The sequence below is a fragment of the Nocardia sp. NPDC050799 genome (assembly GCF_040654015.1).
Lineage (GTDB): Bacteria > Actinomycetota > Actinomycetes > Mycobacteriales > Mycobacteriaceae > Nocardia.
In genome coordinates this window covers 1-57,671 of the sequence record NZ_JBFAHF010000039.1, presented here as the reverse complement: position 1 = coordinate 57,671, position 57,671 = coordinate 1, and the positions used below count along the sequence as shown (strand labels likewise).

44 protein-coding genes and 2 tRNA genes (1 of these 46 running past the window's edge) are annotated in these 57,671 nt (G+C 67.2%); 41 read left to right on the top strand and 5 right to left on the bottom strand.

Features of this window, described 5'->3' with window-relative positions; all coding sequences use genetic code 11:
• Positions 1 to 73: the final stretch of a DsbA family protein gene (locus AB0H42_RS30020; RefSeq protein WP_357062242.1), read on the top strand. It extends 575 nt beyond the left edge of the window; only the last 73 of its 648 coding nucleotides appear in the window; its start codon lies beyond the left edge, outside the window; it ends in the stop codon at positions 71 to 73.
• Between the two features lie 45 nt (positions 74 to 118).
• Here the strand turns inward: AB0H42_RS30020 and AB0H42_RS30015 are convergent, their stop codons facing one another.
• On the bottom strand, positions 119 to 988 hold the full coding sequence (locus AB0H42_RS30015; protein ID WP_357062258.1) for a M48 family metallopeptidase: 870 nt from the start codon (positions 986 to 988) through the stop codon (positions 119 to 121).
• Positions 989 to 1,251: 263 nt separating this feature from the next.
• On the opposite strand from AB0H42_RS30015, the gene AB0H42_RS30010 reads away from it, so the two are divergent.
• Positions 1,252 to 1,725, top strand: coding sequence for a ribose-5-phosphate isomerase (locus AB0H42_RS30010; protein ID WP_357062240.1), 474 nt, complete (start codon positions 1,252 to 1,254; stop codon positions 1,723 to 1,725).
• Between the two features lie 24 nt (positions 1,726 to 1,749).
• The gene (locus tag AB0H42_RS30005) at positions 1,750 to 2,562 is read left to right on the top strand and encodes a DNA-formamidopyrimidine glycosylase family protein (RefSeq protein WP_357062238.1); all 813 of its coding nucleotides are present in this window, start codon (positions 1,750 to 1,752) and stop codon (positions 2,560 to 2,562) included.
• A gap of 10 nt (positions 2,563 to 2,572) precedes the next feature.
• Here AB0H42_RS30005 and AB0H42_RS30000 read toward each other — a convergent pair whose 3' ends face one another.
• Positions 2,573 to 3,523: a diguanylate cyclase gene (locus AB0H42_RS30000; protein ID WP_357062236.1), complete on the bottom strand. Its 951-nt coding sequence runs from the start codon at positions 3,521 to 3,523 to the stop codon at positions 2,573 to 2,575.
• 482 nt (positions 3,524 to 4,005) lie between these two features.
• On the opposite strand from AB0H42_RS30000, the gene AB0H42_RS29995 reads away from it, so the two are divergent.
• Both AB0H42_RS29995 and AB0H42_RS29990 read left to right on the top strand, forming a co-directional pair.
• Positions 4,006 to 4,076: transfer RNA gene (locus AB0H42_RS29995), tRNA-Gly, on the top strand.
• A gap of 623 nt (positions 4,077 to 4,699) precedes the next feature.
• Positions 4,700 to 4,773 (top strand) — tRNA-Pro (locus AB0H42_RS29990).
• A 39-nt stretch (positions 4,774 to 4,812) separates the two neighbouring features.
• Here AB0H42_RS29990 and AB0H42_RS29985 read toward each other — a convergent pair.
• Positions 4,813 to 5,589 (bottom strand): MerR family transcriptional regulator, encoded by a 777-nt coding sequence (locus tag AB0H42_RS29985; RefSeq protein ID WP_357062235.1) that lies wholly within the window; start codon positions 5,587 to 5,589, stop codon positions 4,813 to 4,815.
• A gap of 271 nt (positions 5,590 to 5,860) precedes the next feature.
• Here AB0H42_RS29985 and AB0H42_RS29980 point away from each other — a divergent pair, with 271 nt between their 5' ends.
• The 9 genes from AB0H42_RS29980 to AB0H42_RS29940 all read left to right on the top strand — a co-directional run bounded on the left by AB0H42_RS29980 (position 5,861) and on the right by AB0H42_RS29940 (position 15,602).
• Positions 5,861 to 6,334 (top strand): hypothetical protein, encoded by a 474-nt coding sequence (locus AB0H42_RS29980; protein WP_357062234.1) that lies wholly within the window; start codon positions 5,861 to 5,863, stop codon positions 6,332 to 6,334.
• Positions 6,335 to 6,379: 45 nt separating this feature from the next.
• Positions 6,380 to 7,273: an ROK family protein gene (locus AB0H42_RS29975; protein WP_357062233.1), complete on the top strand. Its 894-nt coding sequence runs from the start codon at positions 6,380 to 6,382 to the stop codon at positions 7,271 to 7,273.
• A gap of 446 nt (positions 7,274 to 7,719) precedes the next feature.
• On the top strand, positions 7,720 to 8,838 hold the full coding sequence (locus tag AB0H42_RS29970) for a GAF domain-containing protein (RefSeq protein WP_357062232.1): 1,119 nt from the start codon (positions 7,720 to 7,722) through the stop codon (positions 8,836 to 8,838).
• A gap of 89 nt (positions 8,839 to 8,927) precedes the next feature.
• Positions 8,928 to 9,926, top strand: coding sequence for a conjugal transfer protein (locus AB0H42_RS29965; protein WP_357062230.1), 999 nt, complete (start codon positions 8,928 to 8,930; stop codon positions 9,924 to 9,926).
• A gap of 17 nt (positions 9,927 to 9,943) precedes the next feature.
• On the top strand, positions 9,944 to 10,204 hold the full coding sequence (locus tag AB0H42_RS29960) for a hypothetical protein (RefSeq protein ID WP_030525365.1): 261 nt from the start codon (positions 9,944 to 9,946) through the stop codon (positions 10,202 to 10,204).
• Positions 10,201 to 10,797, top strand: a complete 597-nt coding sequence (locus tag AB0H42_RS29955) for a hypothetical protein (protein WP_357062229.1) — start codon at positions 10,201 to 10,203, stop codon at positions 10,795 to 10,797. Before AB0H42_RS29960 ends, AB0H42_RS29955 begins: the two co-directional genes overlap by 4 nt.
• A complete protein-coding gene (locus AB0H42_RS29950; protein WP_357062227.1) occupies positions 10,797 to 13,322 on the top strand; it encodes an ATP-binding protein in 2,526 nt (841 codons plus the stop codon). Before AB0H42_RS29955 ends, AB0H42_RS29950 begins: the two co-directional genes overlap by 1 nt.
• 13 nt (positions 13,323 to 13,335) lie before the next feature.
• Positions 13,336 to 14,160: a hypothetical protein gene (locus AB0H42_RS29945; protein ID WP_357062225.1), complete on the top strand. Its 825-nt coding sequence runs from the start codon at positions 13,336 to 13,338 to the stop codon at positions 14,158 to 14,160.
• 299 nt (positions 14,161 to 14,459) lie between these two features.
• Positions 14,460 to 15,602 (top strand): NlpC/P60 family protein, encoded by a 1,143-nt coding sequence (locus tag AB0H42_RS29940; RefSeq protein ID WP_357062224.1) that lies wholly within the window; start codon positions 14,460 to 14,462, stop codon positions 15,600 to 15,602.
• A 213-nt stretch (positions 15,603 to 15,815) separates the two neighbouring features.
• Here AB0H42_RS29940 and AB0H42_RS29935 read toward each other — a convergent pair whose 3' ends face one another.
• The gene (locus AB0H42_RS29935) at positions 15,816 to 18,131 is read right to left on the bottom strand and encodes a hypothetical protein (RefSeq protein WP_357062222.1); all 2,316 of its coding nucleotides are present in this window, start codon (positions 18,129 to 18,131) and stop codon (positions 15,816 to 15,818) included.
• Between the two features lie 409 nt (positions 18,132 to 18,540).
• Here AB0H42_RS29935 and AB0H42_RS29930 point away from each other — a divergent pair, with 409 nt between their 5' ends.
• The 9 genes from AB0H42_RS29930 (at position 18,541) to AB0H42_RS29890 (ending at position 31,494) form a co-directional block, all read left to right on the top strand.
• On the top strand, positions 18,541 to 20,784 hold the full coding sequence (locus AB0H42_RS29930) for a hypothetical protein (protein WP_357062220.1): 2,244 nt from the start codon (positions 18,541 to 18,543) through the stop codon (positions 20,782 to 20,784).
• An 8-nt stretch (positions 20,785 to 20,792) separates the two neighbouring features.
• Positions 20,793 to 23,519, top strand: a complete 2,727-nt coding sequence (locus AB0H42_RS29925; protein WP_357062218.1) for a hypothetical protein — start codon at positions 20,793 to 20,795, stop codon at positions 23,517 to 23,519.
• A gap of 33 nt (positions 23,520 to 23,552) precedes the next feature.
• Positions 23,553 to 25,040 (top strand): PPE domain-containing protein, encoded by a 1,488-nt coding sequence (locus AB0H42_RS29920; protein ID WP_357062216.1) that lies wholly within the window; start codon positions 23,553 to 23,555, stop codon positions 25,038 to 25,040.
• On the top strand, positions 25,037 to 25,411 hold the full coding sequence (locus AB0H42_RS29915; protein ID WP_357062215.1) for a YbaB/EbfC family nucleoid-associated protein: 375 nt from the start codon (positions 25,037 to 25,039) through the stop codon (positions 25,409 to 25,411). The genes AB0H42_RS29920 and AB0H42_RS29915 overlap by 4 nt, the downstream gene beginning before the upstream one ends.
• Positions 25,408 to 26,094 carry a hypothetical protein gene (locus AB0H42_RS29910; protein ID WP_357062213.1) on the top strand — a complete coding sequence of 229 codons (687 nt, stop codon included), beginning with the start codon at positions 25,408 to 25,410 and terminating at the stop codon, positions 26,092 to 26,094. Before AB0H42_RS29915 ends, AB0H42_RS29910 begins: the two co-directional genes overlap by 4 nt.
• A 17-nt stretch (positions 26,095 to 26,111) precedes the next feature.
• Positions 26,112 to 26,480 (top strand): hypothetical protein, encoded by a 369-nt coding sequence (locus tag AB0H42_RS29905; protein WP_357062212.1) that lies wholly within the window; start codon positions 26,112 to 26,114, stop codon positions 26,478 to 26,480.
• Positions 26,481 to 26,507: 27 nt separating this feature from the next.
• Positions 26,508 to 26,813 carry a hypothetical protein gene (locus AB0H42_RS29900; RefSeq protein WP_357062210.1) on the top strand — a complete coding sequence of 102 codons (306 nt, stop codon included), beginning with the start codon at positions 26,508 to 26,510 and terminating at the stop codon, positions 26,811 to 26,813.
• Between the two features lie 9 nt (positions 26,814 to 26,822).
• Positions 26,823 to 29,399, top strand: coding sequence for a hypothetical protein (locus AB0H42_RS29895; RefSeq protein WP_357062209.1), 2,577 nt, complete (start codon positions 26,823 to 26,825; stop codon positions 29,397 to 29,399).
• A 91-nt stretch (positions 29,400 to 29,490) separates the two neighbouring features.
• Positions 29,491 to 31,494 carry a type VII secretion target gene (locus AB0H42_RS29890; protein WP_357062206.1) on the top strand — a complete coding sequence of 668 codons (2,004 nt, stop codon included), beginning with the start codon at positions 29,491 to 29,493 and terminating at the stop codon, positions 31,492 to 31,494.
• 451 nt (positions 31,495 to 31,945) lie between these two features.
• Here AB0H42_RS29890 and AB0H42_RS29885 read toward each other — a convergent pair whose 3' ends face one another.
• The gene (locus AB0H42_RS29885) at positions 31,946 to 33,055 is read right to left on the bottom strand and encodes a hypothetical protein (protein ID WP_357062204.1); all 1,110 of its coding nucleotides are present in this window, start codon (positions 33,053 to 33,055) and stop codon (positions 31,946 to 31,948) included.
• A 191-nt stretch (positions 33,056 to 33,246) separates the two neighbouring features.
• Here AB0H42_RS29885 and AB0H42_RS29880 point away from each other — a divergent pair, with 191 nt between their 5' ends.
• The 18 genes from AB0H42_RS29880 to AB0H42_RS29795 form a co-directional block, all read left to right on the top strand.
• A complete protein-coding gene (locus tag AB0H42_RS29880; protein ID WP_357062201.1) occupies positions 33,247 to 34,209 on the top strand; it encodes an NlpC/P60 family protein in 963 nt (320 codons plus the stop codon).
• A 24-nt stretch (positions 34,210 to 34,233) separates the two neighbouring features.
• Positions 34,234 to 36,021, top strand: a complete 1,788-nt coding sequence (locus tag AB0H42_RS29875) for a hypothetical protein (protein WP_357062199.1) — start codon at positions 34,234 to 34,236, stop codon at positions 36,019 to 36,021.
• Positions 36,022 to 36,655: 634 nt separating this feature from the next.
• Complete coding sequence (eccA, locus tag AB0H42_RS29870; protein WP_357062197.1) at positions 36,656 to 38,413, top strand: type VII secretion AAA-ATPase EccA; 1,758 nt, start codon at positions 36,656 to 36,658, stop codon at positions 38,411 to 38,413.
• A gap of 102 nt (positions 38,414 to 38,515) precedes the next feature.
• The gene (gene eccB, locus AB0H42_RS29865) at positions 38,516 to 40,069 is read left to right on the top strand and encodes a type VII secretion protein EccB (protein WP_357062194.1); all 1,554 of its coding nucleotides are present in this window, start codon (positions 38,516 to 38,518) and stop codon (positions 40,067 to 40,069) included.
• Positions 40,066 to 44,079 (top strand): type VII secretion protein EccCa, encoded by a 4,014-nt coding sequence (gene eccCa / locus AB0H42_RS29860; protein ID WP_357062192.1) that lies wholly within the window; start codon positions 40,066 to 40,068, stop codon positions 44,077 to 44,079. Before eccB ends, eccCa begins: the two co-directional genes overlap by 4 nt.
• A 120-nt stretch (positions 44,080 to 44,199) precedes the next feature.
• On the top strand, positions 44,200 to 44,535 hold the full coding sequence (locus AB0H42_RS29855) for a hypothetical protein (RefSeq protein ID WP_357062190.1): 336 nt from the start codon (positions 44,200 to 44,202) through the stop codon (positions 44,533 to 44,535).
• 28 nt (positions 44,536 to 44,563) lie between these two features.
• The gene (locus AB0H42_RS29850) at positions 44,564 to 45,985 is read left to right on the top strand and encodes a PPE domain-containing protein (protein WP_357062187.1); all 1,422 of its coding nucleotides are present in this window, start codon (positions 44,564 to 44,566) and stop codon (positions 45,983 to 45,985) included.
• A gap of 35 nt (positions 45,986 to 46,020) precedes the next feature.
• Entirely contained in the window at positions 46,021 to 46,461 is a 441-nt protein-coding gene (locus AB0H42_RS29845) for a hypothetical protein (RefSeq protein WP_357062185.1), read from the top strand.
• 50 nt (positions 46,462 to 46,511) lie between these two features.
• Complete coding sequence (locus tag AB0H42_RS29840; protein WP_357062182.1) at positions 46,512 to 46,811, top strand: hypothetical protein; 300 nt, start codon at positions 46,512 to 46,514, stop codon at positions 46,809 to 46,811.
• Positions 46,812 to 46,845: 34 nt separating this feature from the next.
• Complete coding sequence (locus tag AB0H42_RS29835; RefSeq protein ID WP_357062179.1) at positions 46,846 to 47,712, top strand: ESX secretion-associated protein EspG; 867 nt, start codon at positions 46,846 to 46,848, stop codon at positions 47,710 to 47,712.
• Positions 47,713 to 47,742: 30 nt separating this feature from the next.
• Entirely contained in the window at positions 47,743 to 49,461 is a 1,719-nt protein-coding gene (locus tag AB0H42_RS29830; protein WP_357062177.1) for a MinD/ParA family protein, read from the top strand.
• Positions 49,458 to 50,996 carry a type VII secretion integral membrane protein EccD gene (eccD, locus tag AB0H42_RS29825; protein WP_357062175.1) on the top strand — a complete coding sequence of 513 codons (1,539 nt, stop codon included), beginning with the start codon at positions 49,458 to 49,460 and terminating at the stop codon, positions 50,994 to 50,996. The genes AB0H42_RS29830 and eccD overlap by 4 nt, the downstream gene beginning before the upstream one ends.
• Complete coding sequence (gene mycP, locus AB0H42_RS29820) at positions 50,996 to 52,360, top strand: type VII secretion-associated serine protease mycosin (protein ID WP_357062172.1); 1,365 nt, start codon at positions 50,996 to 50,998, stop codon at positions 52,358 to 52,360. Before eccD ends, mycP begins: the two co-directional genes overlap by 1 nt.
• The gene (gene eccE / locus AB0H42_RS29815) at positions 52,357 to 54,084 is read left to right on the top strand and encodes a type VII secretion protein EccE (protein ID WP_357062170.1); all 1,728 of its coding nucleotides are present in this window, start codon (positions 52,357 to 52,359) and stop codon (positions 54,082 to 54,084) included. The genes mycP and eccE overlap by 4 nt, the downstream gene beginning before the upstream one ends.
• A 23-nt stretch (positions 54,085 to 54,107) precedes the next feature.
• Entirely contained in the window at positions 54,108 to 54,455 is a 348-nt protein-coding gene (locus AB0H42_RS29810; protein WP_030525335.1) for a helix-turn-helix transcriptional regulator, read from the top strand.
• A 108-nt stretch (positions 54,456 to 54,563) separates the two neighbouring features.
• Positions 54,564 to 55,694 carry a discoidin domain-containing protein gene (locus tag AB0H42_RS29805; protein WP_357062167.1) on the top strand — a complete coding sequence of 377 codons (1,131 nt, stop codon included), beginning with the start codon at positions 54,564 to 54,566 and terminating at the stop codon, positions 55,692 to 55,694.
• 28 nt (positions 55,695 to 55,722) lie between these two features.
• Positions 55,723 to 56,589, top strand: coding sequence for a zinc ribbon domain-containing protein (locus AB0H42_RS29800; protein ID WP_357062166.1), 867 nt, complete (start codon positions 55,723 to 55,725; stop codon positions 56,587 to 56,589).
• Between the two features lie 206 nt (positions 56,590 to 56,795).
• A partial coding sequence (locus tag AB0H42_RS29795) for an NAD-glutamate dehydrogenase domain-containing protein (protein WP_357062164.1) occupies positions 56,796 to 57,671 on the top strand: 876 nt, incomplete at its 3' end.

Genomic DNA, 57,671 nt, shown 5'->3' with positions numbered 1-57,671 from the left:
GGTGACGCTGGCGGCCTACCCGCACTTCTTCGAACTCAAGCGCACCCGGGACGAGAGTCCGGAATTCGACTGAGCCCCGGGGTTGCGGTTTCCGCTCGGAAGCCGCAACCCACCCGGATCAGCGCGGCGCTTTCGACAGCGCGACCGCATCGCCGCCGTATCCGGGAGGCGGGGGCTGCCCGGGCAGCGGGCCGAACCGTGGCGGGGCCGGGTCGGGCCGCCAGAACAGCTTCCCGTGCCGACTGCGATCACGCAGCGCCCACATGCGCCAGGTGAGCACCGGATGCGAGGCCATCGCATTGACCGTCCAGACGAAGAAACCGCGTTCCTGGGCCGCGCGGTCGGCCATCTCGTCGAACCCCACCACCGAGTTCAGGTACTTTCCGGCCGCCAGGGTGCCCATCGCGGCGGGTGCCCCCTGCGGCCGATGGCAGTAACCGTGGTTGTCGGCGGTGTACTCCTGGGCGCGGATCAGCGAGTTGCCCAGCACCGGCAGGAACGGCACCAGGAACATGCCGAGCTGCCGCCAGTAGGAGGCGTGGCCGGCCGCGATATGGCCTACTTCGTGACCGATGATGAATGCCAGGGCGTCCGGTTCCCGGGCGGCGCCGCTGATCTCGAACAGATCGCTGTAGACCACCACGTAGCGGCGGAAACCGTGGCCCGAGGCGAAGGCGTTGATCCGGCCGTTGCCCAGTACCACGTAGGCATCCGGAACACTGGCCATACCGAAGCGGGCCGCCGCCTCCTGCACCATCCGGTAGCCCTCCGGGAACTGGGAGGGTGACATCTTCACCCCGTTCACCCGCTGGGACGAGAGGTTGACGCCGCGACCGAACCAGAGCAGCAGCGGGGCCGCCACCAGGAGCAGGATGTACTGGTTGACCAGCCCGAGGAACAGCAGCAGGAACGCCAGCAGATACGAGACAACGGTGAGCAGTATCACCACGACCAGCAGCGGGATCTCCCAGCTGTGCCGGGCGGGCATCCCGAACGGCGACAGCCCGCGGGGCTCGTGCCGCGGCACCGGCGGTGGGGGATACCCGCCCGGGAGCGGGACGGAGGAGGCAGGGCGGTCGGTGAGCCACGGGTAGGGCCCGGGCTCCGGTGTACTCGCGGACCAGGCGGCGCCGGGGCCGGATCCGGACGGCTGCTGAGGGTCGTGCGGCTGCATACCCACGACTCTAAGCAGTGAGCCGGTGACCCCGCCCGCCGTCGGCGCCCGGTAGCGAGCCTGACAGAATCGCAGCCATGCGCGTATACCTGGGTGCCGATCACGCTGGTTTCGAATTGAAGAACGCCGTCAAGGACCACCTGGAAAAGGCCGGTCACGAGGTCGTCGACTGCGGCGCCCTCGTCTACGACGCGCTCGACGATTATCCCGCCTTCTGCATCGAGGCGGCCCGCCGCACCGTCGCCGACCCGGGTAGCCTGGGGCTGGTCTTCGGGGGTAGCGGTAACGGCGAGCAGATCGCCGCGAACAAGGTGCCGGGTGCGCGGTGCGCCCTGGCCTGGAGTGTCGAAACCGCCCGCCTGGCCCGGGAACACAACAACGCGCAGCTGATCGGTATCGGTGGCCGGATGCACTCGCGCGACGAGGCCCTGGCGATCGTGGACGCCTTCATCGAGACCCCGTGGTCCGACGAGGAGCGGCATCAGCGCCGGATCGATATCCTCGCCGGCTACGAGAAGTCCGGCGAACCGCCGGCGCTGCCCGCCAACTGATCGATCGGGCAGGCGAGTAGTCGGGTGCCGGAAGGTCATACTCTGCACCGCCTGGCCCGCCGGCACGAACAGCGGCTGGCCGGCGCGGTGGTGCGGGTGACGAGCCCGCAGGGGAAGTTCGCGACGGGAGCCGCCCGGGTCGACGGCCGGATTCTCGTCCGCTCCCAGGCGTGGGGCAAACATCTGCTCCACGAATACGAGGGTGAGCTGTACGTGCACATCCACCTGGGGTTGTACGGCACCTTCGGCGAATCGGAGCTGCCGATGCCCGAGCCGGTGGGGCAGGTCCGGATGCGGCTGACCGGGCCGGGCCGCGACGGCCGCGGGTTCGGCACCGACCTGCGCGGGCCCACGGCCTGCGAGATCCTCACCCCGCCGGAGACCGAGGCGCTCATCGCCCGCCTCGGACCCGACCCGCTGCGCCCGGACGCCGACCCGGACCGGGCGTGGGCGCGGATCCGCCGCTCACGGCGCAGTATCGGATCCCTGCTGATGGATCAGCGGGTGCTCGCCGGAGTGGGCAATGTGTATCGCGCGGAAATACTCTTCCGGCACGGCATCTCCCCGCACCGCCCGGGCGCGGAACTGACCGCCGCGCAGTGGTCGGCGCTGTGGGCCGACCTGGTCGACCTGATGCGGGTGGGCGTGCGTCGCGGGAAAATGCATGTGGTGCGGCCGGAGCACGATCACGGGGCGCCCTCCTACGCCGCGGACCGGCCGCGCACCTATGTCTACCGCCGGGCAGGTGAACTCTGCCGATGCTGTAGCGGACCGGTGCGGCATGCCGTGCTGGAGGGTCGGAACCTGTTCTGGTGCGCGCAGTGCCAGCCCGCCTGAGCCGCGCGGCTCAGCCGGCGACGGCCGTACCGGTGTCGAGCGCTTCGGCTCCGGCGTAGCGGCGCCCACCCGCGGTTTTCGCCGAGTACATCGCCTGATCGGCCCGGCGCAGCAGTTCGGCCAGTTCGCTGCGGTCCTGCGGCGGGGCATAGGTGGTGCCGACGCTGGCCGAGACCGGTACCGGCCCCACCGACGACCACACCGAATCGTTCAGCGCGTGCACGATGGCGTGGGCCAGTTCGGTGACGCGGTTGTCGGCCATCCCGGCCGCCAGCACGAATTCGTCTCCGCCGTAGCGGCACACCACCGCTCCCGGTGGCGCCACCTCCCGCAGCCGCTTGGCCAGTTCGACCAGCACCTCGTCGCCCACCGCGTGACCGTAGCTGTCGTTGATCTGCTTGAACCGGTCCAGATCCACTACCAGCAGACCCACCCCGCGGTCGGCCTGTTCGGCCATCATGCGTACCCGCTTGCGCAGCAGGGTGCGGTTGGCCAGCCCGGTCAGCGCGTCATGGGTGGCCTCGTGTTCGAGCCGCTGCTGCAGCGCGGCGAATTCGCGGACCCGCTGGGTGGCCTCGTCGGAAAGGTTCTTCTTCTGCTGGGCCAGGGCCAGCTCCTGGAGCGCCTGGGCATAGCTGTCGATGGCCTGACTGGCCACCAACGGCCACCGGGTGGCCACCAGGGATCCGCGCGGGCCGGCCGGAAAGCCGAGCAGGGTGCGCGTGACCAGCGCGAGCATCCGGACCTGCTGAAGCGGTTCGGCGCAGAGCCGGGCGCCGAGCCGGCGGGCCGCGCGAATCGGGAAGGGATCGGAAACGGTGAGGTCCAGGAGTTGCTCGAGAATTTCGACGAGTACGGGTTCGATCTCGGCGGCGCTGATATCGGCGTCGGGCTGGGCGCCGGCGGCCAGCGCCCACTCATGTGCCGTGGAACGAACGGGCGGCCGGATCTCAGTGGTCATATCGACCACCGGTGGCGGTGGAGCGCACGCCGCGGATCAGGGTCCGCCGCGTCGGTACCGGGCTGGGCCGGCTCTGTCGCACTGCTATGCGGATGGTCCACCTTGTCGGGTGCACGCTACCGCCCCCTTTCCAGATACCCCGTCCGGCAAGAAGATCGTAGCAAGATGATGGAACCCGCCGACCTGCGTTCTAGAACAAGTTCCGGGCCCCGGTACAACAGTGATCTCTGCCCCTATCGTCGCGGAAATGCTTGCGTTACATACCTTTGCAGAAATATCGGTGCCGTGCCCGGTCCGGCGATCGGCCCGGCGGGCCCCGGAATCCGGATTTCCCGCTACTGATAAGTCGGCGGGAGCCCACCCGGGCGCGGCGGCACCGGTGATCTCTGTGCCGGTGAGGGCTGATTGGCGAAATGAAACCACGATTGGGTAGAGTCGCAGTGCACACGATATGGTGGCGATCTCACGGATGTCGTATGCATGCGGGTGTAGTTCAATGGTAGAACCTCAGCCTTCCAAGCTGATGGTGCGGGTTCGATTCCCGTCACCCGCTCACATGAAAAGGCCCTGCCAGCAGGGCCTTTTTTGTAGGATCGCGCTTTGGGGCGGGTGGTGGTGACTTTGGTGGACCCTTTCGTATACTTCCGGACTCCGGTCGGTCGCCGGCGCTGCTCGTCGGTGTGACCGCCGTGCCGGGCGAGCTACCGGCTCGCCCGGCGCCGGCCCCGCCGATCCGGGGCGGGGCAGACCGGAATTGCTGTGCCCCTCGAGTTGTGGTCACCGCCGAGCGGCGAGCGGGACCGGACCGGGCGCCGGTGTCGCGGGACGGGCCGACCCGGCCTTGTGCGCATGGTTTTCTCCCCGCCGACGGGTGTCGATGCCGCGCTTCTGCGTGGTTTGCCTTCACCGTGAATGCGTGGCATCTTGTTCTCGTTCGAACGTCCCCGGACAACGGGGGCGGGAGAACATGGTGAGATCCGGCCGGTATGGACATCGGTTCGGTCGCACGGGCCCGATCGGGTACGATCGAGCGGAGCGAGAGTCAGTTCGACCAGCGGTTTTCTGGCATATGGGCAGGTCCCGTACTACTGAAGATCCGTCGTCCGAGAGCTGATGGTGCGGGTTCGATTCCGTCACCCGCTCCGGACCGGTGCTCGTTTCCCTCCGGGGAGAGTACGGGGTGTGGCGCAGCTTGGTAGCGCACCCGCTTTGGGAGCGGGTGGTCGCAGGTTCAAATCCTGTCACCCCGACAAACGTTCGTTCGCGCCGCCGCGCCGCTGACCCGCCCCTCAGATCCGCGACCGTGACGGCTGTTTTCCGTCGTTCACCGCGCTCTGCTGACCGGCGCGGGGAAGCCCGATCTCCACATCCGGCGCCGGGAGTTCCGCGCGGCGCCCGAAGGCCTGGTCGATCAATTCGGACGCGGCCCGGGTGACGATCAGCCGCGCGATGGCCAGGTCGGTCTCCAGTTTGGTGCGGTCCTTAGGGTTTCGTTCCGATAGCTCGTAGGCGCGACTCGCCAGTACGTAGAAGATCTCGGCGGCGTAGCGGTCGGCGATTCGGTCGCAATCCGCGCGCATACGTTCAACCAGATGGAAGGTGGCGGCGGCGGGCAGACCGGCGTCGGTGAGCCGGGTGGCCAGATCGCTACAGCGCGGGTTGGTGACCCGGTACACGTCGAAGGGGTCGTCACTGGCGGCCAATGCCTGCTGTACGTATTCGGGAAGTTCGTGAACCGGCTCTTCCGGCTCGGGCTTCGCCGGGGCCGGAGCCTGCCGTCCGGGTGTGCTGACGGTCTGATCGGTGACACCCAGTACGTCCCCGAGACCGTCACCGCGGTCCCAGGCGGCCAGGAGTTCCCGGATGCCGTTCAGTTTCATACCCCGGCCGAGCAGACGGCTGATTGTCTGCAACCGGTTGAGGTGGTCCGAGCCGTAGTAGCCGATCCGGCCCCGGACGTCGGGCGAGGGCAGCAGCCCACGCTCGTGGTACACGCGGACACTGCGCACGGTGGTTTCGGCAGCCCGCGCCAGCTCGTCGATCGTGTACTCGGATTCGCCAGCCATACGTATAGGAAACCATAATTGGGCCCGTAGATAAACGGTCCGTAACCAAACGAACCGCTGAGCAGCGGCTAAAAGATGTGAAAAACATGTCAACGTCCCGTTACCTAACGGCATGAGACCTTGCCTGAAGGGCCCTCCGTGCTCTAACGTGCGTGATACAGCTGACATCAGCTGGTTTCCGGGGACTGTTGAGCAGCCCTGACGTTCCGCCCGACCAACGGGACACGTATCGGTTCCCCCCGGCGTGCCCTCGGCAGTTCCGGAGACGGTTATGAGCACAGCGCGAGTTCGTTCCCTGAGCGTGGTTACACCCCGCGCCACCACTACTTCCCGGCTTCCCGCGATGCCGCTGCCGGCGCCTGCGAAATCGGCGCAGCGGCCGCCGTGCGCGGAGGTACCCGACAGCTGGGACCTCGATTCCGGAACCCCGGAAGCCTGGCATTCGGCGGTACGCATTTGCTATGGATGCCCGCTGTTCGCGCAGTGCAGCCAGTTGGCGCAGACACTCATCGAGCGCGGCGATGCGCCGCGAGCCATGATCTGGGCGGGCGTCGCCTACGACAACTCGGGCAACGTCATCGAGAATCTCGACCGGCACCGGACCGTGCCCATCGACCACAAGCGCCCGATGCGCATCATCCGCAACGGCCCGCGCCCCACGCACGGCACGGCCGTTGCCGGCGCTCCGAAACGGCATATCGTGCTGGGCCGCCCGCTTCGGCCGACGGAGTCGGCGGCTGTCTGAACTATGCTCCGGGGCAAACACGGATCTAGCTCTGGTGGTGCGTAGATGACAATCCTGGCGTTGGAGATCGGTCCGACCCGGTTCGCGGCGATCGAGATCGCCGACGACGTCGGGGCCGACCGGGTCCAGCGGATTCCGATCCCGCGTGCCGGGGCGTGGGATCGGGTTCGGGAGCTGCTGCTCCGGATCGCCGCGGGGCGAGATGTCACCGCGGTCGGCATCGCCTCGAACGGACCGATCGATATGGCCTCCGGGGTGGTGGCGCCGGATCAGGTGAAGGAATGGCAATCCGGCTTCCCGCTGGTGGAAGCGGTGCAGAAGCTGTTCCCCGCCGCGACCGTCGCGATGGCCCTCGACGGTGTGTGCCTGGCACTGGCCGAACGGCATTTCGGCGCCACCCAAGACGTCATGGACTCGCTGTCGATCTATGTCTCGGACACGATCGTCGGCGGTGTGATGGTCGGCGGCTTCGTGGTGGTCGGGCGTACCGGCAACGCGGGCCAGATCGGTCATGTGCTGGTGCCCGGCTACGACGGGCGATGCGCATGCGGAGGGCGCGGATGCCTGGAATCGGTGGCCGGTGGTGCGGCACTGACGAAATGGGCGCGCGAGCAGGGCTGGGAGGGGGACTCGCTCGAGGCCCTGGCGGCCGACGCGCAGGCGTCCGACCGGACCGCGGTCGCGGCGCTGGAACGGGCCGGTACGGCGCTGGGCCGGGCGATAGCCTCGGTGGCGCCCCTGCTCGACATCGACCGGGTGGTGATCGGCGGGCCGATCGCCACGCCTGGATCGGCACTGTGGAAATCACTGCACAACGCCGTCGCGATGCACGCGCGGCTGCCATTCCTCACCGGGCTGCGAGCGGTGGCGTCGGAGCTGGAGGATCTCGGCCTGTTGGCCGGCGCGGGCGTTATCGCCCTGACCTCGCAGAGTGAGTGAATTTCCCTGTCGAGAACCGGATTCCAAGGGACCGGCTCGTCCAGGGCGCCCCGCCGAGAGTGCCGTGCCGCGGCGGCTCCGCATCCGCCGCGCGGTGGCAGTCGGCCGGCGCCGGTCGGTTTGCCGATGTTTAGCCGAGGTCTCCGATAAAGTCCCCGCCACTGCTCCCGCGCGGGTCATAGCCGGTGTGGGAGCCGCTCCGGGACCCGAACGGCTTGTGTTGCCAAGGGTTTCCGTAGAATTTCCGAGTCAGCGTGCCGGAGGGTCGGTCAATCGGGGTTGCGTGCGGCCCGGTTGCGAGGCTTGCGCTCCGTGGTAGTCCAAGGTCCACTATTGAACGTGCCGCTGCGCAACGGTACATTATCTCTTGCGGCCGTTGTCTCGTTTGAGGCATCCACCGCGCAACAGTAGGACGCACGCGATGAGAGGGCGCAGTGATCCCCTGGGTGACGGTCGAAACTTTGGCGCCGGAAGGATTCTCGGTCGCGTCGGTCGGGGATACCGCCCGGGAGTTCGCCGACTGGCGACGAGTACTGCAGCGGCAGCTCGCACGCACGCCGGCCTTGTACGACGGACTGAGCACCCGTGATATCACCGAAGCTCTCCGCGCCTCCATCGAAGGTTCGGTCGATGTGGACAAGTCCGTATCCACACGCTCGGGGCCGCACCGGCTGATCGTGCGTCCGGTCTTCGGGCCCGGGGGCGATGTCCACGCTGTTCGCTGGTGGGCCGGACCTCAAAATGGCCCGGTACCGCCCTTACCCGGTGCGGTCGGAGTGATCTGGGATCTGGACAGTCAGACCCTCGCGCAACCCAGTGGTATCACCGCCCTCTCGGGGATCGCTCCCGAGGAATACGTGCCGCGGATGTCCATCGCGGAATTCTTCCACCGGATCTCTGCCTTCGATCGGCACGCCGAAGTGCTCGATCTTCTCTACCGGCCCGTTCCGGGAGACAAGCTGCAATTCGAGGTCTCCGTACTGCGCAACGCGGGCCGCGTCACCCGGTGGCGGATCACGGTGCGGGCGCGTGACGACGAGTACGTGCGCGGTGCCTCGTGGCTCATCGAGGACATCACCTCCGACCACGACCCGGCGATCTGGCCGACACTGGAGAGTGTCGGGTTGCGGGAAGCGCATCGGCGGGCGGGGAATCATCTGGCGGTGGTCCAGCTCGCGCACGCCAGCATTTCCCACTGGCTGACCGACCCCGCGCCCTGGATCCGTTGGGATTACCTGTTCCAGCCGGTCGATGTGTTCCATTCCGAGGACCGGGTCCAGTTGATGGATCTGGGCTCCCGGGTGAACGCCGGCGACAGCGCCGGGGTTACGTTGCGGGCGCTCAACTACGCCGGCGGCTACACCCCGACCTCAATGCTGCTGTATCCCTACCCCGGATTCTCCAATCGCGAACTGGCCATCGCCCAGTTCGTACGGGTTGCCGACGATATTCCCATGGTGGAACCGGCACCGGCGGATCTGGCCGCGCCGGGAACGCCGATCGGATACGACGACCAACTCAGATATCGGCTGGCCGGCCGGTTGCGGCACAACGCGATGTCCTGAGTGTCGGGGCCCGCGGCCGAGCGGCGGAGTCCCCAGATGTGGGAAGGCGTCTCCGGTCGGTGGCCCGGCTGCTCTTTACCATTTCGAGAGTGAGGACTGGGGTTGCCGGACGTGCCGATTCCGGCGAAGCGCTGCTTCGCCAGATGGCCGCGCGCAGGCGCCGCGACAATATCGTCGTAATCGTTCTCGCGGTCCTGGCCGTATTGGGTGGTGGCCACGCCGTCTACGATTTCTTCGCCGCCGATCCGCAGCCCCCCGGCGACGACCAGATGGTTATCGTTGCCGGTCACGACCGCCTCGCCGGCTCCTTCGCCGAGGACTTCGTGGTCGCGTACCTGAGCGCGGGGACCGGGCAGCAGGAGGCGTTGTCACGGTACGTCGGCGGTTCTCAGCAGCTTTCGCTCCCCAAAACCGGTCAGCAGGTGCGCGACCCGATCATCGTCTACACCAGTCGGACGCTGTCCGCCGGGACCGTGGAGGTCTGGTCGGTCACTGTTTCGGTACATGTGGGGCGTAGTCAATCCGACAGTGCCCGGCAGTACTACCGCGTGCCGGTCTCGATATCGGAGGGGAATCTACGGGCGCTTACCCTGCCCGCCGCGGTACAGCCGCCGGGCGTCGGAGCCGATCTGGCCCAGGCCTATTCGGCACCGTGCGGTGAGGAGACTCCGTTTACACAGGTCGTCACCGGATTTCTCACCGCCTACCTCACCGGCTCCGGGGACGTGGCGCGGTACGTGAGCGTCGACTCCGGGATCGCGGCACTGCAGCCGGCCCCGTTCACGGAACTGTCCACGGTCGCCGTCACCGCCGAGGACACCACCTGCGGAGCCGCCGGCGACACCGCGCGCGTGCTGGCGACCGTCACCCCCGAAGGACAGTCCGGGGCCGCTCCGGCACTGGCCTATCCGCTGACGATGGTGCGCGGTGACGGGCAGTGGCAGGTGCGGGTCATCGAGACATTGCCGGCCCTGAAAGAGCCGCTCACCGCTGTCGTGAACCAGGGGGAGAAGGCCGGTCCGGCACCGGGCGCCACCACCGGGGCGCCCACCACGACCGTAGAGATTCCACGGGCCACCCAGAACTGACGTGAGGCGACGAAATCATGGGCAACATATCCAATATCCTGTACGGAATTCTCGTCTTCGTCCGCTGGGCGGGCCTGATCCTGATCACCATCGTTTCGATGGGCGTGATGATCTCGGAGGCCGCGAAATCCAAACTGTCCCCGGCGAAGATTCTCGGAGTGGCCGGTTCGGCGATTCTGGCCGCGGTGTTGTTCTGGATGTTGCCGACCCTGGTGAACTACGCGCGCGGTGACGCCAACATGATCGTGCCGGACCACCCCGTGGGTGGTTATAGGTGACCCAGGTGATCAAGGTCTTCACGCCGGTAAAACGTGTCCCCACCATGATCGGCAAGGCCCAGAACGGCCAGAAGTTGCCGTTCGGGCCCTACACCCTGCCGCAGGTGGCGGGGGTGGCCGTGGGGTTGATTCTCACGGGACTCGGTGCGATGACCCTGCCGGCGAATCCGGCGATCACCTTCCTGGTCGGTGTGGCGCTGACCGTAGTGATCGGGTTCGGGCTGGGCCTGATCCCTTATACGGGAGTACGGCTGTTGTCCAGGGTCGTATGGTTCGGCCGGCTCGTTCTCTACCCGAAACCCGCACTCGCCTCCGGTATGCCGGTCACTCCGGAATCGGCTCGGATCACCATGTTCGTCGAGGAGACGGTGGTGGCGATCCTGCCGCACGAACCGGCCGCCTCCAGGTCGGCGCGGGAACGCGGCAAGCGCAACGCCGTCCGCGGCGGTCAGATCCTGGAGATGCTGGGGACGAACCGTTTTCTGCGACCGGTGGAGGTGGTCGAACCTGCCACCGCGTCCGGGACCCCCTCGAATTGGCGGACGATGATAGGCGGTAACGGGGGGCGACCGAAGAGCGGAGAGGGACGCTGATGGGGTTCAACCGGGATCTACAACCCACGGCCGCGATTCGCGGGCATCTGCAGTTCACCCATACCGGGCTGGTCACAGCGAACTATTTCATCACTCCGCTCGGCTACGGATTGCGTAAGGCCAGCGATAAACACGATGTCAAACTGGCCCATCACTCCCTGGTCAACAACCTGCCGAACGGGTCGCTGCTGCTCGGTATCCAGGCCCGGCAGAACACGATCGACGTATTGAGCAAAATGGTCGAAGGTGTGGATCTCGACGAATGCGCCGATTACGCCGACGAGGTGTTCGCCTCCTACGAACGGGTCCGCGCCATCGCCCCGCAGACCCGGATCTTCCTGCTTTCGATCCCGGTGGGCACTGCCAACACCAGCGGTATCTCCGCGCTCTCGCGGATGTGGCGGGGTAGTACCACCACCATCGATGCGACCGCCATCTCGCGGGCCGAACTGGACGCCTACGAGAGCGAGGCAAACGAGATCCTGTCCCGCATCGGTGGCGACTTCGATCCGGTGCCCGTGCCGGCGGCGATGTTCCAGTGGCTGTGGGAGCACTATCTGGCCCGCGGCGCGGTGGGCGATCCGGTGGCCCCCACCCGCGCCGGCGCCCTGGACGACGCGACCGCGGCGGTGTTCAAATCCGCGGCGCTGGACGAGGGCGCCCGAGCCGATTCACAACGCCGGCTACGCCCCTCCTTCGTCCCGGTGATCAAGGTGGTACAGCCGGACACCGGCTATCGTCCGTCCTACCAGGCCATGCTCACCCCGCGGTCGTTCCCGTACGCGGGCATGATGTTCCCCGGGGGCAGCGAGTTCCTGAACGTGATCGACGGCCTCGGCGATGTCACCGTCGACTGGGGGATGCGGATCTCCACCAAACCCGCCGAGCAGGTATTGAAGGCCAACGAGATCAACCTGCGGCGGCTCGGCGAGCAGATGGACCAGCGCGACCAGGAGATCTCCTTCGCGCAGAACACTCTGATGTCCAAGGCGCAGATGCTGAGCGAGTACAACCAGCATTTCGAGGTGAACGGCGGCGAATCGGAGGTCTCCTTCACCACGGTCATCGCCATCGGAGGCCCCTCTCGGGACGAGACCATGGACGCGGTCAATACCCTACGGCGCCGGTACAAGCGTTTTCAGGTGGAAATGACCGCGCCGGTGGGCGCGCAGGTGGATCTCTGGTCGCTGCTGGTGCCGGGTAGCCCGCCGCGGCGGGCGTTCGATGATTTCGCCCATATCGTGCCCTCGGATATGTGGGCGGGATTCGTACCGTTCACCACGAGTCAGATCGGTGACGACAGCGGTCCGGTCATCGGTATCAATCTGCTGTCCGGGCATTTCGAGCCGATCCATTTCGGAATCATGGAGGCGGCGCTGCACGATCTGTCCGCTTCCTTCGCGGTGACCGGCGAACTGGGCTCGGGTAAATCGTATTTCCTGAAGCTGATGGCCGTCCTCGTCCACGATATGGGTGGACAGTTCCTCGCCATCGACCGCAGCCAGGTCGGGGAATGGGAGCATTTCGCCTCCGCGATCGACGATGCGGTGGTCATCGACCTGGCGAATCCCACAGTATCGCTGGACCCGCTACGTCTGTTCGATCCGCGGGTGGCCGGGGAACGCGCGCTGGACTCCGTGCTGCCGCTGCTGGACCTCTCACCGACCTCGGGTACCGGCGCGGTCATCAGCAACCTGCTGTCACCGCGTGGGGTCGAGGAACACAAGATCACCAGCCTGCTGGACCTGTTCCGGGTGGTGTGCCGGCTACGCGACGAGCCGGGATCGCTCGAGGAGTACTCCGACCTCGCATCCCGCCTGGGAACCATCGTGGAACGGGTCCCGGTACTGTTCGATCCCGGTCTGGCGCCGATCCGGCTGGACGCCGCGGCCACCGTGGTCCGCAGTCACCGGCTCGCGCTACCGACCGCCGAGGAACTCACCACCCCCCATCTGTACAACCGGTTGCCGCTCACCAAGCGGCTGGGCACCGCGCTGTACGAATTGGTAGGGGTGACCGCCCGGGAGGCGTTCCTCTCCGACAACGGCCGGTTCGGTCTGCTGGTCGGTGACGAGGCGCACCATTTCACCCAGACTCAAGTGGGTTCCGCGGTGACCTCCGATTTCAGCCGTGACGGACGTAAACACCTGGCCGCCATCGGCCTCGCGTCGCACGATCCGGCCACCGACTTCCAGGGCGCCGCGCACAACTTGATCCCCAACCGCTTCGTCTTCCGTCAGCGCGACGAGACACTGGCCCGTAACAGTCTGGAATGGCTGGGGGTCGATCTGGAGGAGGCGCCGTTCCTGCTCCAGGCGCTGCGCGAGGAGACCTCGCCACCGGTGGGCGCGGGACGACAGGTCCCCGAGGAGCGCCGGGGTGAGATGTTCATGCGCGATGCGTTGAGCCGGATCGGACGCGGCAAAGTACTCGGCCCGGCCCGTGCGGACAGGGCCGAAGCCATCACCAGTACCCCGACCGTCGTCGCGAAGACCGAGCGGCGAGAGCCGGAGGCGGTGCGGTGACCGGGGCGTGACGATGGCAGACGGATCGAGTTCGGACGGCTACAAGGGGCCGATGCGGGTGATCATCGTGGTCGCTGTCCTGTTGATCTGCTGTTGTGGTGGCGCGCTCACGGCCGTCGGGGTCCCACTCGGGGAGATGATGTCGGTTGGTAAGAGGCACTACGACTCGCAGTGCGATATCGCGCTGGGTCCGGAGCCGGGCGCGTCGACGTCGGCCACCGCCACCACGACCACCACGCCGGTTCCGGATGCGGTCGCGCGGCAGCAGCGGCCGGAGAAGAACCCCTATGCGGAGTTGAACTTCGACCCCGCCGATCCGAACGTCACCGATCGAGATCTGGCCTGCGCGTCGGCTATGAAGACGGCGCCGATACAGGACGAGCCGTGGCAGGAGTTCAATACCGGGCCTGCTGTCTCGTGCGCTGCCGACCTGGCGCTGCGCTATCCGGAAGCAGGGGGTACGCCGGCGATGGCCGATTACGCGCGCGATGTGATCTACAGTGCCTCGATCGCCGGATCGACCGGACAGTGCGCCCCGACCCGGGCACCGGCGCCGGTCGTGGTGGAGAACTGCGGTGACCCCACCAGAGTGGTGGCGTCCGTGATATTGCCGGCAACGGTCGGCGAACAGGGTTACTGCGGGCAACTGGTCGACCCGAAAGCGGCCTCTCCCGGGGACCTGGTGTTCTGGGAGTACATCGACCGCCGCGCGACCCGGGTCGGCATCGCGCTCGGGCCGGGAGAGCTGGTGACGGTGGACAGCGGTAGGTTCGTGCGTCTCCGCCTTCCCGAGGGCGCCGAGGTGCAGATCAAACGGGTGTTGGGGGATGCCGCGTGACCAGTGCGGAAATCGGTCCGTATTCGATAGAGATCGATCTTGTCGGCGAGGAACGGGACGGCGGGGACACTCAGCCGGGGGAGCCGGGGAAACCCGGAGAGCGTCGAACCGGGGGTGGCGGAAGGAACGGCTCGGCGCCGGTGGCGCCCTCGCCACCGCCCGGCGCGCAGCCTCCGAACGGTACCGCTCCTCCGGCGGCTGGTTCCGCGTCTGGACCCCCCTCGGCTCCTGCCCTCGCGCCCGCGCCCGGTGCGGCGGTATCTCCGCCTCCGGCCACGCCGCCCGCTGCCCCGGCCCCCTTGGCCGCGACCACGACCGCTCAGGCGCCGCCGCCGGTAGCCGCGCCGGCGCCTGCGCCTGCCCGGGCCGAGGACCGGCCGGAACCCGAACCACTGGTCGACCCGGAGGCCGTGGCCCAGATGGCGCCCATGGCGATGATGGCCGGCGCCGCTCTGCTGCCGATGATCGGTTCGGCGCTGACGGGTCTACTCGGTGGTGGTTCCGGTACTGGTGCGGTGCCCACCGCGGCGGCCGGCGGCCCGGCGATGGATCCGGAGTCCCAAGAAGCCATGAAGGCACTGAATGCTCTGGAGTCCGTCTACGGCGAAGGGGAGCCGACCGACCCCGGAATGAAGAAACTGCGGGACCGGGCCGCCGACTCGGACGCGGGCAGTGGTGACGGTCCGCAGATGGTGAAGGCCAAGCGGTTGTTCCAGGCCAATCGTGCCGCCGCCTTCAACAACCTGGACACACAGTTCGTCAACTACCTCAACACGCTCGGAACCTCGAACAAGGTCGACCAGAACGCGGTGCGGCGCTTGCTGAAGATGACGAACGAGGCGCTGGCCGAGCTGGGACCGACGGCCTATACGAAAGAGGGGCAGCAGAAGGTCCGCCAGATCCTGACCGCGGCGCTGCAGACCGCGCACAAGATCGTTTCCGGGGGTACGGCGAACAACGGTGATACGGCCTCGGCGATCAATCAGCTCACCAACCAGTATCTGTACAACATCATCGGTAAGCCGTTGCCCGGGGGAGTCAAGTTCACCGCCGCGGCCGCGGCCGCGACCGTCCAGGGCGGTTCGGAGCGTGCGCAATTCGCGGCCAAGACCGCACTCGCCCAGATCGGTGACCCCTATGTGTGGGGCGCGGAGGGCCCGAACAGTTTCGACTGTTCGGGTCTCACCCAATACGCCGCCAGGCAGGCGGGCGTGAACATCCCGCGGGTGGCCAATGATCAATACCGGCAACTGCCCGCGGTGAATCCCGGCGATATCCAGCCCGGTGACCTGATCTTCCCGTCGACCAGCATGAAGAACGGTCAAATGGGTCACGTGATGATGTATATCGGTAATGGTCAGGTGGTCCATGCGCCGAGATCCGGTGAGGACGTGAAGATCACGACCCTCCCGCGCAACTACGAAGCCCGCCGCTTCGCCTGAGCACGGGCGCGGCCCGGTGGTCGGATCCGCCGGGCCGCTTCGCGACCGATAACGAATTCCGGGCCCGCCCTGCGCTCGGACCGCACATTGCGGGCGAGGACCCGGCGAGTACGGCGACCGGCCGCATTCGATCCGGCCGCAGTGATCGCATCGTGCAGGGCGATATCGGAAACCGCGGGGCCGCTGCGGGAACCCCCGCAGCGCAGACCGTTCTTACGGATCCCAGGGATCGAGGCCCGATTCCGGGTCCATGTGGTCCAGATTCGCGAGCCGGTGCGACCACTGCATGACCCTCCGGCGGTTCATATCTGTCGGGTTGGCCTCGTAGGCGTGTGCGGCCTGCTGGAAAGCTGTCGTCACCTCGGTGGCAATAGTCCAGCGGGTGCCTCGGCCGACCGAGTTCCATTCGTCCGGGGTGATGGCCGCGCGCAGTGCGACGTCGGAATCCCAGTGCTGCCGGACCCGGTTCACGAACCCATGGTTGACCACCGTACCGGGTGGGGGTGCGTTGGTGTGCCGGGCGAAGTTGTCCGCCGCGACGACCGCCTGCGAAGCGAATGCGTGGCGCAACTCGATCGGATCGGTCGGCCGCACGTGATTCTCGATCGCCCGGGAGGCAGCGAGGGCTTTCTGTAGCGGACCCCAGCCGAAGGGGTTCGACGACATACTGGACTTCTGGGCCGCTGCCGCGCGAAGCGCATGGGACACCATGAAATCCGGTCCACCGGCGGCTATCAGCGCCGAGGCCATATTACCGTCCGGGACCCGGTTGTCACCGAGGCCGTCCAATGCGTTGGCGATGCCGGCGGCGGTCCCCATACCGCCGACCTTGTCCGCTCGGGTTTTCGCCTTGCGCAGCCAGTTCGCCCGGGAATAGTCGCCCCATTGGTAGGTATCCATCCGGGAATCCGCGGTGATCATATTCGCCAGGTCGGAGCGCTTCCTACCCCGCGCCAACGGGCTGAAGGGGCTCGGTGTGGCGGCCATCAGCCACGCGGTGACGGGCGAACTGTTGACGGTGTTCAGGGCGGCCATGGCGGCGAGGCCGCTCAGCGATCCGCCGCCACCGCCGCCACCGCCACCGCCACCCATACCCATCCCGAGCGCGGTACCACCGCCGCCCCCCGAGCCGGACTGGCTGCCCTGGATGGCCAAGGAGAACCGGTTCGCGACCCAGTCGTTGCCACGGGACAGGCTCCGGTTGAGCCGCCGGATCTGCGAGATCGCCACGATCTCCACGACACAGGCGATGACGATGACCGACATCACCTGCCCCCGCGCCTGGTCGAAGAGGTTGCTCATGAACAGGATGTAGATACCGAGAAAGATCGTGAACACGGTCATGCGAGCGGCGGCGATCAGTCCGTCGACGATATTGCGCACCAGGAAGGTCTGCGTCGGTCCGTAGATGAAACCGCCTGCCGCGAAGCCGAATATGGACATGAAGCCGTGGTAGATCGTGTTCATGGCTGCCTTCATGACCTTCAGCCCGAGATAGACAGCGAAGGCGAGCAACAGCGTCGCGCACACCAGCAGGATGATTCCGGTACCTACCTGGCCCATCGACGGATTATCGGCCCGGGAATACGCGGACCCGTTACCGCATTGCTTGATTCCTTTGAGAATATTGTCGTCCTTGCCCGAAAGCACGCCCGAGGACCACGCCGACTCGCAGGCCGCATAGTTGTCGACAACCTCGCCGAAGTTCCACACCTGAACGGGTTTACGGGCGAAATTGTCCGCCAGGTCTTCCTGCATGGTTTTCACCAGCAGGACCGGATTGGGGTTGCTGTCACCGGTGAGCCCGGCCGCGACCGAGATGCCCACATCCCTGCCCTGGGTGAGCAGGCCGTCGGAGGACAGGACATCGGCAAGGGGTTCGGCGAGGAAGACCGGACCGATGATCGCGACACCCAGCATGGTGATCACCTGCATGGTGGCTTTGCTGGGAAAACCGCGGACGATGAACCAGGCCACGAAGAAAGTGCCGATCGTCGCGGCGGTGATCAGCATCATCGGGGTGGCGATCTGATGGGACAGCGCGGCGGCGACACCGTTCAGCGCGTTGGCGAACATATCGAGCCAGGTGAAACCGAAGGTGAAACCGACGATCCAGATGGCTGTGGTCACGATGGCCATATAGCCGACGAACTCGAGGCCGAGCAGCGTCCACAGCACGGTGTAGCCGGGATTGATCAGACTGCCTCGGTTCGAGGCGAAGGTGTAACTCGACAGCGGTACGCCGTTGGAGTCCGTGATGTTCATCCAGCCCAGGCCGTCGATCTGCGATACACCACTGCTGACCTGGGCAGTCGCTACAACACCGACTATTCCCGGAAATACGACGAAGAGAAAGAGGATACCCAGGACCCACAGTGTTCGCCGATGCCACGGATGCTCGGCGAGCCAGTCCCGGGCCCTCCGGACAAGGGTGTCGGGGTAGTACCGTAAAGGGTCCCAGCCGGTGTCGTCGGCGCGGCGACATCGGAGTTCGCGAGCGTGCCGGGAAGGCCGGACCGGCGCCGTCATACGGCACTCACCACCGGATACCGGTGAGATCCCCCGGTGGTGGAGAGATGGGCGGCGATACGGCGGAATTGTCGCATGAGTAGTTCCCGGCGGCCGTTCGCCGGCCGGGAAAAACGCAGGTTCATCCGGTTGTTCCTCCTGCGCCTGAATCCGGGCCTCGTTGGAAAGAGGGCATCGTGGTGCACATCAGTTTACGAGTCGCTGACTCGATGATGACGTGTCGTACCAGGTCACCGCTTCCCCCCGGTGGGAATCCCCGACAATGGGGTCTGTCAGGAAGGAGAGGCGCGCATGGTCGGCTGCCGGTGTCTGCGATCACGGTTCGGCCGGTCCGCAGTGCCTGGCCGCAGCGCGGATGTCAACCGCATGACGCCGACACCGAGCGTCCCTGCCATCGGCAGGTGAGGCCGTGGCTCTCTGGGACGGAGTAGGTGACTTCTTCAGCGAACACGGTTCCGATATCGCGGTAGGCGCCGTGAGCGTGGCCGGGTTCGCAGTCGGCGGGCCCCTCGGGGCAGCGGTGGCCGGAGGTATTGCCGGCGGGGTCGCCGCTGGTTTCAAAGACGAGAACGTCCTGATGGGAGCCGGTCTCGGTGTCGCGGGTGGGCTGGTCGGCGGCCTGGGCGGCGTCGCGTTCAGGGGCTCGGCCAAAGGGATTGTGGGTGGGCTGCTCCGCCAAGGGCACTCTCTGGATATCGCCCGGGGAATGGGCGGCAGTGTGGACAGAATCGCCTTCGAGAGGTCGGGGCTGTTCGCGAAGAGGATTCCCGAGTTACTCGGGGGCGCACACTTGTCGCCCTGGAAGACTTATGTGGGTCTGTTGAATACGGCCTTCACTCCGTATTTCATGGACGTGATCGAGAATGCTCCGGACGATATCCGGAATAAATGGTACAAGTACATGGGGTATCCCGACATTCCACTGATAGATATCAGTGAGGAGGAGCTTTCCGCCATCCCGGACAAGATGCCCCATATCATGATGCCCGACCCGGCTCGCCTGCCGAAGGAATTGGAACTGACCGCGCCGGTCGAGGCGAACTATCGCACCCTACCCACCGCCTACGCGGGCTACTGGAACAGCTTCGGGGAGAAACCGGGCAAACTCGACCCACCGAAGGAACTGACGGTCGGTGACATCTCCGGAGAGGACAAAGCCGGGATCGCGAACTATCCGCGGAAGGTCGAGAAGATGCGGAGCCGACTGGCGGAACTGCGGTCCAAGGCGGCGAAGGTCGAGGAGGCGAGCGAGCAGACCAGCCGGCTGTGTGCGGCCGGCCGCGGGGATTTCGCCCAGGCGGTGAAAGCGCTCACGGGGTTTGCCGGACTGGATGCGCGGGATATGAAGCGTATCGGCGTACTGTTCTCCGACTACTCACAAGAAACGAGCGAGTACACAGGTCAACCGGTGTTCCGGATCGACCCGACCGGTCTGGGCGCCGGCCCGCCGAGCGAGGACGTATACGCGATGGTGCTCGTCGACGCAGCTTACGGGAGTGCTGCGGCAATACTGTCGTGGTACGCGGAGGCTTTCGAGGCGCTCGGTGCGAGAACCGAGTCCGAGAAACCGACCGCCGAGAAACCGACCGCCGAGCAGAGCGGACAGAATCCGGCGTCCACAGCGACCACCCCCACGAACAACGGCAACGATCCCTACTATGACGCCGCGGCCGCCGCCGGCAACCGGATCTCGCCGACCGCCCGGACGAGCCCGTCCACGGTTCCCGCGCCCACCCCCTGGGATCTCACTGGTGACACCGGTTCGGGGTCCGGCTCCGATCGCAAGGTCACCGATGATCCTGTGGGCGGTGCCGCCGATGGGCTCGGTACGGCCACCACCCCGCCCGATGTCTCGTCGGTTGCCCCCGCACCGGTACCCGCGGTGTCTGCCGCCGGGAACGAAATGGGATCAGTACTGAAATCGATGATGCTCCCGCAGCTGATGCAGGCCTTCCTGGGCCGCAACCGCCCAGGGGCCGGGACGGAACCGGAGAAGGACCACCGGGATGTGCGGGAACGGCCCGAGGACTTCGCGGCCCCGGCGCCCGTGCCCGCGCCGGCGGCCAACGGTGTGCCCGCCGCACAGCAGCCGGGAAACCCGGCAGCCACCGCACCCAGCGGCGAGACCAGGCCCGCTGTGGCTCGTCCCGATCCCGGGCGGCCGCCGGGGAATCCGGTGCCCGCGACCGCTCCCGACACCAAGGGCACCGTGGTCTACACCGTCCCCGACGGCCGGACCGTAGAGGTGTCCGCCGTGGTGGCACGTGGGCTGGACGCGGCATTCGGTGACGCCTCGGCTACCGATGCGCGCGCGGCGTACACCGGCACACCCGCGGAGTGGACCGATCCGAAACGGATAGGGCGCCGAATCGATCCGAGCGAGTCGGTGACCGGCGATGTCGGCGTGTGGGAGGAGCGGACCGCAATACTCGTCCAGTTCGACGGCCAGGACGTACTCGAGGCGGTGGTCGACGGGGCGCTGGTAAAGGTCACCGAGCTGTCGCAGATGCGTGACGGCGCGGGCGACTTCGGCGGATTCGTCGGTATCTTCCACCCGCCCGGTATCGAGAAGGTGGCGGACGAGGCCGCCGCGACCGCCGTTCCCGGTGCGCCCGCCGACCAAACCGGCTCCGCCGAATCGGCGTCTGTGTAGGAGGCTAAATGGGCAACGACTTCTGGAGTAGTGTCGCAGGGTTTGTGGTCGACGTCGGTGTGAGTTACGGAATCGAACACGGCTTGAAGGGCCTCGATCGCGGCCCCATGAAACATCTCCTCGTCGGTGCGGCCGCGGGTGGTGCGGGCGGGGCATTGGGCGATGCGGTCGCCCACGGGGGCTTCAGCGGAGATACCTGGGGGGCGGCCTTCTACGGTGCGCTCGGTGGTGCGGGCGGCGCGGGTGCGGAGCGATTCGTTTCGTGGAGGCTGGCGAAAGGGAAAACCGCGGCCGACAATGCCTCGGCGGAGGCGGGCTCGGCCAAGTCGACCGCTGAAGCGGAGCGCAAAAGCCTGGAGGACGCGGAAAACGCGCGTACCGCCGCTCGAACGGATCTGGACCAGGCCGAGGTGGCCCTCAGCGCGGCGAACGCAAAGGTCGGCCCGCTGGAAAGAGAGGTCGCTGATCTGAGGCGCCAGGCGGAGGCGGATCCGAGCAACGAATACTACAAGGAGCGATTGCGCCGGGCGGAGGACGAGTTGGCGGCCGCGAGAAGTGCTGCCGACTCCGCCAAGACGGTACGTGACAAGGCGAAAGAAGGTCTCGACCAAGCGGGCGACAAGTTCAACGAACTGAATGCCAAGCGGGGCGACCTCGACAATGCGAAGAGCGCGGCGGAGGACGCCTCCAAAAAGGCCGAAGCTGCGGCCAAGGCCGCGGGTAAGAAAGTCGACGACTTCGGCAAGTATTACCACGGCACCTTGGTCGGTCTCGGTTCGTGGGGTGCCATGATGCTCAACGAGCACGGCGCGCCCTGGTCTTCCGACGGGTCCGGCGGAGATCAGCCGGGCGCGGCGGTGAACAGGGTGCCCTTGATGTGGGACGGCTACCAACCCGCCGCGACAGCGGGGTTGATGGGCCGGCCACCGTTCGAGCAGGGCTCGTCTCCGCAGAAGGGGCAGGGTTTTCTGCTCCGCCCGGAGGGGCTGAATCCCAGTATTGCCCTGTGGTACGGCGGCCCTTCCAATTCGTTCGCGTATTCGCTGGTGGATACCTATGAGATGTTCGGCGATCTGAAGAAGAAGGAAGACCTGAAGGTCACGCCGATTCCGGCGATGCCGAGAACGGTGCAGAACCCCGCCGGTTTCAGCGCCAAGGGTGGCGCCACCTATAAAGACTTATCGCTCTCGCTCAACGAGGCGGGCAAGAAGCTGACCGACACGCAGCAGAGCGTGGTGAATGTACTGCCGACCGTGGAGGAGATCAGCAAGCGCGGCAAAGAGAACGTCGGCAAGCTCATCGTCGGCGTGAACAGGTTCATGGTGGAACGCCTGCAGACCGGCTCGGACAAGGAAGTTCTCGTCGTACTGGGCCAGGGATTCACCGAGCTCGCCAACGAGATCCAGAATGCCGCGCAGGCGAACCAGAATCTGGCCGGTGGCATCCAGAACCCGACCGCGGCGCAGGACGCGGCCGCGGCCCAGAACCTGGCCAACTCGGTCGGCAACTATGCCGGCCGGATGAACAGTGCGGGTTACACCCCCGACAGTTCGCAGATCGGGGTGAACAACCCCTGGGACCCGGGCAACCTCGGTACCGGCAACGCCACCACTCCGGATACCTCGGCTCTGAAGGACGCCACCGAAAAGTTCCGGAACCAGGCCGAGAACCTGGCGGGTGCGGCGAACACCCCCTCGAACCTCGACCCTGTCTCCTACGACCCGGGTGCCGCCTTCAACCCGGGCGCCTCCCAACTGGGGTCCGCCGGATCGATGGGCGCGATGGGCGCGATGGGCGCGATGGGCGGGATGGGCGGCTTGATGGATATGATGTTGCCGCTTCAACTCATGGCCCAGCAGAGGGCCATGCGGGAGCAGGTGGACAGCGGTATGTCCGACCGGATGGACGATCTCGATTCGTCCCGTTTCGACCAGGCCGCCGTCCCGACCCTGCCACAGGCGCAGCAGCCGGTAGGGACCACCCCGTGGTCGAATCAGGCGGCCGCGAACAATGCCGCCGCGACCCCGGCCCAGCCCGTCGCGCACCACCCGGCCGGGGCCCCCAACGGCGCCACCTCCACTCAGCCCGGCACCGCGGTGCCGAAGCGGGTGCCCGGGGATGACGGTCTGGTGCCGTACCAGTTCCCGAAGGGGGTCCAGCGCATTCCTCTCGCTGTGGCGCAGGCGTTCGACAAGGCGTTCGCGAACAAGAGCGATACCGATGCCCAAGCCGCGTACCAGGGGACCGCGGGGGCGTTCACGGATCCGAAGGATATCGGCCCCGCTGTCGATCCGTTCCAGCTGGCCACCGGCGATATCGGCACCTGGATCATCCGGCAGCCGAAGAAAGAGTCGCAGCAGGCGGAGCCGGTGCCCGCGCAGGCCGGCAGCGAAGGGCAGATCCAGCCCGCCGCGATGGTCACCGTCGGCGGCGACACCGGAGAGAAGAAGAGCGAGCCGGATACCGGCTCGAGCGGGGACCCGAAATACCGGACCGCCATCCTGGTCGTATTCGGAGAAGGGGAGAGTGGCACCGTGGAAGCCGTGGTGAACGGGGAGCTTCGGCAGTTCGAGGCGGAAATGTCGGATACTGAAGGTGACTTCGGTGAGTTCGCCGGGTTCAAGCACCCGAAGGGTGTGGAGGCCGCGGGCGACAAGGGCCAGGACAGCGAGACGATGGCGACATCCGGAGACCAGACCACGGCCGATATACCGGCGCTCACGATGCCGGTCTAGTGGATGTGCAGCCACGGTGAGAGGAGATGAGACATGCCACTGAATGTCGATCTCGGTGAACTGGTGTCCGTCGCGGGCCGATCGGCAGACCTGGCGCGGGTCACCGGGGCCGCGATGCCGCGTGAATGGGTGCTGCCCGCAGGGGCCGATCCCATTTCGGCACAGGCGGTTCCGCAGCTGAACGCGCAGGCCGCGGCGCTGTTCAATGCCACCATCGGGGTATTGAACAAGATCCAGCGCGACGCCCATCGCGTCGGTGCGGCGGCGACCGAGTACTCGACGGCCGACGACGAGGGCGCCCGCCTGGTCAACGCTTCGGGAGGTGAGCTGGTCGCCAACCCGGTACCGGCCGTGGAACCGGTGGGGTACCGCCGGGTGCCGGAAGGACTGAGCAGTATGCCCGTGGTCACCGGCGACCCGTTGACGCTCGCCAAGCAGTTGCACAATGGCCCGGGGCCGGAGCCCGCGCACCGCTTCGCCGATTCGATACGACTGTTCAATGTGAGTTCCCGGACCCAGGCCTCCGCCGATATGGATAGTGCGAGTTCGATCCTGCAGAATTGGACGCCGGTGGGGACAGAGGTCGCCCAGCGATTCGTCACGTATCGCGGCTGGATGGACCATTTGGGGGACGCGATGGAGAAATTGGCGCAGGGGGCCGATGACTACGGCAGCGCGTTTTCCCGCGCCAAGGCCAAACATCCCACGCCGGAAGAGATCCTGGCCGCGCGAAAGCGAATGCTGGCCGCGGCACGTGCGAAGAACGAAGCCGCGCTGGCCGCCGCTACCGCGGAATACAACGAATTGAACGTGCGATCGGGCGAAGCCGCGGGGTCCTACGCCACGGAAACCGGTACCAGCATCGCGAATTCGTCGGAGGGTACGGCCGCCGCGACGCAAACCGGTTCCGGAGGTTCCAGCGATTCGCTCTCCCAGATGCTGCCGATGCTGATGCAAATGATGCAGCTCGGTGGCAACGGCCTGGACCAGGCCGACGACATATCCGACGACGACTGGTACGACGATTCCTTCGACGATTACGGACTCGGGGATTACGGGATCCCATCGTTGGGAGGTCCGTCCGGCGGGTCGCCGTCGCTGTCGCCGTCATTGCCCGGCAGCACGATTCCCAGTGCGGCCGATGTCCAAGTGCTGTCGGCGACCACCTCGATGCCGTTGGCCGCCGCAACCGGCGGCAATGTCGGGTCGCCGGCCCGGTTACCGCTCGGTGACGGCGCCGGAAGCGCAGCCGGTACCGCCCGCGGTGCCGGTGTCGGCGCCGGCGCGCCCATGATGCCCATGGGGGCGCCTATGGGCGGGGGGATGGGTGGTGCCGGCGGCGGTAGCGGTAACGAACGCAACCGAGTGGTCGCCTGGCACCCCGACCGCTTGATGTACGTCGACGACACTCCGCACACCGAACCCGTTATCGGGGAACGGCCCACCATCGCGCCGACGGTCACTCAGCCGACCCCGACGCCGGCCAATCAGGCCCCGACCCGATCCGGAGGTAACGCATGAGCATCCACCCAGACGTGCAGGCCGCGCTGGACGCGGCCCGCGAATTACGGCATCGCATCGCCGATATGCGGGAGCGTATCGACGATGTGCGTGCCCGGCGGCCCTCGCCCAGCGGCACCGTCATCCCGGAGGTGGACGCGATGGGGCGGCTCACCAGCCTCTACCTCGCGCCGGGCACCGCGGGCCGGTTCACCAGCGAGGAACTCGCGGCCGAGATCATGGCCGCCATCCGGGAGAGCACACGGGATGCGGCCCGGCAGTATCAGGCGATCATGGAAACCGTGATCACCGAGAACAGTGCGGCGGACGGCGCGGCGGACGGCGCGGCGGACAGTCGTGAGTCCGCCGGTATCGCCGAGGCGGTGCGGTGACCGGTACCGAGGCCGCGGAGGCGGCGGACGATTCGGTCTCGGCCGCCGATGCCATCGGCTGGCTGCACGAGGAAGGTCTCACGCGCCTGGCCGCGCTGGGTTCCGGCGCGCCGAACCCGGCCGTCGCCTTCTCCGTCGATGTCTCCACCGGCATCGTCACCAAATATCCGGCCGCCAACGGCGGAATCGGGGCCGATTCGAGCACGATCGCAGCCGATGACCTGCCCGCTCCGCTCGACAGCTCCAATCGGCTCGTGGTCGTCGGTATCACCAGCTCCGACCAGATATTGGTGGTCGACCTGGCCGGGTCGCTGGTCCTCGGGATCAACGGTGACCGGGCCGAACTGGCCGCACGGTCCTGGGTGATGCAGTTGCTGCTGAACCCGGATATCACCGTGACCACCAACAGCGCCGATGTGGCGATCGGCAGCAGTCCGCGGTGCCGTAAGAGCTTCATCCCGGGCGGTGGTGGTTCGATCGTCAGTGTGGACGACGGTAATCCACCGGTGACCACGGTATCGATGAACTCCGATGTCGAAGGTTCTGACTATCTGGACCTGCTCGGCGACGGTACCGGTGAAATGTACCTGGGAGCGCGGGTATGGCCGCTGCGGCTGGTGATGACCATCGGCGACGCCGCGTGGTCGGCGCTGTCGGAAACCTTGGACCGGGCAGCCGGATAGATCCGCAGGAGAAGAAGATGAACGACGATTTCGACTACGACGATATCGAAGACGATCAGGACGAAGGTGCGGCCACGACATCCGCGGCCGCCCCGCAGATACACGAGGTGTTCAACCCCGATCACACCGTCGGAGTGGCCTGCGACCGGGACGGTGAGATCGTCGGGTTGCACATCACCGACGAGGCGCAGGACAACGGTGACAGCTGGTTGAGTGCGGAGATACTCAAGGTCGCCGCGCTCGCACATGCCAAATCGCGCCTCGGCCTGCGCCGGGAGATGGAGTCCAACGGCGCTCGCTCCTACACGATCGACTCGTTCGGCCTGCCGACCGAGGCCACCTATCGGACCATGGAAGACGAAGCATTCGGCCTCCGCCCGGCCTGACCCGCACCGGACAGACAGGACACGACCATGGTGAATATCCTCTCCCTCGACGCGGTGAAGGCGATCGTCGGTGACGCCGCCGGGGCGCTCACGGTGATGACCGACGCCGTCGGCACCACGGTGGATTCGCTGGTAGTGCAATCGAAAGCCGGTTCGCCGCTGGACTGTGCCACGACGGGCCTACTGGGAGTGATTCGTGACATCTTCGACGCCGGAGCCTGTGATGTCACCGAGCAAGCCGGAATCACCGTCGAGGCGACCGGTTACGGCACCACCGTACTGTCGAACGCCGATATCGACGGCCAGGCGACCGTGCACTCTGCCGCGGTCTGACCGGACACGATGGCGCCGGAGCAGACGAGTCCGTACTGGGACCGGATCGTCGGGGACCGCTGGCCGCAGATACCGCCGTCGGCCTGGCACGGTTTGGCGGACAACGCTCGTGAGGGTGCCGCGGCCCTGAACCTGGTCGATGTGGAGCAGGCACGGCGGGCGTTCGAACAGACGGTTCAGCAGTCGGTGGGTCTGGCGGAGATCCGGCGGGCGCTCGTGGCGTTGGAGGAAAATCCCCGGGCGTTCGCAGCCGCTCTCTCCGCCGCCGCGGATACCTTCGATACTTTCGGCGATGTGGTCCGGCGTACTCGTAACCAGATTCTCGACGTGGTCGCCGATGCCGCCGACCGGATCGAGCAGGCCACGCGGGGCGACAACAACGACGACGGTACGGAAGGCGACGCGGCCGAGGCCGAAGCCGATCGCCAGGCGACGGACGCCATTCTGGCCGATGCCCGGGGAGATGTGCGCGATATCGTCGCCGCCGCACTGAATTCGCTGGGGCCGCAGGGGCTACCGCGGCTGGACGATATCGCCGAAGCTCTCGGGCAACCGGGACCGTGGCGCAAGGGTGGCGGCGTGCCCGGTGTCGGACCCCGCGGACCCGGAGCCCCCGGCAGGCCCGGTCGGCACCACGATGTTCCGCGCCACCACGGGCCGGGGTTCGAACCGGGACCCTGGGTTCCCGGCCACGATCGGCCCGTGCGACCCGATCCGATCCTCGGGCAGATCCTCATAGATCTGATCGATGACCTGCTACCTCCGCAGCCGGGCCCGACGGTGCTCGGGCCGCCGCCCGCCCTCGACGTGCAACCACCGGTGGGCACCGAGGATATGCCGCCCGCGCTCACGGAGCCGGGCGGGCAGACCGATTCCACTGGCCCGGCGCCCGCGGAAACGAACCCTGCCACCGGGGGGCCCGGGGTGCCGCAGCCGGGAGACAAGGTGGAGAATGCGTCCCCACCGGCCGAAACCAGCGGAGACGGTGCCGAGGCCGGCGCCGATACAGCCGCTGTCGACGAATCCACCGATTCCACCGAATCCACCGAAACCAGCGAATCGTCGAGCACCGAGACCGGCGGCGAGCCCGACGAATCCGCGCGGCCCGACCGTGAGGTCTCGGCCCACGACGGTACCGATACGCCGGAGACCTGGGGTCTTGCCCGGCCCGCCGGTACCTACGCCACGCCGGAGTCCGACGCCGAGAGCGCGCCTCCGGGTGCCGTGCCGCCGGTACTGCCGACGGCGATGGGGCCGGTCGCGGGAACAACCACGGCGCCGGTGGCAACCGGCGCGGGCACCGCGGCTCCGACCAGCAGTCCGGCGGTGAGCGGCCCCGCCGGCACCACTCCCGCGGCGGTGGCATCGGCACAGGCCGGCCGGAGTGCGGTGGGACCGATCGAATCGCAGCGCGGGCCGGGCGCCACCGGTAAAGCGCTCGCTTCCGCGTCCCAGCAGGGGGTCAGCGCGGCGCCCGGTGGAAAACAGCCGGTGCCGGTGCCGGACAGTGATTCCGGTGCCGGGAAGTCCCGGGGGCCGGGCGATCTCGTACAGGAGGCCGTCGGCGCCGCCATGATCTCGGCTTCCGCACCGGCCTTCGTGGTCGGTGAACGCGTCGACGGGGACCTGGTTCTCGCGCGCACACTACTGGGCGGGATTCGTGCGGCCACCGATTCCTGGGTCGTCGGTGTGGACTGGGCAGTCGCGATTCTGCGCCACTCCAGCGGGGTCAGTGCGTTCGTCACGTCGAACGAGGGCCGCGGCTGGTTGCCTGCCCGGCTCCACCTGCCCACCGAAGTGTCGCTGCCGTGGCTGTGGGCCGTATCCGAGGGGTCGGGGTGGGAAGGTACGGCGGACCCCGCTCGGATCCTGGTGGAGTTCGCGATCGCCTGGGGTGCGAAGTCCGGTTCGAAATTATCCGCGCTGGCCTCGTCGCAGCCCATGGATCCGGTGCTCGGCGGGCGGCTCGGCACCGTCGCGCTGGCCGGGTCGGTGGCGGCCTCGGAGACCATGGATCTGCGCAGTCCCGCCCCGGGCATGCTGGATCGCCTGGGGATCACGTCATCGCCCCGCCTGCTCGACCGCGCGGCCAAGGTCATCGATCGCGATATCGCGCTGCGCTGTCTGGAGCTGGCGGTCGACGCGCATATCCGGGTCCAGCGCGCGGAACTCGCGACGGTGGACACGATGGAGGCGCCGGAGATCAGGCTGCGGATCCTGCGCGCGCTGCGCGACGGCCGCGAGTTCGCCGACAGTTGGTGGGAGGAACTGCAGGATGCAGACGATCTGATCGCCGCGACCGTGCTCGGACACCGCGCCGACACCAGCCGAATCGGACTCGGAGAACTCCGTTCCGACGCGGCCGATCTCGATCCGGGCTCGGAATTGTCGATATTGCGCGCCCTCACTTTTCAGCGCCGCTGCAACGAGTTGGTTCTGCTCATGGCGGAGGAGAGATCGCGCCAGACACTGCGCGACTCGGTGTACGCGCACGCCCAGGTGCTGGGACATCCGCTGTTCGCGGCGCCGCCGGCGGCCCCACCGGCTCCGCGGAGGTCGACGGTCACCACCGGTGATCGGCGGTGAAGAAGGCGCCTCCACCCGACCGTAGAACCTCCCCATAGTTGGGAAGAATCGACAATGAGGGGAATCGCTGGTGGGAAAGGATTGATCGAGCATGCCGGAATGGTTGGATATCGACCCTGCGGTACTGCGCCAGCTGGCACTCCAGCACGATCAAGTAGCGGCGGAGACCCGGGAATGGGCTCAGCCGCCATCCGAATGGCTCGCCAACTTCGAGCCCACCTACGGCAAAATCGCCAATCCGGTCAAGGAAGCGCTGGAACGGTACTACGACGCTCGGTTACGCGCCGGCGAGGCCCTGGCCAGGGAACACGAGCAAACCGCCCTATCGCTGCGTCAATCCGCCGATGCCTATGAGCGGACCGACTCGGAAGCCGCCGTGAGCGTCAGCGGGCCGGGCGAGGACGCCGGCGGTCGCGGCGCGACGTTCGGCGATCCTGTCACGGCTGGATTCGTGCCCAATTCGACAGCCCCGAACAGTCAGCTGGGTGCACCGGTGGTCACCGGTCCCGGCGCGGGCACGGGTGTCGGCCCATCGGCGCCCCCGGGACAGATGGATCCGGCGGCCGCCGCGAATGGTGCCGCACAGGGCCCGAGCGGTGCCCCGCCCGGACAGAGCCAGAACGGTGTTGCCGCCGGCGGCGTCACCGCCACGCCCGGCACGGTGCCGTCCGCCGAGCACACGGCGGGGGCGGGAGCCGCACCGGCGGGCAATGCGGTCTCCGGCGCCCCATCGGGTGCCGGAACGGTTCCGGCCGGTGGCGCGCCGGTCGGCGGGCTTCTCGGCACCGGCGCCGGCTCCGGCGACGACCGCGGCACGACCACGACCCCGCCCAGCGGCGCGAACGCACAGGACGGGACCGCCGTTCCGGTGACCGGGGCTCCGACACCTTTCAACTCGGCGGTGGCCTCGGCGAAGGACAAGGAAGCCGAGCCCGCCTACATCGTCGGCGATGCGGTGAACGAAGACCTCCTCATCGCCAAGACCCTGCTCGGGGCGGTTCTGGCCGCTACCGACGAGGCGGTGGGAATAACTTGGGCGGTGGCGGTATTGCGTGGCCCCGCCGGTGCGGGTCTGTTCATCACCTCCAACGAGGGCCGGGGCTGGCTCCCCGCCGGTCTGTTCCTGCCGCGCCAGGTGTCGACACCGTGGCTGTGGGACGAACTGCTCGGTGCCGACGGTGAGGTCGCCGCACCGTGGGAGGGGATTTCGGACCCGGCGCGGACCCTGGTCGAATTCGGCCGGGCCTGGGGCGCGAAGGCCAATGCGGTGCTTTCCGCGATCGCCTCCTCCGGTCCGATCGACCCCGGCCTGCGGAGCCGGCTGAGCGAGGTCGCCATGCAGGGTCTCGTCGAGCCCGGGTCCGATCTCGATCTCCGGGTGCTCACCCCCGATACCACCGACCGGCTCGGCCTCACCGGTTCCGCGCCGGCGCTGGAATCGGTGGCCGCGGTACCGGACGCCCGAGTGCGCAGGCGCGTGGTGGAACTCGCGCTGGACGCTCATGCTCAGCTCGGCCGCTCCGTTTCGCAGCATTTCGACAGCTTCGGTTCGCGTGCGATCCGGGATCGGATCCTGGCGAAGGTGGAGGCCGGCGAGGATGTGCCCGCGTCCTGGTGGGACGAACTCCGCGACGCGGACGACCTCATTGCCGCGGAGATGGTTTCGCAGCGGCTCGATGTGGGCCGGGTCGATCTCGGCGCCATCCGGGTGGACGATGAGGTGAACGCACTGCGGGCCATGGTGTGGGACCGGCGCTGCAACGAGCTGGTGGCGCTACTGGCGGAGGAGCCGGACCGGCAAGTCCTGCGCGATGCGGTATACGCGCATCAGGAGATCCTCGCCCACCCCTCGTTCGTGGCTGCTCCGGCGGCCGTGGCCACGGGTACCGAGGAGCAGGTGGTGCGGCCGGTCGCCGGCGCCACCGAGGTTTCGGCCCCGGTGGAACAGGCCGCCGCCGCCACGGAGTCGGCGCCACCGAGTGCGAGCGGTCCACCGACCGGCGCGGTCGCCGCTCCCGAAACCGGGGGTCCACCGCGCGGCGTGCTGCCGCCGTCGGTGACACCGCCGCCCGAGACGCGGGACTCCTCGTCCTGAGATTCCCATGGCAGACCTCCGGTTCGTGTCATGCGGAAGGTCTGCCTGCGGGAAACCGCGCCGCGCGGGTAATCGATGCCCCGGGCTCTATTCGATGTGGGTGGACCGGCCCCTGAGGAAATGCGTGCCGAATACCCCTCACGGCAGGCGTGGCCGGTTATCGCCCAACTGATGGTGGTCGCGGTCGGGCCCGCGCACAGGGGATCAACACGCCCGCGAGGCCGTCCAGGAACCTCGGATTCGGCGCACGGAGATGCCACCGGAGACGCGGGCCGACGAGGGGGCCGGTCATGCACTGTCGGCCGGTCCGTAGTACCGCCCGCCTCCAGATCAGGGTCGTCCGTGGTGTGGGCAGCATGCTGCCCGAGCCGTCGACGCGGGGGGCGGCACATGGAAGATCGGGGTGCGCTGGTTCCCGGGACAGCCGAGGGAAGCGGCTACGGCATGTGCCCTAGACCTGTTTGCTGGGAGTTGTCGGGCCGTACGGAATATTGTTCTGCGGATCGGTCGAACCCGGATTCGGCGCTGGATTCTCGCCCGGTGTGGGCGTCGCGCCGCCGGGCGGAACAGGGGCCGTCGGGTCGGAGGCCGGGCCCTGTGCCGAGGGGGCGGGCTGCCCTTCGGGCTCCTCCTCCCCGTCCTTGTCTTTGTCTTCCTTCTGGCCGACGAGCTGGGGCAGAAGGCCGAGCATGGGCATGAGCGCAATCGGCAGCATCGACAGTATGGAACCGAGACCGCCCGCCGCCGCTCCCGCGGCACCGGCGGCGCCACCGGCGGACCCGCCCGAACCGGACCCACCCGAACCGGATCCATCGCCGGCGGCGCCGACGTTCACGTCCTGCGCGGCCGTGACCACTTCATCCACCTTCACTACCGCGGTGGCGATATGGTCCATCACCGCGGCCGCCTCGGCGGAACTGAGCTTCTTGGAAGCGACCGTCAGCAAGGCGGCGTTCAGGTCGCTCTCGATATGCACGATCTTCAACAGCGTCTGTGCCTGTTCGGCGGCGACCACCTGCGAGGTTCCGTCCACCTGGGCGTCCATATCGACCAGCGAATCCTGGCGCGCGCTCGCCGAGAACACCTGCTGCTTGTACAACTCGACGCCCTTACCCGAGCCCGGCATATCGGCGGCCTGGACCTTGATCGGCGTTCTGCCGCCGCGCGGCGGGGGCGGGGGGTCGGACCGGCCGAATCCGAGCACGTCCACCGATTTCTGCATCGTGTCTTCGGCGTCGGCGATGAAATCGTTCACAAGACTGTTCGTTTCGGACGCCGCTTTCATCCGAACCAGCTCGACCTTGTGCAATGGTTTCGCGGGACCCGATCGGTCGGTGACCAGTAACCCGTTCTCGGTGGCCGGACCGTCGGCGCTCGCCGCGACGGGTTTGCCGGTGGCGGGGTCCGTTCTGCTCATCAGGGTGGTCGGCCGGTCCTCCGGGGCACCGGGGATCGGCTGGCCGGGGCGTGGGTCACCCGGCCGGAGGCCGCCGGGCGGCCGCCGATCGTCCGGGTTCGTTCCGGGGGTGTCGATATCCGCGTCTGCTGTCGCTGTATCCATCCGCTGTCGTCGCCTCCCGTGATGTCTTCTTCATTGTGTTGTCTTCCTAGAGATGGGAATAGGAGGAATGTCGTTCATCCGCGTGTTGTCGCATAGTCGAACGGACAACATAGGCTTGATTGCCGAGGAATTGCCCGGGGTGCTGGGGCAGAGAGGTAAGTCGGTGCGATGAGCGATGATGAGCTGATCGCATGCCGGCACTGACCGACGATGTGCACGGTGTGTTGCGCGAGCTGCTCGGGCTGTACGGAGCCGGGCAGCCGTCCGAACGCGCGGCCGCCCTGCTTGCGCAATCCATGGCGGCGGACCTGTCCCGGCTGTCCGGCGGGGGTGCCCGCGGCTACGGTGACGCGCTGGGAATCCAGCGTACGGTGCTCGACACACAGTACGGGCGGGACGGTGTCGTCACCAAGACCGTCGGTGAGTCGGGGGCCGGGACGCTGAACGGGCGCGGGTTGCTGAGCAGTCAGATCTCCGATCTCCAGGCGCGGATCCAGGCCATCACCACTATCGGTGACACCCGGTTCAGCGGCCCGGCCCTACTCGATTCGGCTCAGCAGACCATCACGAACGCGACCAGGCAGGTGAATGCCGATATCGACGCGGCACGCAGACAAGCGGCTCAGATAATGCCGCCGGTGGCGCTCGCCGAGCGCACTCGAAAAGCGGTGCCCCCGCCCCGGAAGAGGCGACGGCGGCGACCCCGCATGGTTTCCGGGCAACAGACTGTGAATCAGCCCACCCGGCGCGGTATACGCCGCAACTGGGACAAGACCCGAGGCGGGCGGGCGGCGCAGGCTGCCGACGGCGCGCTCGGCCTGCCCTATATCTGGGGTGGCGGTGGCGCCGGCGGGCCCAGCGGGGGCGGTTTCGACTGCTCCGGGCTGACCCAGTACGCCATCGCACAGGCCACGAACGGCGAGGTGGTCCTGCCGCGGACCACCTACGATCAAATCTACGCCGGTGAACGGATCGATCCCCGTGAGGTGCGCGCCGGTGATCTGGTGTTCCCGGCTTCGTCGTTCAGCTCTCGTGGGCCGGAACACGTTCAACTCGCCGCCGGCAACGGTATGGTGATCGAGGCGCCCTATTCCGGTGCCACGGTTACCTATTCGCCCATGCCGCCCAGTGCTGTCGTGGTACGGGTCGTCTGAATCGTCTGAGCGGAACTCTCGCCTTTGGCTATCGAGATACCACACGAAGTGGCGATGTTCCTGAACTTCATCGGCGTCCCGTATCCGGATATCAACGAGGACCAGGTTCGGGAACTGGCGGGTCACGTCCGCACTTTCGCCGACGAGGTCGCTGGGACCCACGGCGCGGCGACCGGCGCGATCACCGACATGGGATCGGTTTACCAGGGGCAGTCGTATCGCGCGCTGGTGGCGTCCTGGGCGAGCTTGAGTTCGTCGCATATGGAAAGGCTGGACGAGCTGTGCCGGGCTGTGGCGACGGCGCTGGAGATCGCGGCCGAAGTGATCACCGTGGTGAAGGTGGCGGTACTGACCGAGCTCGTGGTGCTGGCCGCAGCCTATACCGCGGCGATGGCGGCCACCGTGGTGACTTCGGGGGCCTCTGTGGCGCTGAGTCAGTCCATTTCACTTGCGGCCCGGCGTCTGGTCAAGGCCATGGAGGAGATGCTCATCGGCTACATCGTGGCCGAGGTACTGGGTAAGGCCATCGAGCCGCTCGAGGACGCGGTCGCGGACATGATCAACGGCGTGGTCTACAACACCACTGCCGATCTGCTGGGCGTCGACACCGGCCGCAGCGACGTCGTGTACATCGATCCCGACGAGGTGCGTCGCTACGCCCAGGTCCTCGACGACCACGCGGACGACATCATGAAACACGCGGAGAAGTTCGCCAACGGTGTCGCCGCCCTCGATTTCACGACGCCGGTCGGCCTGCCCGGTGCGAGTGCTCCGGTGACCGAGTCGGGCGGACCCTCGAACAGCCCGGTTGCGGGCGCACCGGTTCAGCAGGTGCCGCAGGAAGTGGCGGCTACCCCGCGGAACTGGATACCCGGAACCACCGCCGGTGCAGTGCCCGACCAGGACGCGGGAGCGCCTGCTCGCGCCGACGACAGGTCCCCGGCGGCGGAGGCTCCGCCGCAGAGTACGACGGGCTCTCCCGCGGCGGGCCCGGACTCTGCCGGGCAGAGTGGTGTGCCGGGCGCGAGCGCCGGAAGCGGACCGGGGCAGACCGGGGATCTGCGGACCCCCGGCCCCACCGTCGAGAGTCCCGCGGTCGACGGGCAATCGGCGGAGTCCCGTGGTGAACGGCCACCGGTCGTGGGCGGCCAGGAGCCGGATTCCGCCGCCACCCGGTCGCCGGTGTCGTCCGGCGACGATACGGTGGGCGCGAACCCGGGCGACGTGGGAGGCCGGGCCGAGCAACCGGCGCAGGGGGGCAGTTCGGGTGGTGCGGATTCGGCCCGGGGCGCGGAAGCCACAAGTGTTCCGCCCGGCCGAATCGGTGATCCCGGGAGTGCGTCGACCGGAAGCGGCGGCGGCCCGGCCAGTCCGTGGAATCGTCAGTCGCCCGCGCCGGGCGGATCGCCCGCCGGCTCCGGGAATACCGCACCCGGGGGACGTGGTCGCCGCCGTGGGACCGAGGGCGACAAGCCGGGCCGTACCGCGGGCGGTCGGCGGCGCCGGGCCGCCCGGCAGAACCCGTGGTCGGCTCGACCGGCCGCGACGTCCACGCCGGCGCGGACGCCGTGGGGTAAGCCGGCCGAGCGCGCGGAGCCGGCGATTCGCGCCGAGCCGGCGATTCCCGCCGTGGCGGCGGAGGGGGATGCGCCACCGCCCGTCGTACCGGCCGACCGGGATCGGAAGGACGGCACCGGAGGGAAAGACGGCGCCGCGCAGGAATCGGCGGGTCGAGCGCAGCAACTGGAGACCGGCGGGCCGGTGGTGTCCGCGCCGGCTCGCACGGACGAAGGTCCGCCGCCGCGCGGGTGAACAGATCTGCGTACCCTCGCAGCCGCCTCGACCGGGCGGTTACTGCGTAGCCCGGAGCGCACTCGATTTTCGCTCGATCAGGCCCCCTGCGGGTGCGGCGGCCGATGGCTCGCTGTTTCCATCGGCCGCCGCGGAGTAGGTCATCAGGGATGAGGGAACTGGTGACCTGCCGCCAACTATAGCTACAAACGATGTGCCGTTCAACAACGGCACTATTATCAGGAGGGGGAATTTTGTCCGGTTCCAATAGCGGGAGGGTTGCCGCCCGACGCTGTCGCTGCCGACGTTGAAAGTAGGCGGTGTCAAGCTGTTTCATGCAATCGCCAGCGCGATCGGTAGGTCGTCTCCGGCTGTTTGCGACGGCGCGGTACTAGGGTCCGGCACGAAACCGGCTGGTACTTTATCGCTGGATTACGGCTCGTTCCCTGATGGGAACATGCTTGATTGGGTTTTGCGGCTTTCGTCCGTATTGCCGCTCGCGTCGGCCCGCCGCCCGATTCGGGCGCCGAATACTCGACCGGCGACCGCGTTTCGCGAGCCTACTTCCCAGTGCCGGGAAATACCCGCCGCCTACTGTCGCCCTCGGGTGGCTTACCCTGCCAGCAGGCGAGGGTCGGCGGAAGGGAAGTCCGAGTTGTCAGCGGCCGAGGACGCGTTCTACACGGGCGTGCAGAGTTTGGGATTGGTCGCCGGTGGGGTGCGCAACGAAGAGCACGCCCGCGCGGCGTTCACGGCGGCCACGGATATCGATCCGGATATGTGCGACGCATGGCTGGGACGAGCCATGGCGGGGGAGGTCACGTCCGAGGTCATCTACGGCGCTTACCGCTCCTCGCATAATCTCTACCGCGATCAGCAGCGTGCCGGCCTGGTGGACCGGGCGCTGTGGTGCCAGGTCGAAATAGGTGTCTTCGGCCTGCGGGTCGCGATGGCCGATCGCGACCAGATCGCCATCGCGCAGGCGTGTGCGTACGCCGACGGAGGCGAATGGCAGGAAGCGGCCGCGATTCTGGACGAGGTGCGCGGTGACGATGTCGCCGATTTCGCGCGGATCGCCCTGTTCTACCGGACCGGGCGCTGGCCCGATGTGCTCACCGCCCGTGCCGCGAAAACCGTACTCGAGGACGGTCTGCTCGATATCGCCGCCGAGCTGATGGCGGCCAGTGCGCTGGCGCATCTCGGCAGGTTCGGGGAGGCGATGCCGCGGGCGCAGCGGATCGTGGAGGACAGTCAGTCCGGGAGTCTTTCCTATATTTGGGCCGATGCGCACTATCTGCTCGGGATGATCCTGCGGCACAACGGCGAGCACGACGCGGCCGACAAGATCCTCAAGGGCCTGCAGGGGTCGGGTCTGTGGCCCAACCGGCCGGACTGGCAGCAGGCGGTGCGCGACAAGAATTTCCGGCTCGAGGTCACCACTCCGGCCGTGATCGCCTCCCGGATCGATATCTGGGATCCCAAATCCGGTGACGATCCCGCCGAAGTGGCGGCGAGCGCGGCCAAGGCAGAACGCGACGAACTGCTGGAAGAGGCATCCAAGCTGCTGCAGTCGCAGATCGGCATGGACTCGGTCAAGGAACAGGTGGATCGGCTCAAATCCGGTGTGCTGATGGACCAGGTCCGGGCCAAGCGCGGCCTGGCGGTCGACTCGCGCTCGAATCACCTCATTTTCTCCGGGCCGCCCGGTACCGGTAAGACCACCATCGCGCGGGTTATCGCCAAGATCTTCGCCGGGCTCGGCGTGGTCGAGAACGCCGAGGTCATCGAGGCATCGCGTAACGATATGGTCGGCACCCATCTCGGCCATACCGCACCCAAGACCAATGCGCTGATCGACTCCGCGCTCGGTGGCGTGCTCTTCATCGACGAGGCCTACACCCTGATCCAGGAGGGCCTGTCCGGCGGCGATGCCTTCGGTAAGGAAGCAGTCGATACGCTGCTGGCCCGGATGGAGAACGACCGGAGTAAGTTGGTCGTGATCATCGCCGGTTACGAGGCCGAGATCGACAGGTTCCTGCAGTCGAACGAAGGTCTGTCGTCACGTTTCACCAAGCGGGTCCGGTTCCCCAGCTACGACCCGGGCGAGCTCGTCCAGATCGCCGATCACATCGCCGGCAAGAAGGATTCGATCCTGTCGGATCAGGCACGGGAGGTCCTGCGCGACCGCTGCACGATGATGTCGGAGGAAAGCAGGAACGGCCGTCGCCTCATCGACCTCGCCGGTAACGGTCGCTTCGTGCGCAATGTCGTGGAGGCCGCCGAGGCGGAACGGGATTTCCGGTTCACTCGTGACAATGTGGATATCGCCGCGCTCACCGACGAAGAACTGATGACCATCGACGCCTTCGATATCACCGCCGCGCTGCAGGGGTTGGCGCCGGTCGGAAAGTAGCGCCCGACGCCCTCCCGGCCGACTGTTCCCAATTCTGGGGATTGGTCGGTTCGGGCGTGCGCGTTAGGTTGTGGCCGAGGTCGGCGGAAGGAACGTATACCGGTGGCACGCTTCCGGGTGGTGACCAAGCACCAGGTTTCGGGTTGGCGGTTTCTGCTACACCGGATCGAGCATGCCCTGGTCCGTCGCGATGCCTCGATGATCGACGACCCCTCCCGCGGCCGGTCCACCGCGCTGGCGGTCGGGGTGGCGCTGGCCTGTGTGGGGATCGCCGGAGCCGCGGTACTGGCGTTCTTCAAACCCGCGAAACCGGTAGGGGACTCACCGATCCTCGCGGAGAAGGACAGCGGCGCGCTGTATGTCAAGCTCGGTGAACGCCTGCATCCCGCCCTCAACCTCACCTCGGCCCGCCTGATCGTGGGACAGCCGGCCAAACCGGTGGAGGTATCGCAGTCCGAGCTCGCGAAGTATCCGCGTGGCCCGTGGGTCGGAATACCCGGTGCGCCCGGGCAGATCAACGACGAGGCGGAGAAGGATTCCGAATGGACGGTCTGTGACACCGCCCGAACCGGTGCCGCGGCACCGGTCGACCAGAAGACCGGCCTGCCGACACTATTGCGTTCGGCGGTGCTCACCACCGCCATCGCCGGGCCGCTCACCGTCGACGACGATGCCGTGCACGAACTGAGCGGCCGCCAGGCCCGGCTGCTCCGCGGTGAGGAAGCGACCTGGCTCGTGTACTCCGATCCGCAACAGGGCGTGGTCCGCGCCGAGATCAATCTCTCCGATTCACCGGTGATGCTGGCCCTCGGGATCGACAGCCATGCGCAGGTGGCCGCCGCGTCGCCCGGACTCCTCGGGGCGATACCCGAGGTCGCGCCGATCCGGGTGCCGGACGTTCCCGGCTCCGGTACCCCCACGACGCTGAAACCGGCGCTCGACGCGGTGGTCGGGTCCATCGTCACGGTCGCCACGCCGAATCAGCCGGCCACCTACTATCTGGTGTCCAATTCCGGGCTGGTGCGGGTCAGCGGGGTGCTGGCATCCATCGTGCGCAACGCGAACTCACATGGTGCGGTCGCGACGACAACGATCGGGCCGGATGTGGCGGCGGCCAACCTTCGTCCCGGCGATTGGCCGGGCACCGCGACCTATCCGGCCGAGTCGGTCGAAATCCTCGATCCCATTCGTGACCTGATCACCTGCTACCACTGGGAGCGTACGGGTACCGATCCGGATGCGCATACCCGGTTGCTCTTCGGCCGGCAGCTGCCGTTGACGAAACAGGAACAGGGCCGCACCGTCGGATTGGTCACCGCGCCCTACTCGGGCGGCACGACCGCGGATTACGCTTACCTGCCCCGTACCTCGGGCAAATTCGTGCAGGTCACCGGCGCCGAGCCCGGCTCGCCGTTGCGTGAATCGCTGTTCTGGATATCCGACAGCGGTGTCCGCTACGGCATCGATGCGGATATGAAGGGTGGCGGGAAGGATCCGTCGCTCACCGCACTGGCGCTGCGTGACCCCGTCCCGGCACCGTGGAGCATCGTCTCGCTGTTCGCCGTAGGTCCGACGCTCTCGGTCGGCGACGCCATGATCCAACACGACGGGATACCGCCGAATATGAGCGGTGTGCAGATGACGGGGAACAAATGACCGCGACGCGCCGTTTCGTCCGGCCGGCCCGGATGGTGCGCGGACCCAAGGCTCCCGCCGTCACCGAACTCCGGCTGCAGCCGCCGACCGAGCTGCCCCGTCCGGTGCCGATGTCCAAGATCAAGATGATCATGCCCGTAATCATGGTGTGCGCCATGGTCGGCATGATGGCGATGATGTTCTCCGGCGGCCGGGCCATGTCGCCGATGATGCTGATGTTTCCCATGATGATGATCGTGTCGATGTTCGGCATGCTCGGGGGGCAGCTGGGTGGTGGCGGAGGAACCAACAGCACCGCGGCGGGTCTGAACGAGGAACGCAAAGACTATCTGCGCTCGATCACCGACAACCGGAAAACGGTGCACGAGGCCGAGACCGAACTCTACAACTACCTCTCCTACACCCACCCCGGCCCGGCCGGTCTGGGTCGTCTCGTCGGCGGTAAGCGGATGTGGGAGGTGCAGGTCGCCAATCCCCAGTTCCTGCGCGTGCGGATGGGGCGGGGGCGGATCGCGAACCAGGTCCGGGTCATCGTTCCGGAGGCGGCGCCCACCTCGGACCTGGACCCCGTCGGTGTGGTCGAGCTGACCCGATTCGCGAAGGCCTATTCCACAGTCGGCGGAATGCCGGTCGCGATCAATCTGCTGTCGGCGCCGCTGGTCGGCCTGGACGGCGACGCCGACGCGGTGGCGGGTCTGGTCCGGGCCATGCTGGCCGAGATCGTAGTCCTGCACGGGCCGGACCAGGTGGCGGTGGCGGCGGTGCTCAACAATCCGGACGACCCGCAATGGGAGTGGTTGAAATGGCTGCCGCATACCCAGCACCCCGCGGAAACCGACGCTATCGGATCGAGCCGCATGGTGTACCGGACCGTGGCCGAACTGCGGACCAAGGTACTCGCCGGGCTCAACCGCGGCCCGTTTTCGGCGAACAACGAGCCGGCGCTGGATAAATCGCACTACGTGCTGGTCGTGGAATCCGGTGGCGCGAACACCGACCGCGACATCTCGGGTATCGACGGCTGTACCTGGTTGCGGCTCGGTGAGTCCGAGCAGTCACTGCCACGGTCGCTGAAATTCACCGTCGCCGCGGACCGCACCCTCCAGGAGTTGACACCACGCGGTAGCCGGTTGGTCGGTACCGCCGACAACATGTCGATCCCGCAGGCCACCGCGGTGGGGCGGACCCTGTCACCGTATCGGTTGTCCACCGTGGTGGAGGCGGTGGCCGCGGAACAGGCCAGTGGCAGCACCTCCTGGGAAGATATGGTCGGCATTTCCGATCCGGGCAATATCCGGGTGGACCGGCAGTGGCCGGTGCGCCGCGACGCCGATCGCAACCGGCTGAACATCCCGTTCGGCCACGACCCCACCGGTCAGGCGGTGCGCCTGGATATCAAGGAATCCGCCGAGGAGGGCATGGGCCCGCACGGAATGTGTATCGGCGCCACCGGGTCGGGTAAGTCGGAGTTCCTGCGCACCCTGGTGCTCTCCGCGATCGCCGAGCATTCCCCGGACGTGCTCAACCTGCTGCTCGTCGACTTCAAAGGTGGTGCCACCTTTCTCGGTTTCGACCGGCTCTCCCATGTGACCGCGGTGGTCACCAATATGGAGGAGGAGGCCGATCTCGTCACTCGTATGGAAGACGTGATCAACGGCGAGATGGCCCGCCGTCAGCGCATCCTGCGTGACGCGGGGAACTTCGCCAGCGTCGCCGACTACGAGAAGGCACGAGAGCAGGGCGCGCGGCTGGAGCCCTTGCCCACGCTCGTGATCATCCTCGACGAGTTCGCCGAACTACTGGAGCAGCATCCGAGCTTCTCGAAGTTGTTCGTCGCGATCGGCCGTCTGGGCCGCTCGCTGCGTATCCACCTGCTGCTGTCCTCGCAGAAGGTGCCGGCCAACCGGATGGGTGAGCTCGAAGCGCATCTGTCCTACCGGATCGCACTGCGCACCAACCAGACCAGCGACTCCCGTGACGCCATCGGCACCGCGGACGCATACCACCTGCCGAAGAAACCGGGTTCCGGGTATCTACGGGTGGGTGCGGGCGATCTGCAGCGATTCCAGGCGGCCTATGTCGGCGGGCCGTATACCGCGCCCGCGCAGGCAACCGCTTCCAGCGCGCAGCGCGCCCGCCGGCCCGGCGGCGGATACAAACCGCCGCAACGGTTCACGGCCGCCTTCATCGCCGAATCACGTCCGGCGCCGGTGGTGGCGGCGGCTGTGCGAGCGCCCGAACCGGAGGACACCGACAGCGAACCGGTGAGCGTGATGGAGACCGTGCTGCAGCAATTCGCGCGGCACGGCCGCCCCGCGCACAAGATGTGGCTGCCGCCACTGGGCGTTCCGCCCACGCTGGACCGGCTCACCGCCGCGGCCGAAGCCGGCACGCTCGTACTGCCGTGGGCGATCATCGACAAACCGCGTCAGCAGCGCCAGGATGTCTGGTCGGTGGACCTCTCCGGTGCGGGCGGCCACGTCGCCGTCGTGGGCGGTCCGCAGTCGGGTAAATCCACTGCTCTGCAGACTCTGATCCTGTCGGCCGCGCTGACCCATACCCCGGAGCAGGTGCAGTTCTACTGCTTCGACTTCTCCGGTGGCCTGTCCGCGATGCGCGCGCTGCCCCATGTGGGCTCGGTGGCCGCGGCGCGGGACGTGGACCGGATCCGGCGGACCTTCGCACTGATCCGTAATCTGATCGCCTCCCGGCAGGCACTGTTCGATCACCTCGGTATCGATTCCATGCGTGAATTCCGGCGGCGCCGCGCCACCCCCGCGGGCGCGGCCGAGTTGTCGTCCTACGGCGACGAGCACGGCGATGTTTTCGTGGTCGTGGACGGCTGGGACATCGGTTTCGCCGTCAACGGCCCGTACTACGACGAGTACATGCCGACCATGGAGTCCGTTGCCCTGCAAGGACTCAACTACGGTGTGCACCTGGTGATCAGTAGTTCCCGCTGGGCCGCGATCCGGCCCGCCCTCAAGGATCTGATCCAGACACGCCTGGAGATGCGTCTGGGTGACCTGACCGATACCGCGTTCAACGCCCACCGTGCCGTGGTGGCCGCGGTGCCACCGAATCGTCCCGGCCGCTGCATCTCGGCCGACGCTCTCCATATGCTCACGGCGCTGCCCCGCACCGACGGCAACGGTGACGCCGAGACCGCGGCTGCGGGGTTGAGTGCGGCGATAGCCCAGGTGAGCCAGACCTACGCGGGCAGGCAGGCGCCCGAGGTCCGGCTGCTTCCGGCCCAGGTGACGATGTCGCAAATCCTGGCCCGGGTCCCGCAGCCCACGAATCTGGCCGAACGCCTTGCGGTTCCGTTCGGTGTCCGTGAATCCGATCTGGGGCCGGCCGTCATCGACTTCGGCGTCTCCACCCATTTCGTGATCCTCGGCTCGACCGGTTGCGGAAAATCGACCGTGCTGGCGTCGATCCTGGAATCCATCCGGACACGGTTCACCAAGGACGAGGCACGAGTACTGCTGATCGACTATCGCCGCCAGCATATGGACGCGTTGCCGCAGGAAATGCTGGTCGGCTACCTGACCAGTGGCCGCGATCTGGTGGAGAATCTACCGGCTGTCGCCGAGAAGGTGCGGACGCGCCGGCCGCCGGACGAAGTGACGTCCCAGCAGCTCAAAGAGCGGTCCTGGTGGAGTGGGCCGGAGATCTTCGTGGTGGTCGACGACTACCACATGGTCGCCCAGCGCGGGCAGATGAATCCGCTGGATGTACTGAAAGAACTGATCGTGGACGGCCGCGACACAGGTTTCCATCTGATCGCCGCCCGCAATATCGCCCAGGCGGATTCGGCCATGTACGACAGCGTCCTCGGGCAGGTGAAGAACCTCAATTCCTCGGGCCTGATCATGGACGGGACCAAGATGGACGGTATGCTCATCGGCGATGTCAAGCCCACCAAACAGCCGCTGGGCCGGGGGATTCTGGTGGAGCCGCTGACGTCGACCAAGGATCTCGTGCAGTCCGCCTGGATCCCCGAATAGCCTCCGCGCGCGGCCGATGAGTGGGACTCCCCACAATTGGGAATGGCTTAGCGTACTTCATGTACCGCTCTGTTGCGCAGACCGGCAACGAGCACGGACGCTTATCGATCGGAGTTATCGATGATCCCCTTCGAAGTCAACCCTGGAGAGCTTCCGGGCATCGGCGCGGCAGTGAGTGCCCAGGGATCCAGCCTGGCCTCGTTTCTGCAATCGGTGTCAGCGTTTACGGTGCCGGAACCTTCGGTGGCCTGTGCCCCGGGCGTCTATATGACGGTAGGTTTCGGTGTCGTCGATGCCGTATTGAACGCCTACCTCGCGGCCTGCAATGCCGAAAGCGGTCTCTTCGCATCCAGTCTCGGACCTGTCTCGGCGACCTTCACGTCCACCGATGCGGTCGGCAGCGCGGAGGTGTCGGCGGTCGGTGGCTCTATTGCCGGCTCGGTGCGCGGCGGCTGACCGGTAACCGATTCGGAGCAGGAATGCTATGCCGTTCTTCGAATATTTTGCCCTGGAGCCGCTGCAGAATCGAGATCTGATCGATTCCGGGGCCGGGGCGGCGCCACTGACCAGAGCTTCCCAGGCCTACAGTGCGATCGACAGTGCGCTCGAAATGACGGCGGCCAATACGGACGGCCTGATCCAGAACATGCGCGCCGCGTGGCCCAGCGGAGTGAGTTCCCAGCGCGCGCAGGCGGCATTCGGTAAGCACAACCAGTGGGTGCGTGAACAGGCAGGACACGCTGGACAGGTCGCCAGGCTGGCCGATCAAGGGGCGCAGCTGCACAACAGCGCCCTCGCGGCGATGCCGTCGCGGTTCGAGATCGAGGCCGCCATGGCGCAGCTGGCCGCCTCGGCTGCCCTGATGGCGTCCTCCGGCACGGTCGCCTCCGCGGGAGCCGGACCTGCCTCCGCCGCCGCCCTTCTGGTTTTCGCGGGCGCGACCGCGTGGCACGCCATGGCGGAGCTCGAGTACAACCGACTCAAGATCCAGGCCGCCGCGACGATGATGGGCTATGAAATAGGAGCTCTGGGTCTGCTCGTCGATATGGTCGGGGTGGCGAGCACGCTCACGCCACCTCCCCCGATCGTCGTACCGGGCCCTGGTTCGGTCCCGCCGGTGGGGCACGATCCGGTGACCCCGCTGAAGGATCTGATCACCAAGGGCCCCGACAGCCCGCACTACCCCGGAGACAAGCCCACGACGACGACCACCGATACTCCGCAGCACACCGGCAACGGGACCGAATCCGGAGGCGATTCGAATCCGGGTGGCTCGGACTCCGGTGGTCCGGACTCGGGGAGCGGTGGGGACGGAACGGATCCGGGGTCGTCGGGACCGGAGCAGTCGCTCACCGATCCTCAGCAGCCGATCGGATCCGAATCCGTACTCGATTCGGGGTCTACCGGCTACGGCACGGAGTCGTCGTATTCGAGTCCGCTGCCGGGTGTTTCCGCGGGTTCGTCGACGCTTATCGCCCTCGGTGGCGGCGGTGCGCTGGTCGGCTTCGGAATGGCCGGTGGGGGTATCGGTTCCATGTCGGGCGCGGCAACGGGCTTCCGGTTGCCCGGCAACTGGAATCCCGCGTCGGGCACCGCTTTCGGCGCCGCCAACCCCGCCACGGCCCCGTCGGCCCCGGTCCGCGGTGCGGCGAGGCGGGTATCGGCACCGACCGCGCGAATGCGGCGGCGTCGCCGGGACGAGGAGACTCGAACGGGGAAGGTTTTCACCCCCGGCGAGCAATTGGAGGCTCCGGAGCTGGCGCTGCCGCCGGTGATCGGTGTCATCGAATATCAAGACGACGAGGTCGATAACGACTCGCTCGCCGACTCCTCACTCGTGGGAGTACTGGATCGGCTCGATGAAGAGACCGAAGACGGACAATGGATACAACGCCCGGTGAGTTGACCGGGGTACGCTGAAGTATTGGAAGGAAGCACATCATGGCTGCAAGCGCCGTTCCCAGCTGGCCCGGAAGTCAGCCGGGAGTAACTGAGGCAAGTGAAGAAGCCCTGTTGAATTTCGTCAAACAGTCGGACGGGCCGGCCCAGAGGCATCAGGCTCTGCTCGGAAAACTCAAGGCTGTGCAGTCGGAGCTGGTCGGCGCCTTCAAGGGGCGGGCCGGCGATGCGGTCAACAACAGTTTCACCGAAACGGTCAAGGCCGGCGACGCAGTCGCGCGGTTCCATGAGCAGATCGTCGAGGGCATCGTCAATGCGAATTCGCAGTTCGCTCAGCAAGACGCCGATGCGCTCAATGCGGTGATGAGCAGGATGAATTCCGGCCTCGACTCGATTGGTGCCGGCGGTGTCGACGGTCAGGTCAATTCCTCTGGTGTGGCTCAATATATGATCGCCAACCCCAAGGTCAATACAGAGTTCTGATCCTCTGTCACGTAACACATTATTTATTCATACCGGAAAGGTTGAATTAGATGAGCAAGCCTATCCTTACCAATAATGGTGTAATCGACACCAATATGGAAATGGTGCAAGCCATTATCGCAGATATGGAAGAAAATCTGGTAGACCTCACGCGAATCAAAGATGCATTGATGACCGCCTTTAATGGTAAAGGCGCTGATAGCTATTATGGCACGGCGCAGGAGCTGGAGAAGCGGCTCGACGCCTATAGGGGCACCATCACGCAACTGAAGGGAGCGACCTCCGGTGCCGCCCAGATGATCGCTGATGCGGATACGAACGTCGCCAAACTGTTCGAGGGCTACGTGTGAGGAGGCGAGTGCCGAATTGACCGACCACGCGTCGATGAGCGCAGCATCGGCGGCGGTGGAATCCGACGATCCGGTCTCGGTGGATCTGAATGTCGATGCCGCCCTTGTCCTGAAGGACATGGTCGGCATCGACACTTTTCCGCTGGTTCTGGCGATCATGCCGAATATCTACCGGATCTCCGACCGCGATCGGGTCCGGGCCGCCGTCGTGGAACAGCTCGCCGCCGGCGGAATCATCTCCGACGGCGAGGTGAATCCGGTGCTGGCCGGGTGGTTGCGGTGCCTCGAACGACCGGATACCGAGCTGGCCATCCGAGTCCTCGACAACGGACGCGGTGGCGAGATTCCGACCATGCTGCGTGCATCCCTGGTACGCCGTGGGGAGCGACATGTACTCGCCGTGCGCTGTGACGACGAAGTTGTGATCCAGTCGGTTTTCCACCAGGGCCGGCAGCTGGACACGCTCACCGCGGCACTGGAAACGGTCCTCGGTGACTACCCGGCACTGGATTTCGAGCCGTTCACCCGGTCCGACAGCGACCTCGAGGAGTTTGATCCGCCGCAGGACGCGGACGGAGTCAGGGCGGGTCTCCGTGATCTGGGCGCCACACCCCGGACCGCGAACGTGCTCACCCGGGCCTTGGGCGAGATCGTTCGTCAGGCAGAAGTCCTCATGATCGAACACAGGGACGGCGGGCCTGAAACACCTGACTTCAAAATCTGTATGCATGTGCTGGATACGTTTTCGGGGCGGTTCGTGATCACACCGAGCGTCACGTTGGACGGCCGGACCCGGTCGACCTTCCGTCCGGGCGACCACGCTGCCCTGCACAGTGGTATCAACACTCTGGCCGAGCTGCTGCCCGGCCGTAGCTGGTTCGATACCGCACGTACCGGTTGACGTTCCAGTGCTGGATGAGAGGACGGTGAGATGAACCGGGCACCGACAACGAACGGCGACGCGACCGCCGCGCTCGCCAAAGGCGGTTACGACGCCTACTTCGCGCAGCTCGACGAACATCCCGGTAGTGGAGCGGCCACGGCCGCGAGCACTTCCGGCCCTCCTGAAATCTCATCCGCGGCCGCTGGGCCCGGGCCGACCACAGCACCGGAATCGGGGACCGATCAGATGAGTTCGGCCGTACCGCACCCTCCGGTGCCGGGGTCGTCGACCGAATCGCCATCGGCCGGTGCCCCGCAGGCCGCGGTCGCGCCGCCACCGCCCACCGGCCCCCCACCCGAGGCGCCCGCTGTGGACGACGGCGAACTCGCTGACCTGCGACAGCGCGCGGCCACGGCGCACCAGCAGGCGGCCGCCGAAGAACAGCAGGCCATCGCACGCCGGCAGCAGCAGGGTGCCCAGGGCGTAGCGGCGCCGCCCCCCGCCGGCCCCCCGGTCGCGTCGCCGGAACAGAGTGCGGGCGCGTCGGACACCTGGACGTCACCGCCGGTCGCGGGGCCATCTCCGGCCGCGCCGCCGTACACCGCTCCCACGCAATCCGCGCCTACGAGCGGATACTCCACCACCCCTGCCGGGTACGCCGGGTCACAGCAGTCCTACGCCGGCTACTCCCCGGTCCCGGGCGCCCAAGCGGCGGCTCCGCAGCAGGCCGCCGACGCATCCCGGGTGCCGGACCGGATCCACCGACCGGCCTATGAGGGCACCGGGCGTATCGAGGTGCTTCCGCCCGCCCTGGCCTCCGCGGAACTACTCGCCGAGATCGCCGCGGTACGCCAGGCACATCTGCGTTCGAACAAGGGTGTCCGTGGCGCCCTGAACAAGGTCGGTTTCAACCTCGGCCTCTCACCGGCCGAACAGGAGGCCGAGAACCGGCGCACCCGGATCCGCCGTCAACTCACCGCGCCGTATCAGATCGCGGTGGTGAGCGTGAAGGGCGGCGTCGGCCGGACCACGACTGCCGCCGGGCTCGGATCCACCTTCGCCAAGCTGCGGCCGGACCGGGTGATCGCCATCGACGCGAACCCGGATTTCGGTGATCTGTCCAGTCGCACCACACGTCACCAGTTCGGTCTGACCCTGCGTGATCTCGCGCAGGCCGGCGGCCGCCTGGACTCGTTCTCGGCCGTGCACTCCTACACGGCCGTCAATACGGCCGACCTCGCAGTGGTGGCGTCGCCATGGAGTACGGACGCGGGGGAGGCGCTGACCGGTGCCGAATATCAGAGCGGTGTGGAAATTCTGCGTCGCCATTACAATCTGCTCGTGGTCGACTGTGGAACCGGTGTGCTCGATTCGTCGACCAACACTGTGCTGCGTACCAGTGACGCGGTGGTGGTCGTGACACCCGCGACCGTCGGCGGGGTGACCGGAGCCGTCGCGACCCTGAACTGGTTGAGTTCGCACGGCTTCGATCATCTGATCGCTGCCTCCATGGTGGCCATCGTGCGGCAGCATCCCGTGAAACCCACGGTCGACATCGAGGCCATCGAGAAGCTGTTCGCCTCGGCGCAACGTCCCACCGTTCAGATCCCGTTCGATCCCCATCTCGCCGAAGGCGGCGAGATCGATCTGCGCATGTTGGACAGGGAGACCGCGTTGGCCTTCGAGAACCTGGCGGCCGGCCTGGCCGACGACTTCCCCGGTTATGTCGCGGAGCCCTCCGGCGGCGACCGCGGAGGTATGCGGTGACGTCTGTGCAGACGGCGCCGGCCGCTCCGTCCGGCGACGCCGCACCTGCGGAGGTGGCGCGGGCGCGTATCGCTGTCATGGTCGCCACCTACCAGGTGGATGTGGTCGTGCCGACCAAGTTCACCGTCGAGACCTTCATCGACGACCTGGTCGCGGTACTCGCCAATGCGATCGGTGACGAGGAGGTCGATTTCACTCCGCCCCACGGCCAGTGGAGTCTGGCGCGGCCGGGCGAACCGCCGATTCCGCGCTGGCGCAGTCTCGGTGACCACGACATCGTCGACGGGACGGTGCTCATGCTGGCACCGGTGGAGTCGTCGGAGGTCTTCACCCCGGTCGTCGAGGACATCACCGATGCGCTGGCACTGATCAACGAACGTGAATTCGCCGAGTTCGATGCCGATACCGCCGCGATCGTGGGGTTGGGTGTCTTCGGTGCCGGAGCGGTCGGGCTGGCGACCATGCTGTCGTGGGCATGGACCCAGTCCGGTTCGCTGCTGTGGTGTGGATTGCCCGCGCTGCTGCTCGGCGCGCTGTGCTGGGCGGCAGCGGTGGCGATCCGCGGTAGTGGTGCGGCCCGCCGGATTTCGCTGGGCGCGGGACTGGCCGCGATCCCGCTGCTCTTCGCGGGTAGCGCCATGCTGGTGCCCCCCGCCTACGGCGAGCCGGGGCCCTTCGCGCCGGCCAATCTCGTGGCCGGCGCGGTCGTCACCGCTGTTGCCGCCATGGCCATGATGCGGTTGACGGGCAGTGGTATCGCCACCCTGATGAGCATTGCCGTGCTCGGCATCGTGGTGACCGCCATCGTGCTGCCGCTGGCCTACTTCGACCTGGTGACTCGCCAGGTGGCGGGCGCCGCGGTCTTCGTGGGGCTGATATTGCTCACCACGGCGCCCCGTATCGCCGTGGTGATCGCCAAGATCCGCCCTCCCGATCTGCCCGACCCGGGCAACGAGGTGAACCCGGCCACCCTGACCGATCTCTTCGACGCGGAAACCCACCGCGATGTGGAGCAGGATGCCTCGGTTGCCGCGGCTGCCGAGGAGTCCCGCCGCACCGCGGAGGCGGGCATCGAGAGCCGGGCGCGGCTCGCGGTCACCAGCCTGCGGGGTCTCATCGTGGCCGTTTCCGGGTTGCTGTCGGTGGCCACGGTGATCTGCGCGGCGGTCAGCCCGGGCGGAATCCGGGAGATCGTGATGGCAGCCGCGGTGGCCGGGATCCTGGCCATGCGATCCCGGTGGTACCCCGATCGTGTTCAGGCGATCGCCCTGGTGCTCGGGTCCGCGGTCACCGTGCTCGGTGTGGCGGCCGTACTCGTGACCGCGTACGAGACATCGTTCGCGCGGGTCGTCGTCGTGCTGGTGGTCGCGCTGATCGCATGCGGCGCGCTGGCCGCGGCGCTGCGCCTGCCCGGAAAGCGGCTGACTCCCGTCACCCGCCGGATCACCGACCTCATCGAGTACGCGCTGATCCTCATCGTGCCGGTGATCGCCTTCTGGATCATGGGTGTGTACACCGCCATGCGAGGGATCTGATGGCGCTTCGCCTGAGCAGGGCTGCCGCGGCAGCCCTGGCTGCTGTCCTGCTGGGCGCAACGGCTGCGCCCGCGGCAGCCCTGGTGCCGCCAGAGGTGGTGGTCGGGGTGGCCCCGCCGGACGGTCCACCGGCCCCGGAAGTGCCAACCAAGCAGGAGAGCACCTGCCTGTCGACCGGCGTCCTGAAAGATACGGACGTCTCCCGGACACCGCCGTCGGAATTGGCCCTGAACCTGGCCGACGCCCGGCCCCTCAGTCGTGGTCTCGGGGTCACCGTCGCCGTAGTGGATACCGGCGTCTCCCCGCATCCGCGGCTGCCCAATGTGGTGGCCGGCGGTGACTATGTCGCGGGCGGCGGCGACGGACTCCAGGACTGCGATGCGCACGGCACCCTGATCGCCGGGATAATCGGCGCCACGGCCGATCCCGCGGATGGATTCACCGGTGTGGCGCCGGACGCACGTATCATTTCTATTCGCTATCGGTCCGAGTCGTTCCGGCCGGAGCGCAGTATAGGTGATGAGCGGGCGCGGATGGCACTGGAAGTGCGGACCCTGTCCCGCGCGATCACCCATGCGGCGAATCTCGGCGCGGGCATCATCGCGGTTCCGCTGCCGGTGTGCCTGCCGGCGGATTCGGGCGTAGATCTGGGCGTCTTGGCCGAGGCGGTCGGCTACGCCGTGCACACGCGGGGGTCACTCATCGTGGCCGGGGCCGGAAATGCCAACAGCATGGGCTGTTCCCAGAATCCGGGCTTCGATCCCGGACGGCCCGGCGACCCGCGGAATTGGAAGTACGTCAAAACGGCGTCGCTTCCGGGGGTTTTCGGCGAGTCCGTGCTGACGGTGGGATACACGACCGCCTACGGTGGGGCCACCGATCAATCCCTGCTGGGTCCCTGGGTATCCGTGGCGGCGCCCGGCACCGGCATCGAATCGCTGGGGCCGGGATCGATCGGCCTGATCAACGGCATCGGGCCACCCGACAAACTCGTCCCTGTCGCTGGTTCCTCCTTCGCCGCGGCGTATACCGCCGGGGTCGCGGCGCTGGTGCGCTCGCGATACCCGAACGAAACCCCCGCGCAGATCACCGCCCGGCTCACCGCGAGCGCGCACGCCCCGGCGCGCGGTATCGACAACGAGGTGGGTGCGGGCTTCATCGATCCGGTGGCGGCGCTCAGCTACCGGACGCCACCCGAACCTCCGGAGGGCCTGTTCCAGGCCGGTGATCTGGAGTTGCCGCCGCCGCCCCGGCCACCGGACGCCAAACCCGGTATCACCGCGGCGATCGTGATCATCGCGGCGGTGCTGATCGGCGCGGCGACAACCTACGGCGTGAACTCGTGGCGGAGGCAGCGGCAGTGACGATTACCGCGGAACGGGCCGTCCGTGCCCCGGACCGCCGGGTCGCCGGGGTGGAACGCGGCCCGTTCGCAGTGATGGCGATCGGAGGCAGTGTGGTGATGGCCGGATTGTCCTCGTATCTACCGCTGTGGGGTGCCGCATCGATCGTCGCCGGGTTGCTGCTCACGGTGGTCGTACGGATCCGGGGCCGGACGCCGGTGCGATGGTTCATCGATTGGCTCGACTTCCGGACCGGTAGATCGGGCCGGGCGAAACTGCTCACCGCGCCGCTTCCGGTACGCGATATCGATGTCGCCGCCGGACTCTGCGGTATCGCGGAGGACGGCGACGTGCTCGTCGCCATGATCCAGCTGGCGCCGAACCTCGACCTGCCGACGGTGATCGCCGAACAGACCATCTACACCGAGGACACCGTCTCGGTGGAGAGCCTGCTACCGATGCTCGACCATTACGGCATCGGTATCGACATCGATATCGTGACCACCGGTCAACGGGTGCGGGCGGCCGGCAGCTACAGCATGCTCTACGACCAGCTGATCGGGTCCCATCCCGTGGTCGGAAACCGGCTGACCTGGCTGGTTCTCCGGTTGGACCAGGAACGCAATCTACGAGCTCTGGCCAAACGTGGACCGTGTGCGGTGGTGGCGCCGCGCACCCTGGCCACTGCGGCGCACCGGATCGCGGGCCGGTTGCGGGAGCGGGGCGTGGCGGCCCATCCGCTCCCGGCGGCGGCCCTGCTGGAGGCGACCCGGTTGCTGCACACCGGTGCGGAGCTCGGTGATCTGACCGAACAGTGGGACCGCCTGAAGACCTCGGTGCCCGGACGTTTCGTCACGAGTTTCGGTATCGACTGGACACAGCTCGACGATTCCGGCCTGGACGACTGCTGGACCTGGAACAGCGGGCGCACCACGCTCGTGGTCAGCCTTTCCGGGGCGGACCGGCCCAGGGCCGTCGTACGCTACATCGGCCCGGCCATGACCGAAGCGCTGCCCGATTATCTACGCCGATTGCCCGGCCGTCAGTCGGTGGCGCTCCGGTCGACCCTGCCCACCGGAATCTCGCTGCGTGAGTTGACCCGGGACGAGAACACCGTCGAGGAGGCGCCCGAGGAGTTGAGTGCGGGGCTCGCCGTCCCGATCGGACCCAACGGTCAGATTCTGGGCGCGATCAGCGGTCAGACGCGCCATCAGCTCGCCATGCCGCTCTTCGATCCCGCCCCCTACAATCCGCGTCGCCGCACGGTCGATGTGCAGGCGATGCTCCCCATCGCGCAGCAGTTGGTGCTGCGCGCGACCGTGGTCGGTGCCGATATCGAGGTCCACACCAGCCGGCCGCAGCGCTGGCAGCATCTGGTGAGCGCGGTCGGCGACGCCAGATCGCTGCGATTGGTCGAGGAAGGTGACGAGGAGCCGGGCGCGGGCGCCACCATCACGGTCTTCGACCAACTGCCGCCGCAGGCGTCCGCGGCGCCGACCACCGTCTCGATCAGCGACCCGGGCAGCCCGCGTCGCGGGTCGGTGGATCTGTCGATCGAACAGGTCGGCGAAGCACAGCTGGATGTACGGATCCCGATGCGCACCGTCCGGGTGAACCTGGTAGAACCACGCGGCGAGACCCGCTATCTCGATCACAGCGATCGACCGCCGACGGTGGCCCCGCCGTACGGTAATTCCGAACGGACCGTCCCGGTGACCCGGCCTCAGGGATATCCGGCCCGGTGAGTAGGACAGAGCAGGTAATCTCGATGACCGTGGTAGCGGATCCCGAATTTGACAGTGGCAGATTCGACAACCCGGACGGTGCGCAGGAGCAGACACCACGGCAGGCCGCCGCGGCGATCTTCTCCAGCCGACTGTCGGAACTGATCGCCGAATCTGTCGTGTCCACCGAAGACGGCTCGACCCGTGGGCTGACCTTGTATTCGCTTGCCCAGCACCTGGAACTCGCCTATCCGGATGTACCGGTCTCGCAGTCCGGTCTGTACCGGTTGATCCACGGCGACGCCATCCCCCGACTGGACCTGATCATCGCGCTGGCGCGGGTGTTCGATGTACCGCCCGAATATTTCGTGACGGCGGAGAAGACTCGCTGAGCCGGGTCGCGGAGAACGCTGCGCGGGCGGTTCGCGTGACCCGATCGGGTTCCCAATGGTGGGAGTGATGGCGTCGTGCGCGGGTTCATAGCCGATACCATTCCGGCTATGCCCGATGCGGATTCCGGAGACGTATTTCTCCGCAATCGAGGTGCGATTCTGGATGCGCTGCTGTCGGATCCGGCTTTCGGGCTCACGGGGAACGCGCCCGAAGCGGCGTCCCCCGCGCCCGAAGTGGCGCCGGTTTCCAGCCCGGCTGCTCCCGAAATCGCCTTCGACGAATCGCTACTCGCCCCGGCCCCCCGGGCGCGTGCGGCGTCGGCTCCTATCGACGAGACTCCACCGCCGGTGGGGGTCCGCTCGACTCCGGTCGAACCCGATTCCGATCCCGCGGTATCGCGGCCGCGTCGATCGACGGCCGGACCTTCGGCGAGCGAGCGGATCAACGCGCTGCTCAGTGGACAGTTGCCCGATACCCGGGGCTCGTCGTTTGCCTCGGACAATGCCGAGCGGGTGTCGGATCGGTTGAACTCGACGGCCCCGCCCGAGGCCGAGGCCCAGCGGGCGGCCGACCCCGAACCTGCCCGTCCCGAACGGCAGTCCCCGCAGGAAATGGCCCGCGAGGTCGTCGAGCAGCTGCGCAAACCGCGGGTCGCGCTGGCGGTCGCGGCGGTGGTCGCGCTGCTGATCGTGGTGCTGCTGGTGGTGACGGGGGGCAAGGAGGAGGCGGACACCCAGCCGCTGGCCGTCACTCCGGCGCCCACTCAGCCGGTGCCCCAGCCCACCGCGCCGTCCGGCGGCGGCACCATCGAACCGGAGTCGGCGGAGTCGAAGTGCCCGGCCGGCGGCACCGACGGTATGGACGCTTTCTCCGGCGAACCCGATAAGGCCTGGTCGTGCCCCCGCGCGTACAAGATCGACGGGCAGGTGCTGCGGATCGATCTGGGCAAGAAGTACGAGATCGACTCGATCGCCATCGTGCCCGGCTGGGACCATGTGGGCACCGACGGCACCGATCAGTGGACGAAATTCCGCACCGTCAGCCGTGTCTCCTACCAGTTGAACGACGACGACAAGACCACCTACACCCAGGAGACGCTGGATCAGCGGTCGCTGGTGGTGACGCAGATCGAGCCGCCGATCGAAGCGTCGGAGATCACGCTCACCGTATTGAAATCCAGTGGCGACACATCGGCCAACACCGTGGCCATCTCCTCGATCGTCATCACCGGGCAGTGAGGCCGGTCATGGCAGATGGAGCGCGGCGATGACGGTGCGATGCCAATACTGCGGTCATTCCGCGGCCGCCGGGGTCTCGGCGTGTACGAATTGCGGTGCGCCTCTGCCCGTACCACCGGCCGGGCACGACCGTCCCGCGGCGCCGGTGGCCCAGCACGGTATGGCAGCCGGACATCTGGCCGAGATGAGCGGCTGGTCCGGGGCGCAGGCGATACCGGATAGGCACGGGCACCACGGCAATCACGGGAAGGCCGAGCCGGAGCATCGGGACCCCGAGCACCATGAGCACACTCGGCACGACCGGCACCCGCACGGGGTGCTCGGATTCCTCCGTTCCCATCTGGTCGACGAAGCGGAAACCGTAGTCAGGAAACACCACCCGAAATGGCAATGGCGCGCGGCCGGCGGGATAGCGGTGGCGGTTCTGCTGGTGCTCGCTTTTCTGATGGTGAAATCCTGCACGCTGGCAGGTCCGCCGCTCACCGGGCCGTCGGGTTTCGGTGGGGGAGGCCCCGTTGCGGCGACCGACGCCGTATCGGCCCTGCCCGGGCCGTTGCGCACCGCGTCCTGCCGTCCGCACGACGAGACCGACGGTGTCCAGAGCTGCGTACTCGACGCCGGGAGCCCGTTGTTGATGGGGGAGATCACCGGGGGGCGTCAGCTGGCGTTCCAGGTGCAGACCGCCGCGCCCGGTGCTCTGGTCCAGGCGGTGGCGCAGTGGCGCTCCGCCGGTGGCATCGTCGTGTCCGACGGTGAGGTGTTCGCGGCGATCAGCGCCTCCGCGGCGATCTGGTACGCCGACACGCAGTCGGGCCTGCGGGTGGACACCGGTGCTTTCACCGACAGCGCGGGCGCGCGTACCTTTCTGATCCGGTCCGGGTTGCTGCATCCGTAGTGCGGCCATCCAGCGGCCGTGTCGTGGCGAACATCTCATCGGTGTGCTTTCTTCCCGGCGCGCCGATTCCGGTGACTGTTTACACACGCGTAACGTACCGCTATACAACGGCACATTAGACGCGTAGAGTGCCTGGTGAAGAAGTTCGAAACCGAAGCGGAAAGGCGCGGATCACGGTGACGACAATGCAGGACACAGTTTCGCCGATGCGATTCCGGATTGATCCGGACGAACTGGGGTCGGCGCGTTTCCGGACCGCGCTGTACCGCACGGCCGAGGCGCCGCCGGGTGAGTGGCGATTCACGCTCTACGCCGCGGGCGAGGGTGTTTCGCTGAGCCGGGTTCTCCCGGTGCTGCACAGCCTCGGCGTCGAGGTCGTGGACGAACGGCCCTATCAGCTGGAATCCGACGGTGACCGTTCGGACTGGATCTACGACTTCCGCTTACGCGTGGTCTCGGCCGTGCTACGGACCCAATTGGACCCCGAGCTGGAGGCCGACCTCGATCAGCCCGAAAGCCCCGGCGCCCAGGGAATCGCACAGAGATTCACCGCGGCATTCGAAGCCATGTGGTTCGGTGTCGCCGAGGTCGATACGCTCAACGAATTGATTCTGCGGGCCGGCCTGCACTGGCGTCAGGTCGTGGTGCTGCGTGCCTACGCGAAATATCTGAAGCAGGCCGGATTCTCCTACGGCGCCGCCGGTATCACCCGGGTGCTGCTGGCCAATCCGGATATGTCCCGCGGATTCGTGCGCCTGTTCGAGGCGTATTTCGATCCGGACGGCGACGCCGATTCGGCCGCGGGTATCGCGGAATGGCTGGAAGCCGAAATCGACGCGGTGGTCAGCCTCGACACCGACCGGGTGCTGCGCGCGGTGCTCGATGTGGTCACCGCGACCCTGCGCACGAACTACTTCCGGCGCGACGGCGAGGGCGAACCGCCCGCGCACCTCTCCCTCAAATTCGATCCGCAGTCCATCACCCTGTTGCCGCAGCCGCGGCCGAAGTACGAGATCTTCGTGTATTCGCCGCGGGTGGAGGGTGTGCATCTGCGGTTCGGTGCGGTGGCGCGTGGTGGTTTG

What these genes read in the sequence shown, in the direction of transcription:
- AB0H42_RS30015 (WP_357062258.1), bottom strand. Translation starts at nt 988, where the DNA reads ATGCCCGCCCGGCACAGCTGGGAGATCCCGCTGCTGGTCGTGGTGATA.
- AB0H42_RS30010 (WP_357062240.1), top strand. Translation starts at nt 1,252, where the DNA reads ATGCGCGTATACCTGGGTGCCGATCACGCTGGTTTCGAATTGAAGAAC.
- AB0H42_RS30000 (WP_357062236.1), bottom strand. Translation starts at nt 3,523, where the DNA reads ATGACCACTGAGATCCGGCCGCCCGTTCGTTCCACGGCACATGAGTGG.
- AB0H42_RS29985 (WP_357062235.1), bottom strand. Translation starts at nt 5,589, where the DNA reads ATGGCTGGCGAATCCGAGTACACGATCGACGAGCTGGCGCGGGCTGCC.
- AB0H42_RS29980 (WP_357062234.1), top strand. Translation starts at nt 5,861, where the DNA reads ATGAGCACAGCGCGAGTTCGTTCCCTGAGCGTGGTTACACCCCGCGCC.
- AB0H42_RS29975 (WP_357062233.1), top strand. Translation starts at nt 6,380, where the DNA reads ATGACAATCCTGGCGTTGGAGATCGGTCCGACCCGGTTCGCGGCGATC.
- AB0H42_RS29960 (WP_030525365.1), top strand. Translation starts at nt 9,944, where the DNA reads ATGGGCAACATATCCAATATCCTGTACGGAATTCTCGTCTTCGTCCGC.
- AB0H42_RS29950 (WP_357062227.1), top strand. Translation starts at nt 10,797, where the DNA reads ATGGGGTTCAACCGGGATCTACAACCCACGGCCGCGATTCGCGGGCAT.
- AB0H42_RS29945 (WP_357062225.1), top strand. Translation starts at nt 13,336, where the DNA reads ATGGCAGACGGATCGAGTTCGGACGGCTACAAGGGGCCGATGCGGGTG.
- AB0H42_RS29935 (WP_357062222.1), bottom strand. Translation starts at nt 18,131, where the DNA reads ATGACGGCGCCGGTCCGGCCTTCCCGGCACGCTCGCGAACTCCGATGT.
- AB0H42_RS29925 (WP_357062218.1), top strand. Translation starts at nt 20,793, where the DNA reads ATGGGCAACGACTTCTGGAGTAGTGTCGCAGGGTTTGTGGTCGACGTC.
- AB0H42_RS29920 (WP_357062216.1), top strand. Translation starts at nt 23,553, where the DNA reads ATGCCACTGAATGTCGATCTCGGTGAACTGGTGTCCGTCGCGGGCCGA.
- AB0H42_RS29915 (WP_357062215.1), top strand. Translation starts at nt 25,037, where the DNA reads ATGAGCATCCACCCAGACGTGCAGGCCGCGCTGGACGCGGCCCGCGAA.
- AB0H42_RS29905 (WP_357062212.1), top strand. Translation starts at nt 26,112, where the DNA reads ATGAACGACGATTTCGACTACGACGATATCGAAGACGATCAGGACGAA.
- AB0H42_RS29900 (WP_357062210.1), top strand. Translation starts at nt 26,508, where the DNA reads ATGGTGAATATCCTCTCCCTCGACGCGGTGAAGGCGATCGTCGGTGAC.
- AB0H42_RS29895 (WP_357062209.1), top strand. Translation starts at nt 26,823, where the DNA reads ATGGCGCCGGAGCAGACGAGTCCGTACTGGGACCGGATCGTCGGGGAC.
- AB0H42_RS29890 (WP_357062206.1), top strand. Translation starts at nt 29,491, where the DNA reads ATGCCGGAATGGTTGGATATCGACCCTGCGGTACTGCGCCAGCTGGCA.
- AB0H42_RS29885 (WP_357062204.1), bottom strand. Translation starts at nt 33,055, where the DNA reads ATGGATACAGCGACAGCAGACGCGGATATCGACACCCCCGGAACGAAC.
- AB0H42_RS29880 (WP_357062201.1), top strand. Translation starts at nt 33,247, where the DNA reads ATGCCGGCACTGACCGACGATGTGCACGGTGTGTTGCGCGAGCTGCTC.
- eccCa (WP_357062192.1), top strand. Translation starts at nt 40,066, where the DNA reads ATGACCGCGACGCGCCGTTTCGTCCGGCCGGCCCGGATGGTGCGCGGA.
- AB0H42_RS29855 (WP_357062190.1), top strand. Translation starts at nt 44,200, where the DNA reads ATGATCCCCTTCGAAGTCAACCCTGGAGAGCTTCCGGGCATCGGCGCG.
- AB0H42_RS29850 (WP_357062187.1), top strand. Translation starts at nt 44,564, where the DNA reads ATGCCGTTCTTCGAATATTTTGCCCTGGAGCCGCTGCAGAATCGAGAT.
- AB0H42_RS29845 (WP_357062185.1), top strand. Translation starts at nt 46,021, where the DNA reads ATGGCTGCAAGCGCCGTTCCCAGCTGGCCCGGAAGTCAGCCGGGAGTA.
- AB0H42_RS29840 (WP_357062182.1), top strand. Translation starts at nt 46,512, where the DNA reads ATGAGCAAGCCTATCCTTACCAATAATGGTGTAATCGACACCAATATG.
- AB0H42_RS29835 (WP_357062179.1), top strand. Translation starts at nt 46,846, where the DNA reads ATGAGCGCAGCATCGGCGGCGGTGGAATCCGACGATCCGGTCTCGGTG.
- AB0H42_RS29830 (WP_357062177.1), top strand. Translation starts at nt 47,743, where the DNA reads ATGAACCGGGCACCGACAACGAACGGCGACGCGACCGCCGCGCTCGCC.
- mycP (WP_357062172.1), top strand. Translation starts at nt 50,996, where the DNA reads ATGGCGCTTCGCCTGAGCAGGGCTGCCGCGGCAGCCCTGGCTGCTGTC.
- AB0H42_RS29810 (WP_030525335.1), top strand. Translation starts at nt 54,108, where the DNA reads ATGACCGTGGTAGCGGATCCCGAATTTGACAGTGGCAGATTCGACAAC.
- AB0H42_RS29805 (WP_357062167.1), top strand. Translation starts at nt 54,564, where the DNA reads ATGCCCGATGCGGATTCCGGAGACGTATTTCTCCGCAATCGAGGTGCG.
- AB0H42_RS29800 (WP_357062166.1), top strand. Translation starts at nt 55,723, where the DNA reads ATGACGGTGCGATGCCAATACTGCGGTCATTCCGCGGCCGCCGGGGTC.